The 57,671-nt window shown below is 37.3% G+C and carries 54 protein-coding genes, 1 tRNA gene, 1 pseudogene and 1 riboswitch (1 of these 57 only partly in view); of the genes and pseudogenes, 35 read left to right on the forward strand and 21 right to left on the reverse strand.

Annotated elements, in window-relative coordinates; all coding sequences use genetic code 11:
• From ptsI to mog, 14 genes are all read left to right on the forward strand, one after another.
• Positions 1–1,336: the 3' portion of a phosphoenolpyruvate-protein phosphotransferase PtsI gene (ptsI, locus tag ACFFHK_RS08325; protein ID WP_382371400.1), read on the forward strand. Its footprint begins 392 nt before the window's first position; 1,336 of the gene's 1,728 nt are visible here — the last part of the coding sequence; the start codon falls outside the window, past its left edge; its stop codon occupies positions 1,334–1,336.
• Between the two features lie 73 nt (positions 1,337–1,409).
• A complete protein-coding gene (crr, locus tag ACFFHK_RS08330) occupies positions 1,410–1,910 on the forward strand; it encodes a PTS glucose transporter subunit IIA (protein ID WP_382371402.1) in 501 nt (166 codons plus the stop codon).
• 302 nt (positions 1,911–2,212) lie between these two features.
• Entirely contained in the window at positions 2,213–4,393 is a 2,181-nt protein-coding gene (gene nrdD, locus ACFFHK_RS08335) for an anaerobic ribonucleoside-triphosphate reductase (RefSeq protein WP_382371404.1), read from the forward strand.
• Between the two features lie 16 nt (positions 4,394–4,409).
• Positions 4,410–4,874, forward strand: a complete 465-nt coding sequence (nrdG, locus tag ACFFHK_RS08340; protein ID WP_382371406.1) for an anaerobic ribonucleoside-triphosphate reductase-activating protein — start codon at positions 4,410–4,412, stop codon at positions 4,872–4,874.
• Positions 4,875–5,039: 165 nt separating this feature from the next.
• Positions 5,040–6,527: a carbon starvation CstA family protein gene (locus ACFFHK_RS08345; RefSeq protein ID WP_382371408.1), complete on the forward strand. Its 1,488-nt coding sequence runs from the start codon at positions 5,040–5,042 to the stop codon at positions 6,525–6,527.
• Between the two features lie 68 nt (positions 6,528–6,595).
• Positions 6,596–6,937: a SirB2 family protein gene (locus ACFFHK_RS08350; RefSeq protein WP_382371410.1), complete on the forward strand. Its 342-nt coding sequence runs from the start codon at positions 6,596–6,598 to the stop codon at positions 6,935–6,937.
• Between the two features lie 8 nt (positions 6,938–6,945).
• Positions 6,946–7,743 (forward strand): TatD family hydrolase, encoded by a 798-nt coding sequence (locus ACFFHK_RS08355; protein WP_382371412.1) that lies wholly within the window; start codon positions 6,946–6,948, stop codon positions 7,741–7,743.
• 76 nt (positions 7,744–7,819) lie between these two features.
• Positions 7,820–8,806, forward strand: coding sequence for an elongation factor P--(R)-beta-lysine ligase (gene epmA / locus ACFFHK_RS08360; RefSeq protein WP_382371414.1), 987 nt, complete (start codon positions 7,820–7,822; stop codon positions 8,804–8,806).
• An 11-nt stretch (positions 8,807–8,817) separates the two neighbouring features.
• On the forward strand, positions 8,818–9,177 hold the full coding sequence (locus ACFFHK_RS08365) for a YcfL family putative periplasmic lipoprotein (RefSeq protein WP_382371416.1): 360 nt from the start codon (positions 8,818–8,820) through the stop codon (positions 9,175–9,177).
• A gap of 18 nt (positions 9,178–9,195) precedes the next feature.
• A complete protein-coding gene (gene nagZ / locus ACFFHK_RS08370; protein ID WP_382371418.1) occupies positions 9,196–10,239 on the forward strand; it encodes a beta-N-acetylhexosaminidase in 1,044 nt (347 codons plus the stop codon).
• Positions 10,239–11,399 carry a 23S rRNA (uracil(747)-C(5))-methyltransferase RlmC gene (rlmC, locus tag ACFFHK_RS08375; protein ID WP_382371420.1) on the forward strand — a complete coding sequence of 387 codons (1,161 nt, stop codon included), beginning with the start codon at positions 10,239–10,241 and terminating at the stop codon, positions 11,397–11,399. The genes nagZ and rlmC overlap by 1 nt, the downstream gene beginning before the upstream one ends.
• A 21-nt stretch (positions 11,400–11,420) precedes the next feature.
• Positions 11,421–11,759, forward strand: coding sequence for a nitrogen regulatory protein P-II (glnB, locus tag ACFFHK_RS08380; protein WP_382371422.1), 339 nt, complete (start codon positions 11,421–11,423; stop codon positions 11,757–11,759).
• Positions 11,759–12,229, forward strand: coding sequence for a DMT family transporter (locus tag ACFFHK_RS08385; protein ID WP_382371424.1), 471 nt, complete (start codon positions 11,759–11,761; stop codon positions 12,227–12,229). Before glnB ends, ACFFHK_RS08385 begins: the two co-directional genes overlap by 1 nt.
• 2 nt (positions 12,230–12,231) lie before the next feature.
• On the forward strand, positions 12,232–12,804 hold the full coding sequence (gene mog / locus ACFFHK_RS08390) for a molybdopterin adenylyltransferase (protein ID WP_382371700.1): 573 nt from the start codon (positions 12,232–12,234) through the stop codon (positions 12,802–12,804).
• A 56-nt stretch (positions 12,805–12,860) separates the two neighbouring features.
• On the opposite strand, the gene ACFFHK_RS08395 is transcribed toward mog, so the two are convergent.
• Positions 12,861–13,721: a phosphoribosylaminoimidazolesuccinocarboxamide synthase gene (locus ACFFHK_RS08395; protein WP_382371426.1), complete on the reverse strand. Its 861-nt coding sequence runs from the start codon at positions 13,719–13,721 to the stop codon at positions 12,861–12,863.
• Positions 13,722–13,985: 264 nt separating this feature from the next.
• Here ACFFHK_RS08395 and ACFFHK_RS08400 point away from each other — a divergent pair, with 264 nt between their 5' ends.
• Positions 13,986–15,827, forward strand: coding sequence for an autotransporter domain-containing protein (locus ACFFHK_RS08400; protein WP_382371428.1), 1,842 nt, complete (start codon positions 13,986–13,988; stop codon positions 15,825–15,827).
• Positions 15,828–15,889: 62 nt separating this feature from the next.
• Here the strand turns inward: ACFFHK_RS08400 and ACFFHK_RS08405 are convergent, their stop codons facing one another.
• From ACFFHK_RS08405 to argA, 4 genes are all read right to left on the reverse strand, one after another.
• Positions 15,890–16,504, reverse strand: coding sequence for a 7-carboxy-7-deazaguanine synthase QueE (locus tag ACFFHK_RS08405; protein ID WP_382371430.1), 615 nt, complete (start codon positions 16,502–16,504; stop codon positions 15,890–15,892).
• Positions 16,504–16,932: a 6-carboxytetrahydropterin synthase QueD gene (gene queD, locus ACFFHK_RS08410; protein ID WP_382371432.1), complete on the reverse strand. Its 429-nt coding sequence runs from the start codon at positions 16,930–16,932 to the stop codon at positions 16,504–16,506. The genes ACFFHK_RS08405 and queD overlap by 1 nt, the downstream gene beginning before the upstream one ends.
• A complete protein-coding gene (queC, locus tag ACFFHK_RS08415; RefSeq protein WP_382371434.1) occupies positions 16,925–17,590 on the reverse strand; it encodes a 7-cyano-7-deazaguanine synthase QueC in 666 nt (221 codons plus the stop codon). Before queC ends, queD begins: the two co-directional genes overlap by 8 nt.
• Positions 17,591–17,593: 3 nt before the next feature.
• A riboswitch (PreQ1 riboswitch) is annotated at positions 17,594–17,638 on the reverse strand.
• A 48-nt stretch (positions 17,639–17,686) separates the two neighbouring features.
• Positions 17,687–19,015, reverse strand: coding sequence for an amino-acid N-acetyltransferase (gene argA / locus ACFFHK_RS08420; RefSeq protein ID WP_382371702.1), 1,329 nt, complete (start codon positions 19,013–19,015; stop codon positions 17,687–17,689).
• 174 nt (positions 19,016–19,189) lie between these two features.
• Between argA and ACFFHK_RS08425 the strand changes: the two genes are divergently transcribed.
• Positions 19,190–20,071, forward strand: coding sequence for a VirK/YbjX family protein (locus tag ACFFHK_RS08425; protein WP_382371436.1), 882 nt, complete (start codon positions 19,190–19,192; stop codon positions 20,069–20,071).
• Positions 20,072–20,188: 117 nt separating this feature from the next.
• On the forward strand, positions 20,189–21,631 hold the full coding sequence (locus tag ACFFHK_RS08430; protein WP_382371438.1) for an SLC13 family permease: 1,443 nt from the start codon (positions 20,189–20,191) through the stop codon (positions 21,629–21,631).
• Between the two features lie 134 nt (positions 21,632–21,765).
• Here the strand turns inward: ACFFHK_RS08430 and ACFFHK_RS08435 are convergent, their stop codons facing one another.
• The 3 genes and pseudogenes from ACFFHK_RS08435 to nfsA form a co-directional block, all read right to left on the reverse strand.
• On the reverse strand, positions 21,766–22,641 hold the full coding sequence (locus ACFFHK_RS08435) for a ferritin-like domain-containing protein (RefSeq protein WP_382371704.1): 876 nt from the start codon (positions 22,639–22,641) through the stop codon (positions 21,766–21,768).
• A gap of 9 nt (positions 22,642–22,650) precedes the next feature.
• A complete protein-coding gene (locus ACFFHK_RS08440) occupies positions 22,651–23,583 on the reverse strand; it encodes an ATP-grasp domain-containing protein (protein WP_382371440.1) in 933 nt (310 codons plus the stop codon).
• Between the two features lies 1 nt (position 23,584).
• Positions 23,585–24,305: pseudogene (nfsA, locus tag ACFFHK_RS08445) on the reverse strand (oxygen-insensitive NADPH nitroreductase).
• Between the two features lie 153 nt (positions 24,306–24,458).
• Here nfsA and ACFFHK_RS08450 point away from each other — a divergent pair.
• Positions 24,459–24,722, forward strand: coding sequence for a GrxA family glutaredoxin (locus ACFFHK_RS08450; protein ID WP_382371442.1), 264 nt, complete (start codon positions 24,459–24,461; stop codon positions 24,720–24,722).
• A gap of 76 nt (positions 24,723–24,798) precedes the next feature.
• Here the strand turns inward: ACFFHK_RS08450 and ACFFHK_RS08455 are convergent, their stop codons facing one another.
• Both ACFFHK_RS08455 and ACFFHK_RS08460 read right to left on the reverse strand, forming a co-directional pair.
• Positions 24,799–25,356: a YtfJ family protein gene (locus ACFFHK_RS08455; RefSeq protein WP_382371444.1), complete on the reverse strand. Its 558-nt coding sequence runs from the start codon at positions 25,354–25,356 to the stop codon at positions 24,799–24,801.
• 29 nt (positions 25,357–25,385) lie between these two features.
• Positions 25,386–26,261, reverse strand: a complete 876-nt coding sequence (locus ACFFHK_RS08460) for a DMT family transporter (RefSeq protein ID WP_382371446.1) — start codon at positions 26,259–26,261, stop codon at positions 25,386–25,388.
• A 253-nt stretch (positions 26,262–26,514) separates the two neighbouring features.
• On the opposite strand from ACFFHK_RS08460, the gene hflK reads away from it, so the two are divergent.
• From hflK to ACFFHK_RS08480, 4 genes are all read left to right on the forward strand, one after another.
• A complete protein-coding gene (gene hflK, locus ACFFHK_RS08465) occupies positions 26,515–27,753 on the forward strand; it encodes an FtsH protease activity modulator HflK (protein ID WP_382371448.1) in 1,239 nt (412 codons plus the stop codon).
• Between the two features lie 2 nt (positions 27,754–27,755).
• A complete protein-coding gene (gene hflC / locus ACFFHK_RS08470; RefSeq protein WP_382371706.1) occupies positions 27,756–28,649 on the forward strand; it encodes a protease modulator HflC in 894 nt (297 codons plus the stop codon).
• Between the two features lie 180 nt (positions 28,650–28,829).
• The gene (purA, locus tag ACFFHK_RS08475) at positions 28,830–30,125 is read left to right on the forward strand and encodes an adenylosuccinate synthase (RefSeq protein ID WP_382371450.1); all 1,296 of its coding nucleotides are present in this window, start codon (positions 28,830–28,832) and stop codon (positions 30,123–30,125) included.
• A 70-nt stretch (positions 30,126–30,195) separates the two neighbouring features.
• Positions 30,196–32,136 carry a DNA topoisomerase III gene (locus tag ACFFHK_RS08480; RefSeq protein ID WP_382371452.1) on the forward strand — a complete coding sequence of 647 codons (1,941 nt, stop codon included), beginning with the start codon at positions 30,196–30,198 and terminating at the stop codon, positions 32,134–32,136.
• Here the strand turns inward: ACFFHK_RS08480 and ACFFHK_RS08485 are convergent.
• Positions 32,133–32,894 (reverse strand): DeoR family transcriptional regulator, encoded by a 762-nt coding sequence (locus tag ACFFHK_RS08485; protein ID WP_382371708.1) that lies wholly within the window; start codon positions 32,892–32,894, stop codon positions 32,133–32,135. The two genes, ACFFHK_RS08480 and ACFFHK_RS08485, sit on opposite strands and share 4 nt — an antisense overlap.
• A gap of 244 nt (positions 32,895–33,138) precedes the next feature.
• On the opposite strand from ACFFHK_RS08485, the gene ltnD reads away from it, so the two are divergent.
• The 9 genes from ltnD (at position 33,139) to ACFFHK_RS08530 (ending at position 43,064) form a co-directional block, all read left to right on the forward strand.
• Positions 33,139–34,038: an L-threonate dehydrogenase gene (ltnD, locus tag ACFFHK_RS08490; protein ID WP_382371453.1), complete on the forward strand. Its 900-nt coding sequence runs from the start codon at positions 33,139–33,141 to the stop codon at positions 34,036–34,038.
• Between the two features lies 1 nt (position 34,039).
• Entirely contained in the window at positions 34,040–35,278 is a 1,239-nt protein-coding gene (otnK, locus tag ACFFHK_RS08495) for a 3-oxo-tetronate kinase (RefSeq protein WP_382371455.1), read from the forward strand.
• Positions 35,275–35,907: a 3-oxo-tetronate 4-phosphate decarboxylase gene (gene otnC / locus ACFFHK_RS08500; protein ID WP_382371457.1), complete on the forward strand. Its 633-nt coding sequence runs from the start codon at positions 35,275–35,277 to the stop codon at positions 35,905–35,907. The genes otnK and otnC overlap by 4 nt, the downstream gene beginning before the upstream one ends.
• A gap of 2 nt (positions 35,908–35,909) precedes the next feature.
• Positions 35,910–36,689 carry a 2-oxo-tetronate isomerase gene (gene otnI / locus ACFFHK_RS08505; RefSeq protein WP_382371459.1) on the forward strand — a complete coding sequence of 260 codons (780 nt, stop codon included), beginning with the start codon at positions 35,910–35,912 and terminating at the stop codon, positions 36,687–36,689.
• Positions 36,690–36,713: 24 nt separating this feature from the next.
• Complete coding sequence (denD, locus tag ACFFHK_RS08510; protein ID WP_382371461.1) at positions 36,714–37,661, forward strand: D-erythronate dehydrogenase; 948 nt, start codon at positions 36,714–36,716, stop codon at positions 37,659–37,661.
• A 14-nt stretch (positions 37,662–37,675) separates the two neighbouring features.
• Entirely contained in the window at positions 37,676–39,148 is a 1,473-nt protein-coding gene (locus ACFFHK_RS08515) for a GntT/GntP/DsdX family permease (RefSeq protein WP_382371463.1), read from the forward strand.
• A gap of 70 nt (positions 39,149–39,218) precedes the next feature.
• Positions 39,219–40,583 carry an alpha/beta hydrolase-fold protein gene (locus ACFFHK_RS08520; RefSeq protein ID WP_382371465.1) on the forward strand — a complete coding sequence of 455 codons (1,365 nt, stop codon included), beginning with the start codon at positions 39,219–39,221 and terminating at the stop codon, positions 40,581–40,583.
• A gap of 2 nt (positions 40,584–40,585) precedes the next feature.
• Positions 40,586–41,272, forward strand: a complete 687-nt coding sequence (locus ACFFHK_RS08525) for a cyclase family protein (protein WP_382371467.1) — start codon at positions 40,586–40,588, stop codon at positions 41,270–41,272.
• A complete protein-coding gene (locus ACFFHK_RS08530; protein ID WP_382371469.1) occupies positions 41,265–43,064 on the forward strand; it encodes an alpha/beta hydrolase in 1,800 nt (599 codons plus the stop codon). Before ACFFHK_RS08525 ends, ACFFHK_RS08530 begins: the two co-directional genes overlap by 8 nt.
• Positions 43,065–43,357: 293 nt before the next feature.
• Here the strand turns inward: ACFFHK_RS08530 and vapC are convergent, their stop codons facing one another.
• From vapC to ACFFHK_RS08555, 5 genes are all read right to left on the reverse strand, one after another.
• A complete protein-coding gene (vapC, locus tag ACFFHK_RS08535; RefSeq protein ID WP_382371471.1) occupies positions 43,358–43,768 on the reverse strand; it encodes a type II toxin-antitoxin system tRNA(fMet)-specific endonuclease VapC in 411 nt (136 codons plus the stop codon).
• Positions 43,768–44,007: a type II toxin-antitoxin system VapB family antitoxin gene (gene vapB, locus ACFFHK_RS08540; RefSeq protein WP_382371473.1), complete on the reverse strand. Its 240-nt coding sequence runs from the start codon at positions 44,005–44,007 to the stop codon at positions 43,768–43,770. The genes vapC and vapB overlap by 1 nt, the downstream gene beginning before the upstream one ends.
• A 191-nt stretch (positions 44,008–44,198) precedes the next feature.
• Complete coding sequence (gene znuA / locus ACFFHK_RS08545) at positions 44,199–45,194, reverse strand: zinc ABC transporter substrate-binding protein ZnuA (protein WP_382371475.1); 996 nt, start codon at positions 45,192–45,194, stop codon at positions 44,199–44,201.
• A 158-nt stretch (positions 45,195–45,352) separates the two neighbouring features.
• Complete coding sequence (locus ACFFHK_RS08550) at positions 45,353–47,578, reverse strand: heavy metal translocating P-type ATPase (protein ID WP_382371710.1); 2,226 nt, start codon at positions 47,576–47,578, stop codon at positions 45,353–45,355.
• Between the two features lie 71 nt (positions 47,579–47,649).
• Positions 47,650–48,036: a cation transporter gene (locus ACFFHK_RS08555; RefSeq protein WP_382371477.1), complete on the reverse strand. Its 387-nt coding sequence runs from the start codon at positions 48,034–48,036 to the stop codon at positions 47,650–47,652.
• Between the two features lie 90 nt (positions 48,037–48,126).
• Between ACFFHK_RS08555 and cueR the strand changes: the two genes are divergently transcribed.
• Complete coding sequence (gene cueR, locus ACFFHK_RS08560; RefSeq protein ID WP_382371479.1) at positions 48,127–48,552, forward strand: Cu(I)-responsive transcriptional regulator; 426 nt, start codon at positions 48,127–48,129, stop codon at positions 48,550–48,552.
• On the opposite strand, the gene ACFFHK_RS08565 is transcribed toward cueR, so the two are convergent.
• Entirely contained in the window at positions 48,535–49,938 is a 1,404-nt protein-coding gene (locus ACFFHK_RS08565) for a multicopper oxidase domain-containing protein (protein WP_382371480.1), read from the reverse strand. The genes cueR and ACFFHK_RS08565 overlap by 18 nt on opposite strands.
• An 18-nt stretch (positions 49,939–49,956) precedes the next feature.
• Complete coding sequence (locus ACFFHK_RS08570) at positions 49,957–50,688, reverse strand: 1-acylglycerol-3-phosphate O-acyltransferase (protein WP_382371482.1); 732 nt, start codon at positions 50,686–50,688, stop codon at positions 49,957–49,959.
• A 123-nt stretch (positions 50,689–50,811) separates the two neighbouring features.
• On the opposite strand from ACFFHK_RS08570, the gene lpxH reads away from it, so the two are divergent.
• Positions 50,812–51,546 carry a UDP-2,3-diacylglucosamine diphosphatase gene (gene lpxH, locus ACFFHK_RS08575; RefSeq protein WP_382371484.1) on the forward strand — a complete coding sequence of 245 codons (735 nt, stop codon included), beginning with the start codon at positions 50,812–50,814 and terminating at the stop codon, positions 51,544–51,546.
• Positions 51,547–51,664: 118 nt separating this feature from the next.
• Here lpxH and ACFFHK_RS08580 read toward each other — a convergent pair.
• From ACFFHK_RS08580 to ACFFHK_RS08590, 3 genes are all read right to left on the reverse strand, one after another.
• A tRNA-Asn gene (locus ACFFHK_RS08580) sits at positions 51,665–51,740 on the reverse strand.
• A 227-nt stretch (positions 51,741–51,967) separates the two neighbouring features.
• Entirely contained in the window at positions 51,968–53,371 is a 1,404-nt protein-coding gene (locus tag ACFFHK_RS08585) for a YdgA family protein (RefSeq protein ID WP_382371486.1), read from the reverse strand.
• Positions 53,372–53,410: 39 nt separating this feature from the next.
• The gene (locus tag ACFFHK_RS08590) at positions 53,411–54,721 is read right to left on the reverse strand and encodes an L-cysteine desulfidase family protein (RefSeq protein WP_382371488.1); all 1,311 of its coding nucleotides are present in this window, start codon (positions 54,719–54,721) and stop codon (positions 53,411–53,413) included.
• A 304-nt stretch (positions 54,722–55,025) separates the two neighbouring features.
• Here ACFFHK_RS08590 and dnaK point away from each other — a divergent pair, with 304 nt between their 5' ends.
• Together dnaK and ACFFHK_RS08600 are read left to right on the forward strand one after the other, a co-directional pair.
• Positions 55,026–56,942: a molecular chaperone DnaK gene (gene dnaK / locus ACFFHK_RS08595; protein WP_382371490.1), complete on the forward strand. Its 1,917-nt coding sequence runs from the start codon at positions 55,026–55,028 to the stop codon at positions 56,940–56,942.
• A gap of 64 nt (positions 56,943–57,006) precedes the next feature.
• Positions 57,007–57,597, forward strand: coding sequence for a hypothetical protein (locus tag ACFFHK_RS08600; RefSeq protein ID WP_382371492.1), 591 nt, complete (start codon positions 57,007–57,009; stop codon positions 57,595–57,597).
• Positions 57,598–57,671: the final 74 nt, after the last annotated feature.

Consider the following 57,671-nt stretch of genomic DNA (forward strand, 5'->3'; position numbering starts at 1 on the left):
TGATATTGGAAATCGTTTATTAAAAAATATTTTAGGTATGCATATTGTTGATTTAGGCGAGATTGCAGAAGAGTCAATTTTAGTTGCCTATGATTTAACACCATCAGAAACTGCACAATTAAATTTAGATAAAGTGCTTGGGTTTATTACCGATATTGGTGGGCGTACTTCACACACTTCAATTATGGCACGTTCTCTTGAATTGCCAGCGATTGTGGGAACAAATAATGTAACCGCACAGGTGAATACTGGTGATTATTTAGTGCTTGATGCGTTGAATAATGCGGTATATATCAATCCTAGCCAAGAAGAGATTGCTCGTTTAAGAGCAGTAGAGCAACAATATACAGAAGAAAAGGCTGAGTTAATTAAATTAAAAGATCTTCCTGCTGTAACATTAGATGGGCGCCGAGTTGATGTCTGTGCCAATATTGGTACGATTCGTGATATTGACGGTGCAGAACGTAATGGTGCAGAAGGGATTGGTTTATATCGTACAGAATTCCTCTTTATGGATCGTGATCAGTTACCAACTGAAGAAGAGCAATTTCAAGCGTATAAAGCTGTCGTAGAAGCGATGCAAAATCGTTTAGTGATTTTACGTACTATGGATATTGGTGGAGATAAAGATCTACCATATATGAATTTGCCTAAAGAGATGAATCCGTTTTTAGGCTGGCGTGCGATTCGTATCGCATTAGATCGTCGAGAAATTCTTAATGCACAGTTACGTGCAGTATTGCGTGCTTCAGCATATGGTAAATTGGCTGTCATGTTCCCGATGATTATTTCAGTAGAAGAAATTCGAGAACTTAAAGCGGTATTGGAAACGTTGAAACAACAACTTCGTGAAGAAGGAAAAGCCTTTGATGAAAATATCCAAGTTGGTGTCATGGTAGAAACTCCATCTGCTGCAGTGAATGCGAAATTCTTAGCGAAAGAAGTCGATTTCTTTAGTATTGGTACGAACGATTTGACCCAATATACATTAGCAGTTGACCGTGGTAATGAATTGATTTCTCATCTTTATAATCCACTTACCCCAGCAGTATTATCATTAATTAAACAAGTCATTGATGCTTCGCACGCAGAAGGAAAATGGACTGGTATGTGTGGTGAATTGGCTGGTGATGAAAAAGCAACAATTTTACTACTAGGTATGGGATTAGATGAGTTTAGTATGAGTTCTATCTCAGTACCGAAAATTAAGAAACTAATCCGTAATGTGAATTACCAAGATGCGCAAGATCTGGCAAATGAGGTGTTATTGCAACCAACAGCAACAGATATAGATCGATTAATTGAGAATTTTTTAGCTGAAAAAGCATTAAACTAGATACAAAATTAAAATTTTCAGCTAATATTACGCACAGTTTGAGATTGAAAATGTTTCTGAGAAGGAGAAAAAAATGGGTTTATTTGATAAATTATTTGGTTCAAAAGACAATAAAGCTGTCGAAGTAGAAATTTATGCACCATTAACAGGTGAAATTGTCAACATTGAAGATGTTCCTGATGTTGTTTTCTCTGAAAAAATTGTTGGTGATGGTGTTGCGATTCGTCCAAAAGGTAACAAAATTGTTGCGCCAGTTGATGGTGTGATTGGTAAAATTTTTGAAACTAATCATGCTTTTTCTATGGAATCAAAAGAGGGGATTGAATTATTCGTTCACTTTGGTATTGATACTGTAGAACTAAAAGGCGAGGGTTTTACCCGTATCGCACAAGAGGGGCAAACAGTAAAACGTGGTGATACCATTATTGAAATTGATCTTGAGTTATTAGAAGCAAAAGCAAAATCAGTATTAACGCCGATTGTTATTTCAAATATGGACGAAGTTGCTAATATGGAAAAAAAAGTAGGCGATACTGTCGCTGGTGAATCTGTGGTATTAGTGATTAGAAAATAATTTAATAGCGTTTTTTGAGAAAAAGATTGGTTGCAATGCCAATCTTTTTTTATGCCATAAAGATAATGTATTAATGTGTTATGCGTAACGAGTATCTGAAAAAATTTTTTCTTGAAATACTGAATTGTTAAATTTGTTAAATTGCTATCAACCCTGCTGATAGGTATCTCGTTTTTAGCAAAAATTTATTTTTACAACTTGATAACGATTCTTAATAACTGGCAATAAAATACAATATATTGTGTTTGAATTTATTTTTATAACAATATATAGTGTCTCTTAATTTTTAAAAGGAGATGTCTATGTTGATACAAAAATCCTCAAGTCAAACACTTACTTCAAATTATCAGCAACAGGCTGTGTCATTAACAGTGATTAAAAGAGATGGTTCACAAGCCATTTTTAATCCGCAATTTATCCATAATGCAATTCAACAAGCCGCAAAAGCCGTTGCTGTGGAGGATCTGCTCTATTTCGCAGAATTAAGCCAAACCATCAGTTTTGCTATCAAAAATAGTGTTAAACAACAAGTTGATATTGCTTATATCCAACAAGTTGTAGAAGAACATTTAATGCAAAGTAAATATCCGCAGGTTGCTCGTGCTTATATTGAATATCGCCATGATCGTGATAAAGAACGTGAAAAACGTAGTCGTTTGACAAAAGAAATTGAGGGACTTATTGAGCAAAATAATGTGTTATTACTTAATGAAAATGCGAATAAAGATGCCAAGGTGATTCCAACTCAACGAGATTTGCTAGCAGGTATTGTGGCGCGTCATTATGCTACAAATTATATATTGCCATCTGATATTGTCGTTGCCCATGAGCGAGGTGAAATTCATTATCATGATCTTGATTATTCACCGTTTTTTCCGATGTTTAACTGTATGTTAGTGGATTTAGCAGGAATGCTAACGCAAGGTTTTAAAATGGGGAATGCGGAAATTGAGCCACCAAAATCAATTACGACAGCAACAGCGGTAAGCGCACAAATTATTGCTCAGGTCGCTAGCCATATTTATGGAGGGACGACGATTGATCGGATTGATGAAGTCCTCGCGCCTTATGTAGAAAAAAGTTATCAGAAACATTTAAAAACAGCGAGATATTGGAAAGTAGCAGATGAAGAAGCTTATGCCAATGCACTGACAGAAAAAGAGTGCTTTGATGCGTTTCAATCATTGGAGTATGAAGTAAATACCCTGCATACGGCAAATGGACAGACGCCTTTTGTAACCTTTGGCTTTGGGTTAGGGACTAGTTGGCAAGCAAGATTAATTCAACGTTCTATCCTATTAAACCGTATTTGTGGTTTGGGTAAAAACCATAAAACAGCAGTCTTCCCTAAATTAGTGTTTACTATTAAACGCGGTTTAAATCAGCAACCACAAGATCCAAATTATGATATTAAACAGTTAGCGTTGGAATGTGCTGCTAAGCGAATGTATCCTGATATTTTAAATTATGAGCAAGTTGTTAAAGTAACGGGATCATTTAAAGCACCGATGGGGTGTCGTAGTTTTTTAGGGCGTTATGTCGAAAATGGTGAAGAAATACACGCTGGACGGAATAATTTAGGGGTAGTCAGTATTAATTTGCCTCGTATTGCCTTAGAGGCTAAACAAAATGAGGAGAAATTTTATCAAATTCTCGAACAACGTTTAGCTTTAGCAAAACGGGCTTTATTGACGAGGATAGCTCGGTTAGAGAATACAAAAGCAAGAGTTGCACCCATTCTCTATATGGAGGGTGCTTGTGGTGTACGTTTAAAAGCAGATGAGAATGTGGCAAAGATTTTTAAAAATGGTCGTGCTTCAATCTCTTTAGGTTATATCGGTATTCACGAAACGATTAACGCACTCTATCAGCAAGGGCATATTTTTGATAATGCTAGATTACGTGAAAAAGGGATTGCTATCGTTCGCTATCTCAGTGAGGCAACCAAAAAATGGCAAGCTGAAACAGGTTATGCATTTAGCTTATATTCAACGCCAAGTGAAAGTTTATGTGATCGTTTTTGCCGATTAGATAGCAAACAATTTGGAGTGATTAAAGGGGTAACTGACAAGGGATACTATACCAATAGCTTTCATTTAGATGTGGAGAAAAAAGTAAATCCTTACGATAAATTAGATTTTGAAATGGTATATCCACCGCTGGCAAGTGGTGGCTTTATCTGTTATGGCGAATATCCTAACTTACAACATAATCTCAAAGCATTAGAAGATGTGTGGGATTATAGTTATGAGCGAGTACCTTATTATGGTACCAATACCCCAATAGATGAATGTTATCAATGTGGATTTACTGGTGAGTTTGCTTGTACGAGTAAGGGATTTGTGTGTCCTAAATGTGGTAATCATGATAGTACAAAAGTTTCAGTCATTCGCCGTGTTTGTGGTTATTTAGGCAGCCCAGATGCAAGACCATTTAATCCAGGAAAGCAAGCAGAAGTGAAACGTCGGGTAAAACACCTATAAAAAGTAAGGAAACGAGATGAACTATTTGCAATATTATCCTGTTGATGTCGTGAATGGGGAAGGAACACGTTGTACTTTATTTGTTGCTGGCTGTACGCATCAATGTCGAGGTTGTTATAACCAGAAAAGTTGGTCATTTGATGCGGGTATTCCTTTTGATCAGGCTATGGAAGAGCAAATTATTTGTGATTTACAAGATACGAGAATTTGTCGTCAAGGATTATCACTTTCAGGGGGTGATCCTCTCCACCCACGAAATGTTAAGTGCTTATTACCCTTGGTAAAACGAATTAAAGCAGAGTGCCAAGATAAGGACATTTGGTGTTGGACTGGGTATCAATTAGCAGAGTTAAATGCAGAACAGCGAGAAATGTTAGCGTATATTGATGTACTTATTGATGGTAAGTTTATCGCAGAACAAGCCGATTCATCACTGATATGGAGGGGATCGGCAAACCAAATTATTTATCGGTTTTCATAATAACAAGAAATTTTATAGCCAAAATATTAGAGATGATAATAATTTTTTCAGTATTATTCTTAGATAGATGTGATATTAATCACATCTTTACATAAATATTTAACATTTCAACTATTCTTTTGCTACAATTTCGCCGCTCTAAATAACTTATTGAGGTGAAAAATTATGGTGTGGTTTCTCCTTGCCGTAGCATTATTATTAGCGGGTTATTTTATTTACGGCTCTATTGTAGAAAAAGTATTTAAAATCAATCCAAAACGTGAAACGCCAGCCCATTTGTTAAATGATGGTGTTGACTATGTACCAATGTCTAAAAAGAAAATTTGGCTAATTCAGTTATTAAATATTGCTGGAACAGGTCCAATTTTTGGTCCGATTTTAGGTGCGTTATATGGACCAGTTGCGATGTTGTGGATCGTATTTGGTTGTATTTTTGCAGGCGCAGTACATGACTATTTCAGTGGAATGTTAAGTGTACGTAATGGAGGTGCATCTGTGCCAAATCTTACTGGTAAATATCTAGGCGCGCCAGTAAAACACTTTATGAATATACTTGCATTGGTATTATTAGTCCTTGTTGGTGTTGTATTTGTTACCTCTCCAGCAAGCCTTTTAACGAATATTACAATGGATAACTTAGGTGAAAGTTTAAGTCTAGATAGTAATCATACGCTTGTTATCTGGACAAGTATTATCTTTGTGTACTATATCGTTGCAACATTAGTACCAATCGATAAGATTATCGGTCGAGTTTATCCGATCTTTGGTGCATTATTGCTCTTTATGTCTTTCGGAATGTTCTTTGCACTACTTTTTGAAGATAAAGCATTATTCCATTCTGTTGGAGAAATGAGTTTTTCTAAGTTCTTTGAGAATCTTCACCCAACTAATTTGCCACTTTGGCCATTAATTTTCGTTACCATTGCTTGCGGTGCAGTATCTGGCTTTCATTCAACTCAATCTCCATTGATGGCGCGCTGTATGGAAAATGAAAAAGAAGGGCGTTTTGTCTTCTATGGCGCAATGATTGGCGAGGGGATTATTGCGTTAATTTGGTGTATGGTTGGTTTAACCTTCTATAACGACCCAGCGGAAATGAATGCGGCAATTAACGCAGGAACACCAGCTAAAGTCGTTTATGATTCAGCTACGCAAATGTTAGGTTACTTTGGCGGTATCATAGCGGTTCTTGGGGTAGTGATATTACCAATTACATCTGGTGATACATCATTCCGCTCAGCTCGTTTAATTATTGCTGAATTCTTTAAAATTGATCAAAAAAGTTTAGTGAAACGTTTAATGATTGCAATACCGTTATTCATTGTGGGTTTCATCATTACGAGACTTGATTTCCAAGTATTATGGCGTTATTTCGGTTGGGCAAACCAAACCACTGCAATGGTTATGTTATGGACTGCTGCAGCATACCTCTATCGTTATCATAAATTCCACTGGATTTGTACTATCCCAGCGATGTTTATGACAATGGTATGTTCAACATTCTTGGCTTATGCGAAGATTGGCTTTGGTTTAGCTTATGATACGTCGATTTGGGTTGGCGTTGCTTTAACTATTGTTGCAACAGTGTGTTTCTTCACTATGCTAAAACCAATTTCAAAGGGTGATCCTGATTCAGAAACTACCCCTGCTTAATTATTGATTTTGTAAGATTGATTCTGCACAATAGCCATCTATTTTTTTAGATGGCTATTTTTTATCATATGGAAACCTTATTATATCTACATCTTTTTGCCGCATGGGCAAGTTTACTTTTATTTATTATTCGTGGCTTACTGCAATGGAGAGGCGGAGATTGGCGACAATATAAAGTCTTAAAAATTTTTCCACATATCACTGATACATTATTATTGGTAACTGGTTTAAGTTTTTTAGTGATCTTTAATTTTACGTTAGTAAATTGGTTGTTAATTAAAATTGTCGCATTAGTGCTATATATCATTTTTGCTGCCAAAGCCTTTAAACGCCAACAACCACAAAATAAATTTTTACCCATCGCATTAGTTTGTTACTTAACGGCAATGTGCCTTGCTTATTTCCACTAAAACCGTCTATGTTTTTTGATACCCATACCCATCTTGATTATTTGGCACAAGATTTACAGCAATCATTGTGCCAAATTGTATTAGCTGCAAATCAGCAGCAAGTAACAAAGTTTTTAGTAGTGGGAATTGATCAGCAAAGTATTGAAAAGTTGCCACATTGGGTAGCAACAGAAAATAATGTGTATTATGGATTAGGATTGCACCCATTATTTATTGCTAAACATACTGAAGCAGACTTATTCCAGTTAGAACAAGCTATTGCATTACAAGATCCAAAGTGTATTGCGGTCGCCGAAATTGGGTTGGATCGTTATCCAGTAGAGATTATTACTGATGAATTGTGGCAAAAGCAGTGCCATTTTTTTACAGCACAATTAGCGTTAGCGAAGCGTTATCAATTACCAGTTAGTTTACATTCCCGCCGAGCTAATGATCAGTTATATCCTTTCTTAAAAAAAGCTGATTTAAGTACAACAGGTGTGATTCATGGTTTTTCGGGGAGTTATGCACAAGCAAAACGGTTTGTTGATTTAGGGTATAAAATTGGGGTGGGTGGCACAATTACCTATCAACGAGCCAATAAAACTCGCCAAGCGATTGCCAAATTACCCCTATCTGCGTTGCTATTGGAAACAGATAGCCCAGATATGCCTGTGTCGGGTTGGCAAGGACAACCTAATCACCCTGCAAGATTACCATTAATTTTTCAAGCATTAAGTGAATTAAGAGCTGAAAAGCCAGAACAGATTATTGAGCAAATTTGGCAAAATAGCCTAGATCTTTTTTCTTTAGTTAAAGATCAATAAACCATATTGCTAAATTGTTATTTCGCACCGAACCCATTAAAATAAAACGCTTGTTATTGCTAACCAAGGATTAACTATGTCAGCGTCATCTGTTGTTCAAGGGGAGAATTGGAAATCTACTTCCTCAATTCAGAATTTATTAAAACGGGCAAAAATTATTGCCGAAATACGCCAGTTTTTTGTTGATCGAGGCTTGTTAGAAGTCGAAACGCCAATTTTAAGTGCGTTTTCCGTAACCGATGTACACCTTTCTACTTTCCAAACCGAATTTACGCCGCCATTTGGGGCGAACTCGCAAACACTACATTTAATTACTAGCCCTGAATATCATATGAAACGTTTACTGGCAGAGGGAAGCGGACCGATATTTCAAATAACTAAAGTATTCCGTAATGAAGAAGCAGGTAAACGCCATAACCCAGAATTTACAATGTTGGAATGGTATCGTCCGTTTTTTGATATGTACCGTTTAATCAATGAAGTTGATGATTTATTACAACAAATTTTAGATTGTCCACCTACGGAATCTTTAAGTTATCAATTTGTGTTCCAAGAGTATGTGGGTTTAGATCCTTTGTCTGCAACGAAAGCTGAGTTGGTTGAAAAAGCAAAGCAACAAGGATTGGTTAATGCAGATATGGAAGGACGAGATACCTTACTGCAATATCTTTTTAGTGAGGTGGTTGAAAAAAATATTGGACAAGAACACCCTGTAGCTGTTTACCATTTTCCTGCTGCACAAGCAGCGTTAGCACAAATTAGCTCAGAAGATCATCGTGTTGCAGAACGTTTTGAGTTTTACTATAAAGGGTTAGAGTTAGCCAACGGTTTCCATGAGCTAACGGACGCAAATGAACAGCTACATCGTTTTGAACAAGATAATTTATTGCGTGAGAAGCTCCATTTACCGCCTCAACAAATGGATACACGTTTTCTTGCTGCATTAAAAGCAGGAATGCCATCTTGTTCTGGGGTCGCATTAGGGATTGATCGTTTATTGATGATTGCGTTAGCCACTGACAATATTGAAGATGTAATTTCGTTTTCAATTCAAAATGCGTAAAGGAGATAAGAATGCGTCAATTTATTGTACTTAGTTGCTTATTGTTAGGGTTAACAGCCTGTTCCTCAAAAATGGTGTCGCCACTTTCTCAATCTTCACCGATTGTAAATATTGAAGCTGCGATTGCTGATAAATTGGCGATTACTTCTGCAGCTGATCAGGTTACACTCAAAAATAAAACTAATCAGAGTATCAATTTGACGTATTTATTGACTTGGTATGATAAAAATGGCGTAACGCAGCGAGCGAATTGGCAACAGGAAGAACGCTGGCAAAAATTAATGGTAATTGCCAATCAACAAGTTTTGATTAAGTTAACTAAACCGACGGCTGCAAGTCATAATTATCGTATTTATTTGAAAGCAAATTAGCATTTGGGGTGCAGCAAAATGGCGAAGTTAATTGTTGATATACAAAGCACATCTTTAGACCAAGAGGATATCGAGATTTTAAATCACCCTCTTATTGCAGGCGTGATTTTATTTACCCGTAATTTTGTGGATATTCCACAATTACAAGACTTAATTAAAAATATTCGACAAAAAGTAAAACACCCTCTTTTGATCACGGTTGATCAAGAAGGAGGACGAGTACAGCGTTTTCGTCAAGGTTTTACCCAATTACCAGCTATGCAGGCGTTTGCTCAATTACTGCCTATTGATGAACAACAGTATTGGGCAAAAGAGAGTGCGTGGGTAATGGCGATGGAAATGATGGCAATGGATATTGATCTCAGTTTTGCACCTGTGTTGGATCTTGGGCATCAATGTAAAGCGATTGGCGACCGTAGCTTTCATCAACATTGGCAGCAAGCATTATCATTAGCTGAAGCCTTTTGTGATGGTATGTTACAAGCAGGTATGGCAACCACAGGCAAACATTTTCCAGGACACGGTGCGGTGATTGCCGACTCGCATTTAGAAACCCCAACAGATGAGCGTGCATTTGAGCAGATATATCAACAAGACCTCCAACCTTTCCAACAGTTAATTCATCGTAATAAATTAAAAGCGATTATGCCTGCACATGTAATCTATTCTACAGTTGATCCAGCGCCAGCCAGTGGGTCGGCTTATTGGTTAAAACAAGTATTGCGTAATCAATTAGGTTTTAATGGCATTGTTTTCTCTGATGATTTAGGAATGAAAGGGGCAGGGGCAATGGGTAGTTACCTTGAGCGTAGCCAGCAAGCTTTAGCCGCGGGGTGTGATATTTTATTGCTCTGTAATGAACGAGCTGGTGTGATTGAAGTATTGGATCAACTAAAGTATCAACTTAGTGAACGTGAGAAAACGGCTTATCTGCAATTAGCGAAAAATAAAAAATTTACCTTATCGGAATTACAAGCCACATCTCGTTGGGTAAATGCTCATCGTTATTTAGGAGATTTACAACAACGCTGGTTAGATGTAAAAGAAAAGGCGAGTGTATAATGGAATGTCCTCATTTTGAGCAGAAAACTTGCCAATCTTGTCGTTGGTTAGCACAGGATTATTCACAACAAATTACCCAGAAACAGCTTCATTTACAACAACAGCTTGCAGAATTTATTCGAGAGGATACCCTTTGTTTACCACCACAGTTATCTTCGCAAACAGCGATGCGTAATCGTGCGAAAATGGTGGTCAGTGGTGTCGTAGAGAAGCCCATTTTGGGTATTTTAGACAATCCGCAAGATATAGAGAGTGCAGTGGATCTTACGGATTGTCCATTGTATCCAGCCGAGTTTCAAGCCATTTTTCAACAACTAAAAGATTTTGTTGGACGAGCAGGATTAGTGCCTTATAACATTGCAAAACGTAAGGGGGAGTTGAAATATATTTTGTTAACACAGAGCCAAGCGAGTAAAAAATTTATGTTGCGTTTTGTGTTACGAAGTGAACAAAAGATAGCGTTAATCCAACGTGAATTACCAGCGTTATTACACAAATTACCACAATTAAGTGTAGTAACTGCCAATATTCAACCGCAACACGCAGCAATTTTAGAAGGGGAAAAAGAGATTTATTTCACTGCAGAACAGATGTTAGCGGAGCAGTTTAATCAAATTACCTTATTTATTCGTCCACAAGGCTTTTTTCAAACTAACCCACAGGTGGCGGAAGCGTTATATCGTACGGCACAACAATGGACAGCACATTTACCAGTTCAGCATATTTGGGATCTGTTTTGTGGGGTAGGTGGTTTTGGATTGCATTGTGCAGTAGCACGCCAAGAAGTTGAGCCGAATATCTCACTAGTTGGTATTGAAATTTCTGCATCTGCTATTCAAGCAGCAACATTAGCAGCAGAAAAACTGGGACTACGCAATATTCAATTTCAAGATCTTGATGCAGGGAAATTTCAAGCTAGCCAAGGTCAGAAACCTGATTTAGTGATTGTGAATCCACCAAGACGAGGAATTGGGGAAAAATTAGTCGAATATTTAAATCAGTTACAACCACGATTTTTACTCTATTCAAGCTGTAATGTAGAAAGTATGCAACGTGATTTACGTCATTTACCGACTTATCAATTAAGAAAGTTACAGTTATTTGATATGTTTCCACATACTTCACATTATGAAGTATTGGGATTATTAGAACTTGCATAAGTGATGCCAAAGGAGGCAAGTATGAAAAAGATCGAAGCAATTATTAAACCATTTAAATTAGATGATGTGCGTGAAGCCCTCTCAGAAATCGGGATCACAGGAATGACCGTGAGTGAAGTAAAAGGTTTTGGTCGTCAAAAAGGACATACTGAGCTTTACCGTGGTGCAGAATATATGGTGGATTTTCTACCAAAAGTGAAATTAGAAATTGTCATTACTGATGAACAAGTTGAACAATGTATCGAAGCGATTATGGAAACCGCGCAATCAGGTAAAATCGGTGATGGCAAAATTTTTGTCTATGATGTAGAACGTGTGATCCGTATTCGTACTGGTGAAGAAAACGAGGACGCAATTTAGTGGGCGTTATTTATATTGTGATTGCCTTAGTGGCAGGGGTAGGGTTAGCCTCACAAGCGGCGATCAATAGTCAGTTAAGTAAAGTGGTTGCAGGACAACCACTTATTGCTGCCTTAATTTCCTTTGCTACTGGAACATTAGCCTTGTTTATTGTCTGTCTAGTAAAAACAAATCTGTGGGAAGGACTACAAAATCTTGCTGGACAACCATTTTGGAAATTTATTGGTGGGCCTCTGGGAGCTTTAGTTGTCTTTACGACCATTTTTTTAGCCCCTAAAGTCGGCATTACCAATATGTTATTTTTTATTATTATCGGTCAATTAGTGGCGGCAATGTTGATCGATCATTTCGGTTTAATTTATATGCCAGTGAGAGAAATGACCTTATGGAAAATCGGCGGTTTACTTGTTGTCGTATTAGGGTTATTGCTCTTTTTCTTTGGTGATAAATGGTTTGGTTTAAAAGGATAAAGATAATGACACAACTTAAAGTAGGTTTAGTTTCAATTTCGGATCGTGCTTCACAGGGGATCTATCAAGATAAAGGTTTACCATCTCTACAAGAGTGGTTAAGCCAAGCACTTATTGATCCATTTACAGTGGAAACTCGTTTGATTCCAGATGAACAACCATTGATTGAACAAACATTAAAAGAATTGGTTGATGATTGTGGCTGTCATTTAGTATTAACTACGGGCGGTACAGGACCAGCAAAACGAGATGTTACCCCTGATGCGACATTGGCAATAGCCGATCGTGAAATGCCAGGATTTGGTGAACAAATGCGACAAATTAGTTTGCAATTTGTACCAACAGCAATTTTATCTCGCCAAATGGGTGTTATTCGTAAAGAGAGTTTGATCCTGAATTTACCAGGACAACCAAAAGCAATTAAAGAAACCTTAGAAGGGTTAAAAGATGAAAACGGTAAGGTGATTGTGAAAGGCATTTTTGCCGCTGTTCCTTACTGTTTAGAATTATTAAGTGGCATTTATATTGATACTCATAAAACGGTGGTGGATAGTTTTCGACCGAAGAAGAAGTAATGTAAAAAAGCAGTTTAAACTATATTGTTTAAACTGCTTTTAGATAAGAAATTTAATTATTTTGCTAATAAATCAAATGCTTCCTGATACTTCGCAACAGTCTGCTCGATAATCTCTTGTGGGACGCTTGGTGCAGGCGGTTGTTTATTCCAACCGCTATTTTCTAGCCAGTTACGAATAAATTGTTTATCAAACGATGGTGGATTAGTTCCTTCTTGATAAGTATCGACTGACCAAAAACGGCTAGAGTCTGGAGTCAATACTTCGTCCATCAAGGTTAAGGTACCATTTTCATCTAAGCCAAATTCAAATTTTGTATCACAAATAATAATACCTTTTGTTAGGGCATACTCGGCAGCCGTTGTATAAAGTTCAATCGCTTTCGCTTTGACTTGTGCAGCTAATTCTTTACCAATTAATTTTTCGCATTCTACATAACTGATATTAATATCGTGATTGCCGATTTCTTCTTTGCTTGATGGGGTAAAAATTGGTTCAGGTAATTTGCTGGCATCAACTAATCCTTTTGGTAATTCAATACCACATACCGCACCTGTTTGTTGATAATCTTTTAAACCGCTACCTGTTAAATAACCACGCACAATCGACTCGATTTTAATAGGGGTAAGACGTTTACAAACCACCGCACGTTTTTCAATCGCTTTTGCTTCTGCTTCGGGTAAGACATCATATACGGTATCACCAGTAAAATGATTTGGCATAATATGAGCTAATTTTTTGAACCAGAAGTTTGAAATTTGAGTGAGAATTTCGCCTTTACGTGGAATTGGATCATCAAGAATAACATCAAAAGCCGATAAACGATCAGAGGCGACCATTAACATTCTTTTGTCATCAATTTCATAGAGATCACGAACTTTTCCAGAATAAATTTTTTTTAGGCTAATTGTTTGCATAACGGAATACCTGTATTAAAATAAAACCGTTACAAATTATACTATGGTTATTATTCTATTTCATCGTTATTGCTACTATTATGAAAAAATTTTCTTATCTATTTGGGGCTTTGTAAGTCTAAGATCATATTGAAAATATTTTCTATATGAAATTTTTGATGATTGATTACGGCAAATATATTATTTTGTGAAATACCTCATTTTGTGTAATACTTTATAAGTGTTATTTTTGTTTTTGTTAAAATTTTTAAAGGAGAAAGAGAAATGAAACAGTTCAGAGTGAACCAAATAGCTATTATGCTAGCCATCATGTGGGGGGGGGTAAATAATAACTCATTTGCAGCGATGATCATTGGCAGTGATTCTCCTACCACCCAACCATCAACATCTATTACCAGCACGGGGAACTCTATTATTAAACGTGATAATATACAATTTAAAGTTTCTGCACATGGTTCTATTAGTATAAATGCAGGAAATAATATTAATATCTCAGGAAATACCTTAATTACAGGTGGACCATTTAAAGCTAAGTCAAGAAAACAGATTAAATTTTTGGGGAATTTGAAAGTTGAGGCAAATAATCCTCCTGGTGAAATGACAATAGGGGAAGGAATTTATGTACAAAATAGTTTTTTTGGTTATCAGTCTAAATGGCTTATTAGATCGAGTCTAACGGATATTACAAACCAATCTTTTACTGTGGGTGAAAATTGGTATGGAACCACTCAAAATATCAGCTCATTAGAAGATATAGGAACGACTGCTGATGAACAGAATATCACTATTACGTTACCACAACAGAAATGGGATAACGGAAGTGTCAATGCAGATGGTTCTGTTGGCTCGTTAACAGGAATGACAATGACAATTGGTGGTGCGGCTTATGGTTATACACGTATAGCGCTTCCTAATGATATTTTATTAGGCGATATTTTGGATAAAAATGGCGTTACCCAGTTTTCTCCTGCTGTTATTACTGTAGAACAAGGTTCTTTTGTTTCTCCTGACAATCCATCACGTAATAATTTTGCTTTTTACGGCAAGTCTACTTTACAGAATAGTAATAAAATCGTGTATTTACAATTAGTACCTGGTACAAATACAGCAAGTAATCCAACAGCTAAATATGCTTGGGGTTGGATTTATGATCAGAATCAACCTGATAAAGGGGCATATCAAGATGATACAGGAGCAATACTTTATACATCTTTACTAACTCAAGAAATGGCAATGAATAGTATTTCTCGTCGTCATGATAGAGTAGGACAGTCATTCCAGAAAGATGGCAACAGTTGGGTCAGATTACTCGGATCACATGAAAATTTAAAATCAACACAATTTGATAGTAAGTTATATACATATGGTTTTCAAGTTGGGTATGATTTAAGAAAACATTTAACTGAGACAAAAGAAAATCGTACTGGAATAATGGGAAGTTATCAGCGTGGGATTGCGAATTTCTATGATAATTTCTATGTAGAGTTAAAAGAGGGAGCATTACTTCCTCGGTATAAAAAAGTAGCAACTGATACTATTGATTTCTTTTCGTTAGGCGCATATCACACAAATGATTATATTTGGGGTTACACTGATTATATTGGACAGCTCTTTGTAGCTAAACATTCTATACAGAGTATTGAAAAAAATAATCATCGTCTTTATGGTGCGGGAGTAGCATTAAGTGGTGAAATTGGTTATAACCTATATCAAACAAAAAAATGGTTACTCCAAGCTCAAGGACAAGCTATTTATCAATTTAATTATACACACTTGCAGCATAACGAAAATAATATCTCTTTTCAAAGAGAAAACTCTCTTCGATTGAGACTTGGTGGACGTCTAGAATATAGTGGTGATAACAAAAAATTATGGCTTACAGCAGATATGTTACGAGATATAAAACATGGGAAAGAGGTAACGTTTGGGCAGGATAAGTTAAATTTAAAAACGCCTCACACTTGGGGAGATATTGGGCTTGGATTGGACTGGATAACAGATAAAAATTTTATTTTATATAGTGCAATTCATACTGAATTTTCATTTAAAAATAGACCATCTAAAACCAGTTTGAAAGGTAATATCGGTATAAAATGGAAGTTCTAAAGATATAATGCTGATAAAAAGTAATGATACCTCATATCATACTGATATGAGGTATTTTTTAACTATTCTATTCCAATAATCTTATGGGTTTGCAAACTTAATTGCCATTTAGGCTTGGCGGAAAGTGCATTTAATTGCCCTATTTTTTGCAGAGTATCAAGCAAATTCATCTCACCATTCCGCTCGCAAGGCGACAGATAATAATGTTCTGCTTGGATTTTTCCAGCTATCATTTGGCAGAAAGTAATAATATCTGGTTCATCATTTACGATTCGTACTTCATCAGCAAAAGTAATACAGCGTTGCAGATACTTTTCTTGGTATAAACGTTTAGGACTGGTAGCAATATAATCAATTTGCGGTGGAACTTCTTTTAAACCATTGGTTTCTATTGCTAGAAAATACCCTTGTTGTTTGAAATAGGTTAACAGCTTGCGTAAGTTAGGCTGAATAGTAGGTTCACCACCCGTAATAATCAGATTTTTACTGCTGAACCGAGCGACCTTTTCGGCAATTTGTTGCAAGGTTAATTGTTGAAAGGTGTGATAGTCGGTATCACACCAAGGACAAGCTAAATTGCATTTACCAAAGCGGAGAAAAACAGCAGGCATACCAGTATTAAATCCCTCACCTTGTAAACTTTCAAAAATTTCAACGATTGGATAACAGATTTGCATTACGGTTCTCTATATTCGGCAAAAGATGTTGGTGTTTCCCATAGACGGATTGCATCAATGGTTACTGGCAACGTAGTTTGTAAACGATGAAAAATAAAATGCGCCAAGTTTTCGGCAGTTGTACGATAAGGTAAAGCAAATGTTTTAGAGTTTAATTCTGTGAGGAGTTGTGCAATTTTACACTCTCGTTCACTGGTTTGATCATAAATAAAAGCGTGATCCATTGGTTGTAAAATCAACTGGTTTACAGCTTGTTTGAGATCACTAAAATCTAAAACCATTCCTTTTTTCGCCCCATCAACGTGTGTTTCACCAATAACAATGACTTGTAATTTATAAGTATGACCATGTAAGTTTTGGCATTTTCCATCATGCCCATCAAGCAGATGTGCCATATCAAAACTAAATTCTTTCGCAACTTTAAACATTGGTTTGTCCTTTGCTAGCAAGGTATTCTTGTAATCCTTTTTCACGCAAAAGACAGCTTGGGCAGTGATGACAACCTCCTTCCACACCCTCATAACAGGTATGAGTATGTTGCATCACATAATCAAGTTTACCGAGTTGATCTGCTAATGCCCAAGTTTCTTTTTTGGTGAGCCACATCAATGGTGTAATCAGATTAAAGTGGTAATCCATCGCTAAATTGAGGGTAACGTTCATTGACTTAATGAAAATATCTCGACAATCAGGATAACCGCTAAAATCGGTTTCACATACACCAGTGATAATATCGCTAATCCCTTGGCTTTTAGCATAAATAGCTGCATACAGTAAGAACAAGGCATTACGCCCATCGACAAAGGTATTGGGTAATTCGCCTTGTTTTTGCTCAATAGATTGTGCGCTATCTAGCAGGGCATTGTGGGTAATAGAGGTGATAACGGAAGTATCAATAATGGTTTGTTTTACACCTAAATCATTGGCAATCCATTGTGCTTTTTCTAGTTCAATATGATGACGTTGTCCATATTTAAACGTAATAACATCAACGTTGCCTTTGCCATAAGTGTGTAAAGCTTGTAATAAACAAGTTGTAGAATCTTGACCGCCAGAAAAAATGACGACCGCTTTTTTGTTTTGCATAATATGTTCCTAGTTTTTTAACGTGGGAGGTTTGCGAACCACGACAATCAAGAGGCGTCATTCTAACGAATTGAGTGAGAAACTCAACCGCTTTGCTCAATTTTCAACATTGAGATCTTGGATTAGAATTTTAGAGCGGCGTTGATAATTATATTTTTCCCGTTTTTCTGTGGGTAAATCTTCTACGTTAGCAATCTTAAATCCTCGTTCTTGGAACCAATGTACCGTGCGAGTGGTTAAGACAAATAATTTTTCAATCCCAAGGGCAAGCGCACGTTTTTTAATGTGGGTTAATAAAATATCCCCACGAGAAGAGCTGCGATAATCTGGGTGTACAGCAACACAAGCCATTTCTGCCATTTTTTCCTCAAAATAAGGGTTTAATGCCGCACACGCAATCATTACACCATCACGATCGATCACCGTATAGTGATCAATTTCCATTTCGAGTTGTTCCCGAGAACGTTTTACCAGAATACCTTGCTGTTCTAATGGTTGAATTAAGGCAAGTAAATTTGGAATATCTTTAATGGTTGCAATGCGCACAATTTCAGAACTTTCTAATGATACTTGCGTACCGATCCCATCACGTGAGAAAAGCTCTTGCAATAAAGCACCATCTTCCAAATAACTTAGTAAGTGTGCCCGTTTTACACCATTACGGCAGGCGTCTAATGCGGTATAAAGGAAGCGCGCTTCTGAACTATGATAAGCATTTTGTGCGATAAATTGTTGCAAATGATGTTCTGCTGCGAGTAAGGTGAGATCTGGCATAACTTGTTGATTTTCATCAAGAATACCTTGCTGCTCACAAAAGCCAATTACCTTTTCAGCTTTTAATTTTATTGCAATTTGCGCAGCTAATTCTTCAAATGCAAGGTTAAAATTCTCGCCAGTTACGGAAACCCCTACAGGTCCAATCACTACAATCGCATTTTGTTCTAGCTGTTGTTTAATCCCCTCGCTGTCAATTTTGCGAACTTTTCCGCTGAGTTGGTAATCCACGCCATCATCAACCCCAATCGGTTGAGCAATGACAAAGTTACCACTGACCACGTTTGGCATACCGTGATGGGTAATATTATTCATGCGTAATGAGAGACGAGCAGTAATATCAAGTTGTAAGCTTCCAACGACTTGCTTCACAATTTTTAAGGTTTCGGCATCAGTAACTCGGATATTTTTATGATAACGTTCTTTGATTTGTGCAAGTTGCAACGCATCATTAATTTGTTTTCTTGCACCAAAAACAATCACTAATTTGATGCCTAAACTGTGTAATAAACTAATGTCATCAATGATATTAATAAAATTTGGGCTGGCGGTGGTATAACCATCTAACATAATGACAAAGGTTTTTCCTCTATGTGCAGTAACATAAGGTGTTGATTGGCGAAACCATTGGACGAGTTCAGTGCTGCGGATCATAAAACTTCCTATTTTTTGAATAATTATGTAATAAAAGTGATTTTATATGCAATAAAGAAGGCTTTGCAAGGTAATTATCTCGCTTTTAGTAAAAAATACTCATGAAACACTTTGCGCTTTAGATTTAGATATTTAGAATAACGCTACTAAAAATGATTATGAAGAAAAAATATGTTCTCTAGACAACCATTTACTCATTTTCCAACCGTACAAGAAATGTATCCATTCGGGCAGGAGCGACGAGTTTTAAAACAGCTTCGCTATGTCTTACGTTATTTTGCGCGACGGATCATAACGTATAAGCAAGGTAATGATTTTATTCAATTTTTAAATCAACATTCCCTTTGGTTACCCTTATTTCAAGATCATAAGCATCGCTTTCATACTATTTTGTATCACTATTGTGATAAGCGATTTTCTGCTGCTCAGCGAGTGCTACAGTTGAAAAATACCTTTCTTGCCATAGAAACGTTATTGGGAGAAGAGAAGTGTGAACAACTGGTTGAATTAGGTACATTGAAATTAGCGGATCTAGGCAATGGTTTAGCTTTACATTTAAATGTGAATCAAATTGATCCTTTTGAAGGCTTGTTTTCACTGAATATCCAAGATGGGACGGAACAACGCTATTATGATGCGTCATTTGCCATTATTGATAAAAATCGATTATTAATTGCCAGTATTCAAGGACCAAGTGGCGAAAATGCTGCAGAAATTGTCAAAAAACTGACAAAACAGCTCCATGGTATGCGCCCGATGTTTATGTTAGTGGAATGTTTTAAATGGTTGGCACAACATTGGCAATTACAGTTGATTGGTATTCCGCATAAAGCCCAAACCAAAATTCGTTTACATGGCAGTAAGAAAATTTATATGAATTATGATGAATTTTGGCAAGAAAATGGCGGTAGTTATCAGCAAAATTATTGGTTTTTACCTTTATTGGTTGAGCGTCGTCCTTTAGAAGAGATTCAGAGCAAAAAACGTTCAATGTATCGCAAACGTTACGAATTATTTGATCAAGTTATGTTAGGTATTCAGCAACATAGCTAATTACTTCAAGCTCATAGCGTTCAAAATTGAAAAAAAATGTGATGTAAAACAAAAATCAGATCCTCATTCTTTCTTATAATTAATATCTGTATTACTTGAAAGAATGAGAAGAAATTTATGTCGGATTCTATTTATACATCACTAAAAAATTTAACCAAGCACCCTATTGCAGAAGTGCGGAAAAGTAAGGTTGGACTATTTCTATTTTCACTTTTCTTTGGCTGGGCAATGATGAATTGGCTCAGCGATCCAACCTTTAATCAAACACAAAATTATGTGCTATTTTTAATCTTCTTTGCTATTTCTTTATGGGTAACAGAAGCCATTCCACCATTTTCTGTTGGTATTTTAATTATCGGCTTCTTAGTTTTAATTATGGGGCGGAGTGATGCTGAAAATGCCATGCAATATCTACAAACATGGTCAGACAGTGTCATTTGGCTCTTTTTGGGTGGTTTTTTCCTTGCAGAAGCGATGAAAAAGACACGATTAGATATTCTATTATTAAAGCGAATGTTGCCAAAATTTGGGAAAAATCCACAAAATATTTTACTTGGCTTAATGGCATTAACCGCAGTGATGTCAATGCTAATGAGTAATACAGCTACTACGGCGATGATGATTGCGACAGTGAGCCCGTTATTTGTTACCTTAGATAAAAAAGCCAATATCTCTCGTGCGTTATTGTTAGGAATTCCCGCGGCAGCATCAATAGGAGGCATGGCGACGATTATTGGATCGGCGCCCAATGCGATTGCTGTTGGTGCGTTAGAGAATATCGGTTATCACATTTCGTTTTTAGAATGGATGTTGATGGGAACGCCTATTGCGATTGTTTTAATTTTTATTTTTTGGCGAGTGTTGATTAAACGTTATCGGATTAGTGCAAGTGAACAATTAGAGTTTGATTTCTTGCAACATACTAGCGAAGAAAGCGAACCAAATGAAGTCAAAGAACATCGCACCCAAAAAGCGATTGTATTAGTGATTTTGGCAGTTACTTTATTTTTCTGGCTAACCGCAAAATTATTTGCTATTCCGATTGCCGCTGCTTCAGGTATTCCGATTGTTGGCTTAACGATGTTAGGTGTGATTGATTCTGATGATGTGCGTAAATTACCGTGGGATACATTAATGTTAGTTGCAGGTGGGTTAGCCTTAGGCTTAGCGATTGAAGAACAACAAATCGCCAGCCATTTTGTTAATCAGCTCAGTAATATTCACATTAGTTTTATAACATTATTGATTTTATTTGCTTTTATTACGGTTGTGTTATCAAACTTTATGAGTAACACTGCGGCGACGACTATTTTAATTCCAGTTGGTTTATCTCTCTTGAAAGTATTCTCTGCAGATGTGTCGCCAGCTGTATTGCCTTTAGTGATTGGATTAAGTGCTTCTTGTGCGTTATTTTTACCTGTGTCAACACCACCAAATGCGATTGCCTTTAGTACGGGATTAATCCGTCAGTCAGAGTTCCGTTTAGGCGGTATTGTAATTGGTTTATTAGGACCAGCGTTAAGCATTATGTGGGTAACTGTTGTGATGTTGTTTTTTTAATCAATAAATCTTCTGTAGCCTCCAAAAGATGTGATCCTTTTGGGGGCTTTTTGGCATTCTAGTGGTAAGAAAAATCAGATTTTACGAGTAAAAGAATCATGGAGAAATTAACGTGTGAGTATATGACTCACACATTAAATAACTACTTTTTTACGTTCAACTTTTAGTGAATCTTCAATTTCTTTAATCCAATCCAGTTCAAATTGCGTAAATCCAGCTTGCAGGCGAGCATCAGTATTAATTACACCTTTAAAAATGACAATCCGATATTGGCGCAGGAGTTCAGTAAAGCTAGCTAATGGATCGAGTTGACGTTTTTCGGAAAGAGTGTGATACCAATGATTACCAATCGCAACGTGTCCAATTTCATCATTTAAAATGATATTTAAAATTTCGACCGCACGAAAATCTTTTCGTTGAGCCATTTTTTCTTGTAATGGTGGCGTTGCATCTAACCCTCTTGCCTCTAACACACGCGGTACTAATGCCATACGTTGCCAAATATCGTGGGCGGTTGCTTGAGCCATTTCCCATAAACCAGAATGGGCTTCAAAATCGCCATATTGGTAGCCAAGACTTTGCAAGTGTTGATTAACTAAACCAAAGTGATAGGTTTCTTCATGGGCAACACGCAGCCAGTCTTTAACAAAAGCCATTCCTTGTCCGAGTTCTTGTTGGGCAGCTAAACCAAAACGCCACGCCGCATCTAAGCCTAAATTAATGGCATTAAATTCAATATGTGCAATCGCGTGAAATGTTGCGGCATAGCCTTCTGGTGTAGAAAAGGCACGTTTTGGGACGGCTTGAGGGGCAACTAATTGTGGCTTATCAGGTATGCCAACAATTTCATCTTGCGGTGTAACGATCGGATAATTTTGCTCTGCTAATAAAAAATCCCAATGCCAATCCGTTGCCATAAGCTGATTAACCAATTCACATTTTTGGCTTGGATTTTTTTCTGCTAATGCAGTGGTAACAGCTTGCCAAAACTGGGTTGCTTCCGTATTCATCATGAATGATTATTCCTTAATTTTCCGTAAGTGAGGGGGGGGGTTAGTGAAGTGAATTTTCCGTTCTAAATAAGCGATCATCTGTACAGCAATATCTAATTTACTTGTTTTTTCAATTAATTCTAAGCCAGGACTTGCATTAACCTCTAAAATCATTGGGCCTTGTTTCGTGCGAATGATATCGACACCAGCGACATCTAATCCAATGACTTTAGTCGCAGTAACGGCTAATTCTATTTCTTGTGAGCTGAGTTTCACTGGGACTGCACTCCCACCTCGATGGAAGTTAGCTCGAAACTCACCTACTTTCCCTTGGCGTTCCATTGCACTGACTACGCGATCACCAATTACAAAACAGCGTAAATCATGCCCTTTTGCTTCAGTAATGAATTGTTGGGCTAATACAGGAATATTTGCGTGTTTGAGTGTTTCCATTACGCTTACAGTGCTATTGTTTTCTGTCATTAACATCACACCAATACCTTGTGAACCAGATAGCGTTTTTAAAATAGCTGGTGCACCAATATGCGTAGCAATGGCTTCCGCATTGACTTCATTTCCTCCTAAAGCAGTCGTGGGTACAGGTAATGAATGTTGATGCAGTACTTGCAGACTTTGCCATTTATCACGTGCTAAGGCAAACGCCTCAGCAGAATTAAGTACAGGAATATGGCGTGCAGCAAAATAACACAATACTCTACAGCCCATTTCAGTGCTTGCTGTACCAAAACGTGGAATAACACCGTCATATTCAGGCAGTAAATGATAATCAAATTGGTTGATCGCTTGATAATAAAGTTTTTGTTCACCATTAGCTGCTAAATGCAGAATACAACGATTAGGATCGAGAATATCGATTTGATGACCACTTTCTTCCGCTGCTTCTTGTAAGCGGATACAACTGTATAGGCGTGGTTCACGACATAACATTAATAATTTCATGTTATTTTTTTACAAATCCTTGTTTTTGCAGATAAGCGAGTACCGCAGGACGTACAGGTTTATCTAATGATTTAATCACATTTTTTGACCAGTTATTATCAATATTACTGCGAGCAAGATAATAATCAGCAGTAACTTGATCAAATTCTGCGAGTTTGGCTTTATCTAATGGTTGGTAATGATTTTCAAAGAACATCAGATCTTGCGGTAAACCGTGGTTTAATCGGTGGATCTTGATTTGGGTAGCCTAAACACATTCCGACGATAGGTAATGTATGTTTTGGTAATTGGAGAAGTTCACCTACTTTTTCCATTTGATTACGTAATGAACCGATATAAACTCCACCTAAACCAAGTAATTCCGCAGTTGCTAATACATTTTGGGCCATGATACCTGTATCGACTGCACCGATTAACAAGATTTCAGCCCAATCTAGTTGTGCAGTAGGACAAATTTCGGCATGTTTAGCAAAATCAACACAGAATACCCAAAATTCTGGTGCAGAATAGACATATTCTTGGTTTGAGCAATACTCCATAATTTGTTGACGCATTGCGGGATCAGTAACACGAATAATAGAAACACATTGCAAATGGTTAGATGAGGATGCCATGCGTGCGGATTGGAGTAATTGTTGTCGAATCTCCTCATCAATAACTTTATCTAAAAATTTCCGAATAGAACGATGAGAATGGAGAATATTGACTGCTTGTTGTGACATATTAAACCTCTCTAAAATTTTTTTGTGAACATAAATTTTGCGAATCGATATATTATACCAATCGTTATAATGCTTAAAATAGTTTTCCCCTGCGATGAATGATTAAGGTAGAATACTCACGTTTTCAATCATTAGTTAACAAAGGAGTCAATTATGTATACTGTTATTTTTGGTCGTCCAGGTTGCCCATATTGTGCAAGAGCAAAAGCATTAGCTGAAAAATTAAAAACAACCGTGGAAGATTTTGATTATCGTTATATTGATATTATTGCTGAAGGGATTAGCAAAGCTGATCTTTCAAAATCCGTTGGCAAACCAGTGGAAACTGTGCCACAAATTTTCATTGATGAAAAACCAATCGGTGGTTGCACAGATTTTGAAGCGTTAATGAAAGAAAAATTTGGTGTAGTTGCCTAATTACCCTAGTTAAAAATAGTTTTTAAGTAGAACATAATAAGAACGGAAAGGTTAGTCGCCTTTCCGTTTTTTCTTGCTATTGTTGCAATAGGTGTTTCACTAAATCAATAACCTGTTTGTTTTCAGCTTCGCTGAGTTTCCCTTCTTTGGCAAATTGTACTTTGCCTTGTTTATCTAAAACGACAATCAGTGAATTTTCGGGTTGTAATTGCCATGCTGATTTTACTTTACCATTATCATCAACAATGACTGAAGTGTAAGGGAACGCTTTCTTGCCTTTTTCCGTTTTACTTTTTGCCATACTACTCATTCCTAATGTGGCATCGGCAACATTGACAATCGTTGTTGTTTGATACTGATTATGTGGGAAATTTGCGACTTTAATTTGATTCATTAATGGATCATTTATTGATTTTACCGAGACGCGCCCAGCGATATGTTGTAACACGCGTACTTTTCCTAATAAGGTATTACTATTCCAAGGTTGATATTGTACGTTATCACCTTGTAAAAGCACTTCGCCACTTTGTACATTTGTTACTACTAATGGAGGTTGCCCAATAACTAAATTATGTGCTAGAGCAGAAAAGGGAAGTGCTAAACCAATTAATAAGATTTTTGGTAATAATTTCATTGTTAATCCTTGTATAAAAATTTTGTCTGTTAATTTGTCGCGGTATTGTGCGGCGGTTTTTTCAAAGAGTAAAGAATAAAAATTAATGTAACGCCTAATACGAGGGTAATGCCGAGCCCAATTTTCCAAGTAAGTCGTTCGTGTAGAAATAAAATGGCGAATAAAATACCGAAAATGGGCTCAAGAGCAGAAATAACCCCAGAAATATTAGCAGATACAAAAGGCAAACCATTATTCCATAATTTTGGTGCTAACCAACTACAGACAATGCCTAAATAGAGTAGTGCCATAGTATCTACCACAGATGGCGTAAAATGCCATTGTTGATTCAGTAATAAAGTAAATGGAATACAAAAAATCATACCAAGCATAATGGTAACGGCAGTATAACTTTTCGGAGGAACCTCTCTCATCACTTGTTTCGCCCAGCGGGTAGTAAAGGCAAAAGTAATCGTAGAAGATAGAATTAAAAAGCAGCCCCACGCATCAATTTGACTATTTGGATCATCATCACTGACGACTAACGCAATACCAATAAAAGCGAATAAACCAAGCAGGTATTCAAATTTACTCGCTTTCTCTTTAAAAAAGAGATGACCAACGAAAACCATAATTAAAGGTTGTAGCCCTAGCATTGTTACTGCGCTGGACGCTGAAGTATATTTTAACCCTATGAATTGTAATAAAAAAACTAAGGGATAATTGAGCAGTGAGAGAAGAGCAAGGTCTTTATACAGATGTGGGGGTATTTTCTGAAAAACACGAATAAAGGTTGGCAAAATAATCAATGCCGCAATACAAAAGCGGAACTGCACTAAAATAACAGGTTCAAATGTGTGATACGCTAATTTACCTATTGGTAAAGAGCTACCCCAAATAGCAATAGCAATAAAAAGAAGCAACATTGATGACGTTTTGTAGATAAAACAGGAGTAGCATTATAAAGCTGAAAATTAAGGTGTCGCAACTCTATTTCTTATCGCTGTATGAGAGGAAATTTATTAGACTTATCAGGTAAATTTGTTTAGACTGAGGGCTCGCTAAAAATTGTATTTTTCGAGCAAATTTAGCTTTTTTAGGCTGAAGTGTTCAAAAGTATAAAAATTAACGTGGTTATAAACTTAATTTTACTATTATCTTATTAAAACGGAGAACAATATGTCGTGGAATGATTCAGGACAGGATCCTTGGTCAAAGCCTAATAGTTCAGAGGGGAAAGAGGGAAATAAAAGCAATTCATCTGGACAGAATCAACAACCAAATCGAAATCAAAATAATGATAACCCGCCAGATTTATTAGAAGAGCTTGCCAAGTTTTTTAACAAAATGAATCAAGGTGGAGGGCAAGGTAATAACCAGCAAAATCGCTCTTCTAACACGACACTTACCACTAAAGGAATAGGGAAATTAGCAATTTTTGCCGTGATTGCTGCAATTATTGTTTGGATTGCTAGTGGCTTTTATACCATCAAAGAAGCTGAACGTGGAGTTGTATTACGTTTTGGGAAATTAGAAAAAATTGTCCAGCCTGGATTGAACTGGAAGCCAACCTTTATCGACAATGTGTTGCCTGTTAATGTTGAACGTATTAGCGAGTTAAAAACGCAAGGTTCAATGCTAACACAAGATGAAAATATGGTAACGGTAGAAATGACAGTACAGTATCGTATTCAAGATCCTGCGAGTTATTTATTCCATGTTGTTGATCCACAAGATAGTTTAAACCAAGCAACAGATAGTGCATTGCGCTATGTGATTGGTCATATGAGTATGGACGATATTTTAACCACAGGGCGTTCTGTGGTGCGGGAACGTACGTGGAAATCCTTAAATGAAATTATTAAACCTTACAATATGGGGTTAGAAATCTTAGATGTGAATTTCCAATCGGCTCGTCCACCAGAAGCTGTCAAAGATGCGTTTGATGATGCGATTAAAGCGCAAGAAGATGAGCAACGTTTAATTCGTGAAGCAGAAGCATATGCAAGAGAACGTGAACCAATCGCACGGGGTAATGCACAACGTATTATTGAACAAGCAACAGCCTATAAAGAGCAAATTGTGTTAGACGCAAAAGGGGAAGCTGAACGTTTTACGAAATTAATTCCTGAATTTAAAGCGAATCCACAATTATTAAAAGAACGTCTTTATCTAGAAGCAATGGAAAAAGTAATGTCAGCAACGCCAAAAGTCTTATTAGATAATAATGGTAATAACTTGACAGTCTTGCCATTGGAGCAATTATTGAAACAAAATAAAAACAGTGCATCGGAATATTCAAATCGTTCTCATGAGAGTGCAGTAGCGCCGAAAACTGTGGTAGAGATGCCAAAAGTGCCAGCGAATACTCAATCGAAAGAACTAACTATTGATGCTGATCGTCAAGGGAGATTTTAATGATGCGTAAGTTTTTAATGCCAGTTATTTTTGTAATCGCCATCATTTTATATAGTAGTATTATTGTGATCCCTGAGGGAACAAGAGGTATTATGTTGCGCTTCGGTAAGGTGCAACGTGATGCAGATAATAAAGTTGTCGTTTATAGCCCAGGGTTACATTTTAAAATTCCATTTATTGATGGTATTAAAGTGTTAAATGCACGTATTCAAACCTTAGATGGGCAAGCTGACCGTTTCGTTACTGTAGAGAAGAAAGATTTATTAGTCGATTCTTATGTGAAATGGCGCATTGCAGATTTTGGTAAATTCTTTACTTCAACAGGTGGTGGTGATTATTTACGTGCAGATAGCTTATTAAGACGTAAAGTTAATGACCGTTTACGTTCTGAAATTGGGGCAAGAACAATTAAAGATATTGTATCTGGAACTCGAGGTGAATTAATGTTAGATGCGCGTAAAGCCTTGAATACTGGTGCAGATAGTACTTCTGAACTGGGTATTGAAGTAATTGATGTACGTATTAAACAAATTAATTTACCAGAAGAAGTGTCATCTTCAATTTATCAACGTATGCGAGCAGAACGTGATGCGGTAGCTCGTGAACATCGTTCACAAGGGCGTGAAAAAGCGGCATTTATTCAAGCTGATGTAGATCGTAAAGTAACGGTCATTTTGGCAAATGCCAATAAAAAAGCGCAAGAATTACGCGGGGAAGGTGATGCGGTCGCGGCTAAAATTTATGCTGATGCTTTTGGACAAGCACCAGAGTTTTATAACTTTATTCGTAGCCTGAAAGCCTATGAGAAAAGTTTTGCACAATCTGATAATTTGATGATTGTTAAACCAGACAGTGAATTTTTTAAATTTATGCAACGTCCAGAAGGACAAAAATAACTGAAAAGCCTCAATAAGAGGCTTTTCTTATGTATAACTTATGGATAAAAAGTTTATATTGGGCTAAATACCACTCAATTTCAAAGATTAAGTTTGTACTTTTTAATTGGCGGTAGTAAAGTATTTTGCTGGAATGACCATCACTCTAGAAACGAAATTTAATCATCTAAAGGTAACATTATGGGAAAAAGTATAGCTGTCCTTGGCGCTCAATGGGGCGATGAAGGAAAGGGTAAAATTGTTGATTTATTAACTGATCGTGTGAAGTATGTTGTTCGTTATCAAGGCGGACATAATGCAGGACATACTTTAATTATCAATGGCGAAAAAACAGTATTACGCCTTATTCCATCAGGTATTTTGCGTGATAACGTTACCTGTATGATTGGTAATGGGGTCGTGTTATCACCGTCTGCTTTAATGCAAGAGATGGGGGAATTAGAGGCTCGTGGTGTAGAAGTGCGTAGCCGTTTACTGATTTCCGAAGCTTGCCCATTAATTTTACCGTACCATGTTGCAATGGATCATGCGCGTGAAGCGGCATTAGGTAAAAAAGCGATTGGTACGACTGGTCGAGGTATTGGTCCAGCCTATGAAGATAAAGTTTCACGTCGAGGCTTACGTGTTGGTGATTTATTTAATATGCCAGCGTTTGCAGAGAAATTAAAAACGATTTTAGATTATTATAATTTCCAATTAGTCCATTATTATAAAGTTGAACCAGTCGATTACGACAAAACCTTAGCAGATATTACTGCGGTTGCCGATGTGATTAAAGCTATGGTCGCTGATGTAACCACCATTCTTCACCAAGCAAGAGAGCGTGGCGATAATATTCTCTTTGAAGGGGCACAAGGTACGATGTTGGATATTGACCACGGAACCTATCCATATGTTACCAGTTCAAATACGACTGCGGGGGGCGTGGCGACAGGTTCTGGTTTTGGTCCGCGTAATCTTGATTATGTGCTTGGTATTATTAAAGCCTATTGTACTCGTGTAGGTGGTGGTCCATTTACCACAGAATTATTTGATGAAGTAGGGGCAGAAATTGCACGTAAAGGTAATGAGTTTGGTGCAGTAACAGGGCGTCCACGTCGTTGTGGTTGGTTTGATGCGGTAGCGGTGCGTCGTGCAATCCAGCTGAATTCTATTTCAGGTTTCTGTATGACGAAACTTGATGTATTAGATGGTTTGAAAGAAATTAAGATCTGTGTGGCGTATAAAATGCCAAATGGTGAAATTATTGAATATGCACCATTAGCTGCAGAGAAATGGGAAGGTGTTGAGCCAATCTATGAAACCTTACCAGGGTGGTCAGAAAATACATTTGGCGTAACGGATCTTGCGCAGTTACCAGAAAATGCACGTCAATATATTAAACGTATTGAAGAAGTTACTGGCGTACCTGTAGCAATTCTTTCAACGGGTCCAGATCGAGTACAAACCATGATCTTACAAGATCCATTTGCTTAATTATTACATTCATTGAATAGATGGCTATTTCATTATGGAATAGCCATCTTTTTGTCTGATAAGTTTGCTTATGCGTCTGTTTATTGCGGAAAAACCGAGTTTAGCTCGAGCGGTTGCTGATGTTTTACCAAAGCCTCATCAACGAGGTGATGGCTTTATTCGCTGTGGTGAAGCGGATTATGTAACTTGGTGTGTGGGGCATTTACTTGAGCTAGCAGAACCTGATGCTTATAACCCTGCATTTAAGCAATGGCGTTTAGAACACTTACCTATTATTCCCGAAAAATGGCAATTTTTACCTAAAAAAGCCACCGCGAAGCAGTTATCAGTTATTGCGGATTTAGTGAAACGAGCCGATACCATTGTACATACTGGCGACCCAGATCGTGAGGGACAGTTATTAATTGATGAGGTCTTTGCCTATTTACAGTTGCCAGCGGCAACCATAGAAAATATTCAACGTTGTTTAGTCAATGATCTCAATCCAGCTGCCGTACGTAAAGCGATTGAGAAATTACAGCCAAATAAAGCCTTTCGTTCACTGACCATTTCAGCGTTGGCACGTTCACGAGCAGACTGGTTGTATGGCATTAATATGACCAGAGCTTACACAATACGAGGGCAGCAAGTTGGCTATAAAGGGGTATTATCTGTTGGGCGAGTTCAAACGCCAGTATTAGGGTTGATTGTGCGGCGTGATTTAGAAATTGAGCATTTTGTGCCGAAAGATTTTTATGAAGTGCAGGCAACCATTTATGCGTCAGCAACAAGTGTTGAACAATCTCCACCGCCAACAGGGTATCCGTTCAAAGCGCAATGGAAGCCGAGCGAAGCTTGCGAGCCTTATCAAGATGAAGATGGGAGAGTGTTAGTCAAGTCATTGGCTGAACATGTGGTGAAACGTATACAGCAACAACCCGCCATCGTTACGGAATATCAAAGCAAAACTGAAAAAGAAACAGCTCCTTTACCTTATTCCCTTTCAGCATTACAAATTGATGCTGCTAAACGTTATGGAATGTCTGCTCAAGAGGTATTAGATACTTGCCAACGCTTATATGAAACGCATAAAGCAATCACTTACCCACGTTCAGATTGTCGTTATTTACCAGAGGAGCATTTTACGGAGAGAGCGGCAATTTTTGCTGCGATTAGCGCAAATTGTACAGAATATCAACATGTTGCCGAGGGCTTTAATTCAGAGCAAAAAGGACGTTGCTGGAATGATAAAAATGTTGATGCTCACCACGCCATTATTCCAACGCAAAAACAGCCGTTACGGCTGAATGCACAAGAACAGAAAATTTATCAGTTAATTGCTCGCCAATATTTAATCCAGTTTTATCCAGATGCGGAATACCATAAAACTAAGATTGGTTTGACGATTGCGGGAGGGGGATTTGTCGCGCAAACGCGAGGATTAGCCAATGCAGGTTGGAAACGTCTATTAGGACAAGATGAAAATGATCAACAGAAAACAGCAGCGGCATTACCAACAGTACAAAAAGGTGATCAACTCTATTGTCTTGACGCGGAAGTCATAAGCAAAAAAACACAACCGCCAAGCTATTTTACCGATGCCACTTTACTTTCTGCTATGACTGGTATTGCTCGTTTTGTACAAGATAAGGAATTAAAGAAAATTTTGCGTGAAACCGATGGTTTAGGCACAGAAGCCACGCGTGCAGGTATTATTGAGTTACTATTTAAGCGTGGTTTTCTTACTAAAAAAGGACGTTATATTCGTAGTACTGAGATTGGACGAGTGTTAATTCAGGCGTTACCTGATATTGCAACACAGCCTGATATGACGGCTCATTGGGAATCGCAGCTTGATCAAATTTATCGTAAACAGTTAAATTATCAGACATTTATGCAGCAATTAACTAATCAACTGCCGCAATTAGTGCGTTATATTGATTTACAGAAATTGAGTTCGTTGCGTACTTTAAGTACAAATCAAGCAAACATACCAACAAAGAAGAAACGGAAAAGTAATCAAACAGCTTAACCTGCTAAAACTAATTCAATATCCATATTCCGAATAGTTTTTTGAATATTATCAGGCAACTGAGCGTCAGTAATTAAACGATCAAATGCAGTTAATTCACAAATCCAAAAGGTAGCTAATTTGCCATATTTTGAAGAATCAGTAACTAAGGTTTTATGACGACTTGAAGCTAAAATTGCTCGTTTGACTGCTAATTTGCTTTCATCTGGTGTTGTTAACCCATTTAAACTCCAAGAAGAAGTCGACACAAAAGCTAAATCAATCGAGATGTTACGCAAAAATTGTGCCGCTAATTCACCTACTGCGGAACGATTGAGTTTATTAATTTTGCCACCTGTATGAATTAATTCGCCTTTGCCATGGCTAATTAAAAAATCAGCTACTGCAAAATCATTGGTAATAATTAACAAATCTTCACGCTCAGCAATATGGCGAGCAATTTCTAATGTGGTTGTGCCTGCATCAAGATAAATTGTTGCGTGTTCAGGAATATTTTCGGCTGCATAACGACCAATCTTTACTTTTTCTGCTTGAAATAATAAAGATTTTGCGGTGTGAGTGGGTTCAACAGATAAACGTTGTTGTAACTGTACTCCGCCTGAAACAGAAACCACTACGCCTTTTTTTTCTAACGCTTGAATGTCTCGGCGGATTGTCATATGTGAAACATTTAACAATTCCATTAAGGTATTAATACTAACAATATTTTGTTCGTTAAGGATTGTTAAAATATGTTTTTGTCGTTCTGCGGGAATCATCATTCTATCCTGGCTGTTTTTTGTTAATTATATCCTTGATATTTTTATAAATTCAATATGAATTTTGTATCATTATCTGTTTATTATCACAATGAATCCATAATCCTCCCTCTACTTTTTTCACAAAAAATTACAAAATAATGTTAAGTTTTGTTATAAAGTGTGATCTGGATCGAAGAATTGATTTAGTGAATAGCGTAATATGTGGTCCATACAAAATAAACTACTCAAAGGAGAAATTAAAATGACATATTCAGTAGCCGTTGTTGGCTTAGGTGCAATGGGAATGGGGGCAGCTTTATCTTGTGTAAATGCAGGATTAGATACTTATGGCGTTGATTTAGATGAAAAACTTTTAGCTAAATTGAAAGCTGCTGGTGCAAAAGGAGTAGCAAAAAATGCGGCAGAATTTGCCGATAATTTAGATGCGGTTGTGTTATTAGTGGTGAATGCAAAGCAAGTTAATCAAGTCTTGTTTGCTGAAAATGGGTTAGCAAGTCAGTTAAAACCAGGCACAGTTGTGATGGTTTCCTCAACGATTTCTGCACAAGATGCAAAAGAAATTTCACAAAAATTAACAGAGTTAAATTTAATTATGTTAGATGCGCCAGTATCAGGTGGAGCTGCAAAAGCGGCTGTTGGTGAAATGACAGTGATGGCATCGGGCTCAGAAGAGGCTTTTGCAAAATTACAACCTGTTTTAGACGCTGTGGCGAGCAAAGTTTATAACATTGGTACAGAAATTGGCTTAGGGGCTACCGTTAAAATTATTCACCAATTATTGGCTGGTGTGCATATCGCAGCAGGTGCCGAAGCGATGGCGTTAGCAGCAAAAGCAGGTATTCCATTGAATTTAATGTATGACGTCGTAACACATGCAGCAGGTAATTCATGGATGTTTGAAAACAGAATGAAGCATGTTGTTGATGGTGATTATACCCCGTTATCTATGGTGGATATTTTTGTGAAAGATTTAGGTTTGGTGAATGACACTGCGAAATCATTGAAATTCCCACTTCATTTAGCTAGCACGGCGTACAGTATGTTCACCGAAGCGAGTAATGCAGGTTATGGGAAAGAAGACGATAGTGCGGTAATTAAAATTTTCAGCGGTATTGAATTACCACAAAAACAGGAGAAGTAAGATGTTAGGTGTAATCGCAGATGATTTTACAGGTGCGAGCGATATTGCCAGCTTTTTAGTTGAAAACGGCTTGCGAACAGTACAAATGAATGGGGTACCACATAGTGCGTTAGCAGAAGAAGTAGATGCGATTGTGATCAGCCTGAAATCTCGTTCAAATCCAGTTGCAGAGGCTATCCAACAATCATTAGCAGCGTTGCATTGGCTACAAAAGAATGGGGCAACACAATTCTATTTCAAATATTGCTCAACCTTTGATAGTACTGAAAAAGGCAATATTGGACCTGTTACTGATGCGTTATTAGACGCATTAGGTGAAGATTTCACCATTATTACACCAGCACTACCAGTAAATGGGCGAACAATTTTTAATGGTTATCTTTTTGTTGGACAAGTGTTATTGAATGAATCTGGTATGCAAAATCACCCAATTACACCAATGAAAGATGCGAATTTGCTCCGTTTGATGGATTGCCAAGCAAAAGGAAAAACGGGGTTAGTACCGTATGCCGAGGTAATCAAAGGCGCGGAGAATGTTAAACAGTGCTTTGCACAATTAAAACAACAAGGTTATCGCTATGCAGTGGTAGATGCGGTCGATAATGCGCAACTTGATGTTTTAGCACAAGCGATTAGCGAGATGAAGTTAGTAACAGGTGGTTCTGGTTTAGCTGCTTATATGGCAAAACACCAAGCACAAGGCAAAACACATCAAGCATTTGTGCCGCCAAAAGGGAAAACCGTCATTTTATCTGGTTCTTGTTCTGTGATGACCAATAAGCAAGTTGCTGATTATCAACAAAAAGCGGCGACAAAATGGTTAGATGTTGAACAGGCGTTGACTAGAGATGATTTCGTGGAAGAACTGTTCTCGTGGGTAGTGAAACATTTAGCGGATCCATATGCGCCGTTAGTTTATGCCACTGTACCACCAGAACAACTAAAACAGATTCAACAAAAGTTTGGGGCAGAGGTAGCGAGTCAAGCGATTGAGCACACCTTTGCACAACTGGCTGGTAGATTGCGTGATTATGGCGTAACCAATTTCATTACAGCAGGCGGAGAAACTTCAAGTATTGTAGTGCAACAACTTGGTTTTAAAGGTTTCCGTATCGGTAAACAAATTGCACCAGGTGTGCCTTGGTTAGCCACATTAGATGCTCCTGTTTATCTTGCATTGAAATCAGGCAATTTTGGACATGAGGCCTTTTTCAGTCAGGCTCAGGAGATGATGCAATGAGTGAACAAGAAATTAAAACCTTATTAGTTGAACTCTCTCGCTCGCTATTTGAGCGAGGGTTCAGTGTTGGTGGTGCAGGGAATATTTCAGTACGTTTAGCTGAAAATCGTTTTTTAGTTACTCCAACAGGTTCTTCACTTGGTCGTTTAAAAGAAGATGAATTATCGATAATTGATGGTGAGGGCAATGTATTAAGTGGGAAAAAACCATCAAAAGAGTATTTTTTCCATTTAGCACTTTATGAAAAGAAACCAGAATGCAATGCCATTGTCCATTTACATTCAACCTATTTAACCGCGTTATCTTGTAAAGCAGACCTTGATTACAGTAATGCAATGAAGGCGTTTACACCTTATTACGTGATGCGAGTAGGGCAATTACCAGTGATTCCTTATTATCGACCAGGTGCTGCTGAGATTGGGCGGGATCTTGCAGCAAAAGCAGATCAAGGAAAAGCATTTTTATTAGCAAATCACGGTGTCGTGGTATGTGGAAATGACTTACAAGATGCAGTGGATAATACCGAAGAGTTGGAAGAAACCGCAAAATTACTCTTTATTTTGCAAGGACAAAATATTCGTTATCTCACTGATGCAGAAGTAGAAGAGTTAAAGAATAGGGGGAAATAATCATGCCAAAATTTGCAGCGAATTTATCGATGATGTTTACTGAAGTACCATTTTTAGAGCGCTTTGAGGCAGCAGCCAAAGCAGGGTTTAAATATGTGGAATACTTATTCCCATATGAATATCCAGCCGAAGTTTTAAAAGCAAAACTCAATCAATATGGTTTAAAACAAGTGTTATTTAACACCGCACCTGGCAATGTGTCAGCTGGTGAATGGGGGGTATCCGCCATTCCTGGGCGAGAAGCAGATAGTCATCGTGATATTGATTTAGCGCTGGAATATGCCATTGCATTAGGTTGCCCTAATGTCCATGTGATGGCAGGCGTTGTGCCAGATCCAACAGAATATGCGAAATATAAACAAACCTTTATTGATAATGTGCGTTATGCCGCTGATAAATTTAAACCTTATGGTATTAAGGTGTTATTAGAAGCATTAAGCCCACAAGTGAAACCGAATTATTTAATCTCTAGCCAATATCAAACCTTAGAATTGGTTGAGTTAATCAATCGGGATAATGTGTTTGTACAACTAGACTATTTCCACGCACAAAATGTAGATGGCAACTTATCTCGTTTAACCGATCGTTTAAAGGGTAAATTTGCACATGTACAGATTGCTTCTGTACCAGATCGACACGAACCAGATGAAGGTGAGATCAACTATACCCATATTTTCAACAAACTTGATGAAGTCGGTTATGACGGTTGGGTAGGTTGTGAATATAACCCACGAGGTAAAACCGAAGATGGGTTGGTATGGTTTGCGCAATATAGCAAATAATTGCATTCATTGGGGAGATCAAATATGAAAATCGTTATTACAGGTGGACAAGGATTTTTGGGGCAAAGATTAGCAAAAACATTATTGCAGCAAGAAAAGGTAATGGTTGATGAACTTATTTTAGTTGATATTAATGAGCCTATTATTCCTAATCAGGATAAACGTGTTCGTAGTATTAAAATGGATTTGCGTTCAGAAGAATCGATCAAAGAAGTGATAACTAAAGATGTTGATGCCATATTTCATTTAGCGGCAATAGTGAGTAGTCATGCAGAAGAAGATCCTGATCTTGGTTACCAAATTAATTTCCTATCAACACGTAATTTGCTAGAAAGATGTCGGGTTGTAAACCCAAAAATTCGCTTTATTTTCTCCAGTTCATTGGCCGTTTATGGTGGAGATTTACCTGCACTCATTGAGGATAAAACCGCCGTAATGCCTCAATCTACTTATGGATCGCAAAAGGCGATGTGTGAACTATTAATCAATGATTATGCAAGAAAAGGTTTTGTAGATGGAATAGTTTTACGTTTACCGACAATTTGTATTCGTCCTGGGAAACCCAATAAAGCAGCATCATCATTTGTGAGCGGAATTATCCGTGAACCATTAACAGGTGAAGTTGCTAATTGTCCAGTCGATAAATCTTTAGCGCTATGGTTATCTAGTCCAGATACGGTAATAGCGAATTTCATTCATGCGTTATCTTTACCGCCATTAGACGCTCGTGATTGGCATGTGATTAATCTTCCAGGATTTACTATCACTGTTGAGGCAATGCTCCAAGAATTAGCTCATATTAAAGGGGAGGATATTCTTAAAAAAGTAACTTACCAAGTTGACTCAAAAATTAATGATATTGTCGCAAGTTGGCCTGCAAAAATTGATATTGTTAGAGCATTATCGTTGGGTTTCTGTGTTGATAATCATTTTGCTGATGTTATTCATCAATTTATAAATAAAGATCTATAACAGGAGAAATCATTATGTTTGGTTTGCCGATTCCTATAGTAGGATTAATTATTGCTGTAGCAGTATTGTTGTACTTAGTATTGCGTACGAGAGTGCACGCATTTATTGCTATGTTGATTGCATCAGCAATCGCTGGATTAGTGGGGGGCTTAAATGCCTCTGATACGTTATCAGTCATTTCTAAAGGCTTTGGTGGTACTTTAGGTAGCATTGGACTTGTCATTGGCTTAGGTGTCATGATGGGAAGTATCCTAGAAGTATCGGGTGCTGCAGAAAAAATGGCATATAGTTTCATCAAGTTTTTAGGAAAAAAGAGAGAGGAATGGGCATTAGCTATTACAGGTTATGTTGTTAGTATTCCTATTTTTGTCGACTCAGCCTTTGTTATTTTATATCCAGTGGCAAAAGCATTAGCTAAAAATGGAAAACGCTCTCTTCTGACCTTAGGTGTCGCACTAGCAGGTGGTTTAGTGGTTACTCACCATACAGTTCCACCAACACCGGGACCATTAGGCGTTGCAGGGTTATTTGGGGTAGATGTAGGCGCAATGTTGCTATTAGGAATGTTGTTTGCCATTCCAGCGGTGATAGGGATGATTCTTTATGCGAAATGGTTAGATAAAAAATATCCTGAATTCAATCAACAAGTCTTTAGCGAAGAAGAATTAAAACATAAGTATGATAATTATATTGCAGAGAAAGAGAAAAAAGACCTACCAAGCCTCACTCTTTCAATGTTACCAATTATTTTACCTATAGTACTGATTTTCATTAAAGCTATTGTTGACTTATTGATAAAACAAAAAGTTTTCCCTGAAATGGCAAACAGCTCTTTATACCAAATCATTGCCTTTGTGGGAAGTCCTATTGTTGCATTAGCAATAAGTGTGTTAGTTGCGGTATATTCTTTATTGCCTAATGTAGATAAACATACTACCTCGCTTCATCTTGAGGAGGGAGTAAAAACTGCGGGTATTATCTTACTTGTTACGGGTGCTGGTGGTGCATTAGGTGCGGTGTTGCGTGATAGTGGAGCAGGAAAACAGCTCGCAGAACAAGTAGCTGCTCTACCGATTTCCCCAATCTTAATTCCATTTATTGTATCAACGTTAGTTCGTTTCATACAAGGATCTGGAACAGTTGCCATGGTTACTGCGGCATCAATATCCGCCCCTATTCTAATGTCATTGCCAAATGTCAATATGTTACTTGCAGCACAAGCTGCGACCATGGGTTCACTGTTCTTTGGTTATTTCAATGATAGTTTATTCTGGGTCGTGAATCGAATGATGGGCATTAGTGAAGTGAAGAAACAAATGATTGTCTGGTCTATTCCTACCACGATTGCATGGGCAATAGGTGGTTGTTGTGTGATTATTGCCAACCTTATATTTGGATCAGATGGTTCGGTATTTGATTTACTCTTCCCATTAGTAGTACTTGCCGCAATTATTTTGTATGTGAGATTACAAAATAAAAAATTGTAGTAGTCGATTTTAATCCAAATGCTCTATGTATAGAACATACATAGAGCATATACAATTTAAGGAAATGATCATGATGAAATTCACGTCTCTTCTTTTTCTGCCTTTTTTAGTTATGCCATTGTTTATCCAAGCAAATACAACTATTCCAGATGAAATTAAAAATGGCTCATTTAAAGCGGTAAAACTGATTACTCAAGTAACTGAAAAAGGACAAAAAATATCTGGCATCGCTCTACAATATGAAGCGGATATTTTATCAGGTAAAGAATTAGCAGGTTTATATCAAGTTGAAGTGCAATTAGATAATAAAGTTCTAGGTCATCGCCATATTGTTGATGCTTATACACAACAAGGTATTACGCAACAAAATGATGTTGCTATCGGTGATACGGTATTTCTTGTCTTAGATAAAGAAGATAAATTTGCTGATTCTTATGAATTAGAACAAGCGAATACAGAACCAATGAATTTTAGAGCAATAGACGCTCAAGGTACACCTATTACAAAGCAAGTTGTACAAAGTAATAAAGTTCCTAAATTTTATGGTAACAGATTACAGTATGTGATTAAGCAAAAAGGATTACTTAAATTAACGAATAGTAAAACAGTGGGCGAAAGGCATATTACTGTTAGTGCTAGCTCAGAAAATGTCGTGAATCCAATTATTGATCGGTTTCAGTCTAAACAAGTAAGTTTGAATACAAAGGAAAATTACCTTAATTATCGAGTGTATATACCTGATTTAGAAAAGAATAGGAAATATCCGTTAGTTATTTTCTTACATGGTTCCGGTCAGGTAGGTTCAGATAATATCGCTCATCTCTTATCTAGTCGGGGAGCAATAAGTGTTTTAGATTATTCTCCTAGTTTTATTGTAGCCCCACAATATCAAACGGTTTTTGATCCTTTTGATGACGTTACCAAAGGACAACAAGGTGGAATTCATTGGCAAACGAATAATAGACGACAATTAGTATTAAAAATGATCGATAAAACAATTTTAGAGAATCCTCAAATTGATACGAATCGAGTTTATCTAATTGGTTTGTCTAGAGGTGCTGAAGGTGCCATGTCATTGTTATTAGATAGACCAACATTTTTTGCGGGAGCATTATTAATGAGCGGGCGGGAAGCTGGCACTGTTGAGTGGATAGATGGTAAAGCAACCACAGATCTTTTAGCACCTATTAAGGATATACCAATTTGGTTTTTCCATAGTAAAGAAGATAAGGTTTCCCCAGTTGCAGGTACAAGAAAGAACTATACTCTCCTTCATGATCAATTACGTGGGAAAGATATTCGATATACAGAGTTTAGTTACCAAAAAGCTGGAGATAATGGGATTGTTAATAATAACCCGCATAATACATGGGACGCAGTATTCAATAGTCCAGCTATCATGAGATGGCTGTTAGCTCAACAAAAAAGGAATTAATCATGAAATATACGTTACTTTCTTATCCGCTTGATGTTCAAGATCCAGGTTTTCCTGGAGAACCTACTTTACAGATTGAATATTGTACACAAATTACCAAAGGTGATGTATACAATAGTGCAAAAATTCACCTTTTTAATCATTTTGGTACACACTTTGATGCACCTCGCCATTTTAATCCTAATGGAGTAAGTATCACAGAGCTTCCTTTATCACAATTTATCTATGAAAAACCACTTTTGCTTGATATTCCCAAAGGAAAAGCCAGCCTAATTACCAAGCAAGATCTTGAACCATATATTGAAGAGATTCAGCAAGCAGATTTACTTTTAATTCGCACGGGGCAAGAACAGGTGCGCTTTGCTAATCCAACACAGTATGCGGAAGCAGGGTGTGCTGTTAGCATTGAGGCCTCGCAATATTTAATTGATATTGCACCAAATTTGAAAGCGATAGGTTTTGATTTTATTTCATTAGCTTCACCGTCTAATGCAGAGCATGGGGTAAAAGCACATCAAATTTTACTTGGCATGTTTAGTCAGAATTTTATTTGTATTATTGAAGATATGAAACTTTCACATATTAATGCTTCTCAACTGAAAAAGGTCTTTGCTATGCCTTTGTTAGTGAAAGAAATTGATAGTGGGCAGGTAACTATCTTAGCTGAGTTAGGAGAAAGAAATGTATAAGCAAAAATCTTATCTACTCGCCATCTTTTTTGCATTTTTAACCCTGATTGCGAGTTATTTTTCTGCGCAAATTGAACGAGATTTTGGCAATGTTGAGGTCAATACTGTACAGTTTATGACCGAAGAAATGCAGCCGATGGTGGCAAAAATCTATCGCCCAATTAGTGCAACAAAAGAGCACCCAGCCCCTGGTTTGCTCGCTTTGCATGGTTATCAGAGCGATAAAGAAGCGGTGAGCACTTTTGGTGCGCTTGAGCTTGCCAAGCGTGGCTTTGTGGTGCTGGCAATTGATCATTTCGGGCACGGCTATTCTACCAAATTGCCTGCATGCAATCAGAATATGAGCGGTGCAAACAATGGTTATCAGTATTTAAAATCCTTGCCTTTTGTGGATGAAAAGCGCTTAGGCATTTTTGGGCATTCCACAGGTGCGCTCAATGCCGTGCGTGTGGCAAAGCTAAACCCTGATCATAAAGCGGTGAATGGCTTGAGTGGCAATGGGGCGGATTTTGATGTGCATAATTATCTGCTCACGCAAGGGCTATATGAAGAGATTGGCGGTTATCGTGAGCGCACTTTTCCTGTGAAAAACCTCATCACCCACCCTGCAAGATTAAGCGCTTTTGGGCTTAAGGATACGCAAACGCTCGAATGGGGCAAGCAGTATGGTGATACCCAAGCTGGCACAGCAAGAAAAAGCGCTTTGGTGGCGGGTACGCATTTGGGCGTGATGATAGCAAGTGAGAGTAATCGTGAGGCGATTGCGTGGTTTTCGCAAATTTTGCAAAATAAAGATGAAATCTCAGCGCTTGATGTCAATGATCATAGCTACTGGCATAAAGAATTTATGGGGCTTGCCTCGCTGATTTTTATGCTTAGCTCTGCGCTTTTTTTCATCAATGGCTTATTAAAAAGCGCTTATTTTGCTGTGGTGTGTAAAAAAGTGTCTGATAAAACAGCACTTTCTCCTGCAAAATGGCGTGTTTTTGCCATCATCAATATTCTGCTCACTTTGCTACTCTACCCGCTGCTTACCCAATGGGGCGGTGCAAATGAGCCGATTGCAGCAATCTTGCCGTTTATGCCACTTGAGATGGGCAATGGCATTATCACTTATCTGGTCGTGAGTGCACTTTTAAATCTCATCTTTTTTATCTGGTGGAAAAAGGGGCAAAAAGCGCTTTCTTTGACAGAATTTGGTCTTAGCAGTATGCAAGAGAATATCTCTACAAAAGCGCTTGTGAGGCGTTTTTTCACGCTCTCCCTGATTGCTTTGGGGTGGTGCTATTTCATTGCTGTTTTTGTGCATTGGTATTTTGGCGTGGAAATTCGTTTTCTCTGGCCATTTTTCAAACCTCTCACGCCAGAGCGCTTTAATTTATTTTTCGTGTATTTCCTGCCTATTCTCGCCTTTTTCTACATTTACAATGGGCTGATTTTAAGCGTGCAGATGAAACAAAAATTAGCAAGCGGTTTTCCCAAAACCTTGCTCCTTTGGACAGCAAAACTCACACTTGTTGCCGTAGGCGGCTTAATCGTGCTTTGGCTTTTGCATTTTGTTCCAAACTTTATGCAAATCGGGCCTGGCTTTGATGTCATCGGTCTTCCCCAATTTGGCGGACGTTGGATGATGATGCTTGCAGTGATTATCCCGCAATTTATCACCCTAATTTTTATCTACAACTGGTGTTATTTAAAAACAGGCTATATCCACTTGGGCAGCTTTTTCTGCGCAAGCCTCATGACTTGGATTTTGGTTGGCGGACAAGTCATTGGACGGTTTTTAGCATAACCGTTTAATAAAAAACTATGACTATGAATTAGATCATTAAAAAGTTAATAAAAACTCGCTTAAAGTTTTAGGCAAAAGGCTTTAAGCGAGATTATCTAAAACAAATAGATAGTTAAACTTATCTAAAAGAATGGGTTCAAACAGTGCTTTGATAGTAAATGTGATAAGTATGGTCATTTATGGCTCATTAAAAAGAAAAGTAGATCACATTGTGTATATGAAATAGATTTTTATTAGATCTCATTTTGGAGTATATGGCTATATGCTGTTATTTTAATTATTTTTGAACTGTACTATTGTTCCGCGTTACACCAATCTACTATTCTTATGCCATCTACTTTAGTAAACTCTTTAATATTATTTGTTACAACGGTTAAGCCTAAACTTCTTGCATGACCTGCAATCATCACTTCGTACGGACCAATAGGCTGTCCAATTTTTGTGAGTTCTGCTCTTATTTGACCACTATGATAGGCTGCACTTTCGTCATAATCGAGAACAGTTAATCTTGAACAAAAAGACTCAATAATGGATAGGTTTTGTGCTACTTTTGCACTTTTTTCTGCGCCGTAGATTAGCTCCATTAGTGTAATTGAACTAATACAAAGCATAGATTGATTTTCATTAAATAGGGGTAATAGATGTGCTGGTTTATTTTTTATCGTAAAAATAACGATATTTGTATCTAGCATATACTTTAGCATTATAATGACTCCCTTTCTTGCATTTGAGGTTGTTCTCTATCTAGCATAAAGTCCTCTGACACCGCATTTGAATCATTAAACCAACTGTCCCAAACATGATTGAGAGGTGTGATAATACGCGTATTACCTTGAATGATAATATTCACATTTTTAGTTGTTTGTGGTAATTCAGCCATTTTAGGGATTCTAATAGCTTGGCTTTTATTATTCATAAAAACTGTTGCAGTTACTATGCTCATAGCTATCTCCTTTTTGTATATATATTTTGTATATGCTATGTTCTATATGGATTTCTGCAAAGTGATTTTTTTATAAACTATATCGAAATTGATAGATAGGTCTAAATAAATCTGACAGATCCTACTCGGAATAGAAGCTGTCAGGTTAAGAAGGAGAATATTTTAGCGTTAAATATTGCTTTCTTTTGAGGTTACTTCAAACAACTCGCAAAATCATCAGCAATTTGTTGTAAGAAAGCGGTATAAGATCCCTTACCTAATTTAATTTTCTCGCCCATTGGATCAAGTTGACCAACATTCACCTTTGTACTGTGTTGTAAGGTTTCAATCACTTTAGGCGTAAATTGTGGTTCTGCAAATAAGCATTGCACTTTATGTTCATTAATCTCCTCTTTGATTTCAGCTAATTTTTTTGCACCTGGTGCGATTAATGGGTTAATTGTGAAATAACCTGTTTGTTTTAGACCGTAAGCATTTTCAAAGTAACGATAGGCATCATGGAAGACATAGAAACCTTTGTCTTTAAATGAAACAAGTTGTTGATTAATTTGTTTATTTTTATCTGCTAATTGTTGTTTAAACTCGGTTAGATTTGCAGCAATTTTATCTTTTTGTTGTGGGAATGATTGGGTTAATTTTTCGGCTAACTGTTCTGCAACACGTTGACTAATAGTGGGTGAAAACCAGATATGCCAATCTTGTTCTAATTCGTTAACATGATTGTGATCATGGGCAGCATGCTCATGGTTGTGTTCATCATGTTGATGATCAGAATGTTGATGGTCGTGGTCGTGGTCGTGGTCGTGGTCGTGGTCGTGGTCGTGGTCGTGAGCTGAGGTTTTACCTAGCAATGATGCCAATCCATCAATTTTACTAATTGTTAATACGGTTTTTGGATCACGTTTCTCAATCGATTTTGCTAAAAATGCGTCAATATCTTCGCCTACCCATAGTACGAATTCTGCATCACGTACACGTTTTACATCAGAGGGTTTAAGACTGTAATCGTGAGGAGAGGCACCAGCGGGTACTAAAATTTGGGTATTTGTTACACCCTCTGCAATAGAAGAGGCAATAAAACCTAAAGGGCGAACAGAGGTTAGAATATCGGCATTTGCAAAGGTGGTAAGCGTATATATAGATAAGGCTAAAGTAATTTTATTAATATTTTTCAATGATTTAGACATACAAATTCCTCACAAAAAGTAATTAAAGGAAAATAAGCTATGCCTATTTTGCATAAAAAGCAAGCATTATTCGCTAAATAAAAGCAAATAATTGAGAGTTATTCTTATTTAGAGAAGTTTCACGCTCTTGTATGGGTATTTGCAAGAGCGTGAATAGTTTAATTACGGAAATATCTTAAACGGTTGGCATTTAGTACAACAGTTACTGAACTACAAGCCATAGCAAGGGCAGCCCACATTGGATTGAGTAAACCTAAAGCAGCTACAGGGATTAAGATTAAGTTATAGATAAAAGCAAAAAATAGACTAAGCTTAATATTACGGAAAATAGTCTTTGCTATGTTAATTGCGTTTACTAATGTAGTGAGATTGGCATTAATCAGGGTAAGATCAGCGGTTTCCATGGAAACTTTTGCCCCACTGCCCATTGCAATGGATACATCTGCCATCACAAATGCCTGAGCATCATTTACGCCATCGCCCACCATGGCAGTAATCACTTGTTGCGAGCTTTGTTTAATTGTCTCTGCTTTCGTTTGGGGAGTAGCTTGAGCGATAACTTGAGTGATACCAAGCTGTTGCGCAAATGCGTTAGCAGTTTTGGGATTATCACCAGTCAACATGACACACTCAATCCCCACCTCTTTTAACTGATTTATGCTATTAAGGGCATCGGATTTAATTTGATCGCTAATCGCAAAAACATTCATTAATTGTTTCCCTTGTGCAAGAAAAACTAAGCTAGCAGCTTGTTGTAGATGTGTTTGTATAAAAATTTGTGCAGGAGCAAGATCAATCTGTTGTTCTTGCATAAACACTTGACTCCCTAGTAGCCAAGTTTCGCCATTCAGCGTAGCAATCAGACCTTTACCAGCAATTATTTCGCTACGTTCAATCGAGAAAGTTTGTAACTGTTGCTGTTGAGAAAATTGAATAATCGCATCAGCAAGAGGGTGAACCATTTGTTGTTCAATACTGGCTGCAACAGCGAAGCTATGTGGATCTTGTTGCCAAACTGCAGTTACCGTTGTTTTTCCTGTGGTAAGGGTACCTGTTTTATCAAAAAAGATTCGTTTTACTTGAGTTAACTGTTGTAAACCATTGGCTTCTTTAACTAACACACCAAGTTTTGCTGCCTGTCCTGTACCAACAATAATTGACATTGGAATTGCTAAACCTAAGGCACAAGGACAAGAGATGACTAGTACTGAAATCGCCGCTAGCATTGCTTTACTTAATGCAGCCCCAACAATCAACCAACCAATGAAAGTGAATAAAGCAATAATCAGTACAGCAGGAATAAAAATAGCCGCTACTTTATCGACTAATGTAGCGAGTTTTGGTTTGGACGTTTGTGCTTGATCGATAGTGTGTATCATCTGTGCAAGTGTTGTATTGCGACCTGTTTGCGTAGCAATAATGTGTCCACCACCGTTATTCACTAAGGTGCCAGCGGTTACTTGATCACCGATGCTTTTTTTGACTGGTAGCGATTCCCCAGTAAGCATAGCTTCATTAATCCATAACTCACCAGTTTGTACCGTACCATCAACAGGCACTTTATCGCCAGTTTGTAACTGCACTATCATGCCTATTTTGACTCGTTTGGTGGCAATGGTTTTACTGATTCCAGTTTCAATAATAGTTGTTTGAGTAGGCAATAAATCCATAAGGGCAGACAGTGCTTTAGTCGCGGATTTTTTACCTCGACTTTCTAAAATTTTGCCAATATTGACAAAGCCAACGACCATTAAGCCAGAATCTAGATAGAGATGATGTTGGTTAAACGCGTGTGGAAATAAGATAATCAATAACGATAACAATAAACTCGTCAATGTCCCTAAAGCAATTAACGTATCCATTGAGGTGGTTTTATAACGAAGATTAGTCCAAGCTCGAATGAAAAAATGTTTTCCTGAATAATAAAGAGCTGCAATCACCAATCCACTCAATAGTAAATAAATCAGTTGGTAAGTAAGCAGTTGTGTTGACCCCAATTCAGCATAACTTGGCAACCAATCAAACCACATCGCAAACATTAATGCAAAACCAGAACCTAGGGCGACAATAGTTTGCTTGATTTTGTGTTGGATCTCTTGTTGATACTGTTGATCAATGCGAGCAGTACGACTTATTTCATCTTCGACCAATTCAGCTTGATAACCTGCATTGGTAACAGCAAGACAAATTTGATCTGCTTTTCCGCCAAGTACAGTAGCCGTGTTATCTGCCAGATTTACCCGCACACGACTCACGCCTGCAACTTGCTGAATCGCTTTTTCTACTTTTGCTACACAAGCTGCACACGACATTCCTTTGAGCAGGAAAAGTTGTTCTGGGATATTGTCTGATAGAGTAGGTATTATGCTATTTGTTTGTTCGATCGGAGATTCAACGTGTTGTTGTTCAACAGGTTGTGTTGTTGGTTGAACGGATTTGACAACACGTTGATCCGCTACTTTGCTGCAAAACCTGCTTGTTCTATTGCTTGGATAGCTTGTTCTATACTGGCATCACCGTAAATCTTTGCCGAAGTCAGATCAACATCGGTATACACGACATCAGGTAGATTTTCTAATGTCGCACGAACACTTTTTATACAATGTTGGCAATTTAGCCCAGAAAGTTCAAGAGTGTGAGCTGGGGCTGTAGCGATTTCTGCTTGATAACCTGCTTGTTCTACCGTTTGCATAGCTTGCTCTGCTGTAACATCACCCACAATTCTCGCATAGTGTAGTGATACTTTAACCTGTTCAACCTTTGGTAACGCACTAAGTGCTTTTGTTACGTTTTTCACACAGTGTTGGCAAGATAGATCAGCGAGTTTAAGTAATATCATCATTGCGCTCCTTAAATAAGTTTTTCAGATAATCTTGATAAAAAACGGTGTTACAATAAACCCTCCTGTAAGGTAAGAGTCAAGGAAAAAAGAATGTATATTCATGAAGTCGTAAAATTGACGAGTTTAACCGCAAAAGCGATTCGTTTTTATGAAGAAAAAGGGTTAATTACTCCACCGAGTCGTAGTGCCAATGGTTATCGTCAATATGGAATCCAACATATTGAGGCATTAAATTTAATTCGTGAAGCGAGAGAAATTGGTTTTTCCTTGCCAGAATGTGAACAACTCTTATCTTTGTATCGCAACCCTCATCGGCGTAGTGCAGACGTTAAAGCACAAACTTTAGCTAAAATTAATGAAATTGATCAACAGATAATGCGTTTACAACAAATGCGTGAAAAATTAATGACATTAGCTGAACAATGCCCTGGAGATGACAGTAAGGATTGTCCAATTATTAATTCTCTAAGTGGACAAAGTTGTTGCCATCATAAATCATCATTGCACAACAAGTAATCCCATACAGCCTTTGTCAGCTAACAACAAATTGGAGGCTCCAAAAATAAATGGGTAAGAGTTGGAAGATTGATTCTCAAATTTCACTAAAATTCGGGTTTCACCCATTACCCACACAGTATCTGTCCAACTCAGTTCATCTTTAGGAGAACGTTTGCCATTTTGTTGTTCAATTAAAAATTTCGCACCCTGTAGCTGGAAACCTGTTGGCTGATCGGCCGAGAGAATCCAACGTTCGACCGTATCTAATTTAGCAACAATATCAATTCGGCGAGGATCAAAACGGCGTTGATTAATCATTGCATCTTGTGTATTTAAGGCAAAAGTGCGTTCTTTAACTGGTGTTAACGGTAATCCTAGATTAGCGTCAGGTAGAGTTGGCTGCTGTTGTGTAAATGCAGAAGCTAAGCCTTGTGGACGTAATTCTACAACAAGATTATTTTCGAGATTGTCAGATAAGCCTAAGATACTGCGTAGTTGATCAAAAATACCGTGATCTTTGCCAGCCAATAATCTAACGGTTTGTCCCTGTGTTAAATTGACTAATACTTCAACTCGCTCACCAGGCGCTAAAAGTAATGTTGTTATTGCTTGTGGCTTTGGTAGAAAACCTAAACCAGAGGCAATTTTTAATAGTAGCTGTTGGTTATCTAAAGCTAAATAATAGGGGCGAGAAACGGAGGCATTGAGTAAACGTAAACGAACAAAACCTCTCGGGACATTCAAAAAGCAATTACGCTGCCCATTCACAAATAGCTGTTTTCCTAAAAATTGGTTTTTATCAAGATTAAAAAGTTGTTGCCCTTCATAATTGAGCGTGAGATCTTGCAAAATCAGGGGAATATCATTTTCACCGTATTTATTAGGGATAAAGCTTTGCTTACTCTCTTCATCTTCAATGATCCACATTCCAGCTAAGCCACGATAGCTTTGATAAGCTGAGCGCCCAATGGTATCGCTATGATACCAACAAGTTGAAGCACTTTGTTTGATTGGAATAATCGGCGACCAAGAGGTTTGCGGTGCAATATTTCGATTGATGCTCCCTGAAATTTCACCATTCGCTTGTAAGCCTTGAATATTGATTGCAATCGTTTCACTTAGGCTATTGCGATACGTTAAACGCAGAAAATCCTTTTGTTTCATCTTGATAGTCGGACCGAGATAAAAATCATTGAAGCCCCAAGCATCAACTTTTTGTTTGCCATTAAATGATTTTTGGATATTTAGCGCATTTAAGAGAATTGGCGAGCCACGCCCAACAGCTGTCAGTGGAGGAATCCATAGAGGAACTTTATCTTCCGCCATTGCATAACGAGATAAGCTGTTGCTAACAGCAACAGCCAGAGAGCTTTGTAGAAATTGGCGACGAGAAACGTTTCCCATAATCCTCCTCCTTATTATTTATATGCGCTGGTGAGTTTCTGCAATTTCTGCATCAAGTTTCGCAATGTGTTGTTCCATTAAATCATGACAATATTGAGCAAAATCACGCACGGTTTCACGGTTGTAATCACCGCTTGAAATAGGCGGTAACATTTCACAAATGACTTTACCATTATGCCAACGATTAAGATTAATTTTGTTATGTGTTGTTGAACAAACTACAGGAACAACAGGAACGCCCGCTTCGATAGCCGCATAAAAAGCGCCTGTTTTAAATGGAAGCAAACCTCTACCACGGCTGCGCGTCCCCTCTGGGAACATCCAAATAGATAAATTATCTTGATGAATGCGTTTCGCTAATGTGGTCATGGTATTGTGTGCTTTACTACGGTTTTCGCGGTCAATAAAAATGTTTCCTGTTGCCCAATACAATAAACCAAAAAAAGGAACCCAAATGAGACTTTTTTTTCCAACGCTTACCGTGCGAGGCATTACCATATGTGAAATGGTAACCATATCATAATTATTTTGGTGATTGCCGATATAGATACAACGCGCAAATTTTTCTGCACCTTCAGGATAGCGGTATTCAACTTGTAAACCAAATAAGGGGTGTAAACGTGCGAACCAATGAGCAAAAAGAGCGACATTATTTGGATTTTTAAAACGGATTAGTGAATAAATAGAACCAATGACACAAATAAGAATACAGCAAATAATAACAATCAAAATACGAAGTAATTTCAGCATAGGTTATCCCTCAAAAAAATTGCAGCAAGTATAGCGAATTTACTAGGATAAGTACAAAAGAAGAAAGCACGGATAGCAAAAATGCTTTATAGTATGTGTTTCATTAATGAATGATAATTTAACATGAGTAAACCAACCTATTTTATTGCCGATTTACATTTGAGTGAGCATTCTCCTCACTTATTAGCACTGTTTCGTTATTTTATGACGAACGTGGCACCGCAAGCACAAGCACTTTATATTTTAGGTGATCTGTTTGATTTTTGGGTAGGCGATGATGAAGATTCTGCAACGATTCAAGAAATTAAACAGTTATTGCGTCATTTAACAACACAAGGTATCCCTTGCTATTTTTGTCATGGTAATCGTGATTTCTTAGTAGGCGAACGCTTTGCCAAACAGACTGGAGTGCAACTATTACCTGAATATCATCAAATTGATCTCTATGGACAAATGACATTACTTTGTCATGGCGATACGTTATGTACTGATGATGTGGCTTATCAAAAATTTCGCCAGCGTGTACATCAACGTTGGTTACAGAAACTGTTTCTTTGTTTACCGTTAAATTTCAGAATTAGGCTTGCACAACGAATTCGTCAACAAAGCCAAGCAGATAAACAGGACAAATCTGCGCAAATTATGAATGTGAATGCGGATACTGTGGAAGAAACTTTTGCAAGATTTCAGGTAAGTCAACTGATTCACGGTCATACGCATCGGCAAGCCATTCATTTATTAGCAAATAATAGAAAGCGAATCGTGTTAGGTGATTGGCGAAAGGAATTATCTGTATTTATAGTTGAGGAAAATAAAGCAGGCTATTTCCTTAATCTCACATTACCAGATGAAAAATGAGAGTATAGAGAAAAAAGAAAGCCCATAGTTATTTAACTATGGGCAAAATTTCTTTTGGTATAAAAACTAAATTTCATAAAAGGAGACAAATAAAAAATAGTACCAAAAGAAAAAAATCTGGCTCCTCCTGCTGGACTTGAACCAGCGACATATGGATTAACAGTCCACCGTTCTACCGACTGAACTAAGGAGGAATAGCCCCATTGGGCAATGCGGGCTGCATTTTATTGATTTTGTTTTGCTTTGTCAACAGCTAAGCTGTTCGAATATTGTTTGGTGGAGATGTTTATAGGAGACGGGAAAACGGGTAAAAACTACAAACTAATCAGTAGGCAATAACAAATAAGGCGTTCAAATATCATACGCCTTATTTGTGAGTTGAAGAGTAGTTATTAGGGGATTACTCAGGAATTATCTTGTCTCAAAATCCAGTAACTAATTGTAGTAAAGCAAAGAATAAAACTTCTTTTGGTATTTCTTGCTGGTTGAGATAAAACTTTTTGTCTTTTTGTTCAAAGTTGAATTCATAAGATGTCTCTGTTTCAGTCAAAATACCTCTTACTACTTGCTCTTGTAATAATCTTTGAATACCCGTTTGAATGTTCTCTACATCTTGATCGCTGATTGTTTTTTCAGCTTGTTGAGTATAGAGCATTTTTATTATGCCTGTAATAAATTGTTGTTGAAATGCTTTATCTAGGACGAGGGAGAGACGTAATTGGTTAAAAATATCTTCAAGCTTTCCTTTATCTAAAGCTTGTTTAAAATCCATTTGCCCTAATTGAATATGACTATTTAAAGCAAACTGTCCATTCGCATTATGTAACGCCAATGGCGCAATAATGAATTGAGGTTGATTAGTGAATATGGTTTGCAAAGCTTTTCCTAGTTTCGCTTGATCATTCTCTAATGCTGCCTCAACAATTTTTTGGAATGCCTCTCCTTGTAAATGATTTAACTCAAATTTAGCTTTTTGCGCATATAAGGATTGCTGATTAATTAAGACATTATCAATCGTACCTTCTGATTTTATTGAGAAAAAATCGCCGTCTTTGCTAGATTCCTCATGACTAATTTGATTTTCATAAGTAATTGAAAAAGTTTGGTTTCCCTCTTTTTTTAACAGTTGCTCTATTTGTAATCGTTTAACTTTACTGGTGCCTTTGCCAACAGGTAAATATTTCCATTGGGTTAACTGTAAATCACCTTGAGTAGCAAATTCTTCTATTAGAATTTTGCTGGGAAGTTCATTGCGTTGATCTGTAATAATATTTAAATCCAAATGATTTAACGTTGCTTGATAGTGAATATTTTTCTCTTTATCAAGCGTCAACTGATATTGGCTATCTGACCAATTAGCCTGTCCTTTTTCTGTTTGTAATTTACCTGAACTAATCGCTAAATTAAGATTTAATTGCTGTTGATAATCAACGTTTGTCGTCAATAAGAACGGTTGTGCTTTACTAAAGAGTTTAAAAAAGGGTTCGGTTTGTTCATTTTTGATTAACGTGGTTTCAACAGAAGCCATCAGAGGTTGAAAGGAAGATTGCGATAACAGATTTGTTGGTAATGGTCCATGATAAATATGACTTTGTACAGGGAATGATTTATCGCCCATTTTTACATCATATTGCATTTCACTGGAAAAGATGTGTCGTTGAAATTTGATATTTTCTAGTTGAATTAAAGGATTTTGATTTATTGCCGCAACTTCTTCTGGATAAATTTGTTCAATTTGTTTACCTGTGTACCAAGCTCCGCCGATCCATATACCGCCAAGCACAAGGATTGTTGCAGGGATAATAGCCAATTTCTTTTGCATCATAATTTTCCTTCTAAATATGTTTCTTTGTTAAAAATGGAGTTATTTGCATTGATTTTGAGGTTTATTTGCCATAATTTCAATGATTTGAAAATCGGTGTGCTGCATACTTTTACAAGCTAATGCACATAGATTATCGATACTACGATCAATCGTATGTTCAACAATACCCTCATTACCAGTAACGCCAGTCTGATTCATTGCCATTAAGACTGATTTATAGGCAGAGGTAACACTAGTGGACACTTTCATTGCACAACTATTAGCGGCACCATCACACAACATACCACTAATATCACCAATCATACTGCTGATAGCCATAGCAGCCGTTTCAAAACTATTGGTAATCAGGTAAGAAATGCCTGCACAACTACCCATTGCTGCTGTGGTTACGGCACACAGTGCAGAGAGTTTTGGTAATTTACTATGGATAAAAATTGCCATTAAATGGGAAAGAAATAATGCTCGCGTACGTTGTTCTTCACTCACATTGAGATGATTAGCGACAACCACAACAGGCATAGTAGCTGTAATGCCCTGATTGCCAGAGCCAGAGTTACTCATTGCAGGAAGTGTTGCACCACCCATACGTGCATCTGACGCGGCAGTAGTATGAATCATAATTCTGGATAATAAATCATCAGAGAGTAAACCATCACCAATATGTTTTTGCAAAGTACGCGCAATATGTAAACCATAATCTTGGCGTAATCCCTCTTGTGATAAGGCAGCATTTAATGTTTCGGCTTGATTGATAAAGTCAATTTTGGCTAAATCAACTTGCATTGAAAAATCGAAAATATCCTTTGCTTTTAATTGGTTAAAAATGCCATGTTGATCGTGATTACTCGCTTGTTGAGATTCTGCTTGATAAAGTGTTTCACCATTTTTTTCAATTAACATAATTTGGGTATGTTGATCTTCAATGACGACGCGTACCCAATCCTCTCCCGCATACAGTGTTGCTTCGGCATAAAGAATATGATCAGTTTGCTTAATGGAAACAGTAACTAAGCCATTGCTTAATAAGGCTTTTGCGATAGTTAATTGTTCATGAGAAATATTTTTTAATACTTCTAGTCCAGCATCAGGATCACCACCAATCGCCCCAATAGCAGCTGCAATCGGTAAGCCAACCATACCTGTTCCAGGCACAGCAACACCTAAACCGTTTTTCATTAAATTAGGTGAAACTTTGCCAGCAATTTTTGCAGGTGTTTTGCCTAAATATTTCGCCGCTGTTGCTGCTGCTAAGGCTAGTGAAATCGGTTCGGTACAGCCTAAGGCAGGCACAACATCTTGTTTCACAATTTCAATTAGTGCTTGTTCGAAAGGTTGTAATGATGGATTCATAAGACCTCATAGGTTACTGCATTGGTTAAAGAAAAATTACATCTGCTAACTATACACAGTAATGTAACAAGTGCTAGTAAAATCAAGCAAAAATTTCTGTAATCTAGTAAATAAATTGAAAAAATAAAATTTTTTTTAATTCACCCCTTGAAAATTTAATTTTTACGTCAATTTAGTGTGGCACGTATGATAAGGAAATCAATTTACTGAGAGAAAAATTTAAAAATTGCCTCTTGTAATTCTAAAAAAGATCCTTATTTAGTCGAACGTCAAAAATGAATTTAAAATCAGGAGAATAACGATTATGGGAAAAATTATTGGTATTGACTTAGGTACAACAAACTCATGTGTAGCCGTAATGGACGGTGATAAACCACGTGTGATTGAAAATGCAGAGGGAGATCGTACAACCCCGTCAATTATTGCTTATACCCAAGATGGCGAAACGCTTGTTGGTCAACCAGCAAAACGCCAAGCAGTAACTAATCCAAAAAACACTTTATTTGCAATTAAACGTTTAATCGGTCGTCGCTTTACTGATGAAGAAGTACAACGTGATGTAAGCATTATGCCATTTGAAATCACTAAAGCGGATAATGGTGATGCGTGGGTATCCGTAAAAGGTGAGAAAATGGCACCACCGCAAATTTCTGCAGAAGTATTGAAAAAAATGAAGAAAACAGCAGAAGATTTCTTGGGTGAGGCGGTTACTGAAGCGGTAATTACGGTACCTGCATATTTTAACGATGCACAACGTCAAGCAACTAAAGATGCAGGGCGTATCGCAGGTTTAGAAGTAAAACGTATTATTAACGAACCAACTGCTGCGGCATTAGCGTATGGATTGGATAAAGCAAATGGTAATCATACGATTGCGGTATATGACTTAGGTGGTGGTACATTTGACCTTTCTATTATTGAAATTGATGAAGTTGATGGCGAGAAAACTTTCGAAGTTTTAGCAACCAATGGTGATACTCACTTAGGGGGTGAAGACTTTGATAACCGTGTGATCAACTATTTAGTTGATGAGTTCAAAAAAGAACAAGGCATTGATTTACGTAACGATCCATTAGCAATGCAACGTTTGAAAGAAGCGGGTGAAAAAGCAAAAATTGAACTTTCTTCTGCACAACAAACTGATGTAAATCTTCCATACATTACCGCAGATGCGACTGGTCCAAAACACTTAAACATCAAATTGACTCGTGCGAAATTAGAATCTTTAGTTGAAGATCTTGTTGCAAAATCAATGGAACCAATTCGTGTGGCATTAAAAGATGCGGATTTAAGTGTTTCTGAAATCAACGATGTGATCTTAGTTGGTGGTCAAACACGTATGCCATTAGTGCAACAAAAAGTGGCTGAGTTCTTTGGTAAAGAACCACGTAAAGATGTTAACCCAGATGAAGCAGTGGCGATTGGTGCAGCAGTACAAGGTGGTGTATTAGCGGGTGATGTGAAAGACGTATTATTGCTTGACGTAACCCCATTATCACTTGGTATTGAAACCATGGGCGGCGTAATGACAACCTTAATTGAAAAGAATACGACGATTCCAACGAAGAAATCACAAGTCTTCTCAACCGCAGAAGATAACCAAAGTGCGGTAACTATCCATGTGTTACAAGGTGAGCGTAAACGTGCAGCTGATAATAAATCATTAGGTCAATTTAACTTAGAAGGAATTAACCCAGCACCACGTGGTATGCCACAAATTGAAGTAACATTTGATATTGATGCTGACGGTATTATCCATGTTTCTGCGAAAGATAAAGGTACAGGTAAAGAACAACAAATCACTATCAAAGCGTCTTCAGGGTTAAGTGATGAAGAAATTCAACAAATGGTGCGTGATGCTGAAGCGAATGCAGAAGCAGACCGTAAATTTGAAGAGTTAGTGCAAGCGCGTAACCAAGCTGATCACTTAGTTCACTCAACACGTAAACAATTAAGCGAAGTTGGTGAAAACCTTGCAGCAGATGATAAAGCAGCGATTGAGAAAGCAGCAAGCGATCTTGAAGCGGCAGCAAAAGGTGAAGATAAAGCGGAAATTGAAGCAAAAACACAAGCATTAATTCAAGCTGCAGAAAAATTAATGCAAGCTGTCCAACAACAAGCGCAAGCAGGTCAAGCACAGCAACAAGCACAAGGTAGTGCAAAGAACAACGGCGATGATGTTGTTGATGCTGAGTTTGAAGAAGTTAAAGACAATAAATAATTGTCTTTGAATAAAAATAAAAGGGCGTAGTAATACGCCCTTTTTGGGTATATGAGGAATAAAGATGAAAAAACGATATTTAGCGTTATTGCCAACATTATTTTTGGCAGCCTGTTCTAATACTCATCAACCCTTAAGTAAAGATGCTTTAGTTGGGGAGTGGGTTTGCTCAACCGCATATAAAGATGTGGGTGTAGGAATGCTTGATGTCATTACTTTAAAGGCTGATGGTACTTTAGAAGATGATAATTATATTTTTGATCATAGTTTGGATAGGTTTGTAGGAAAAGATCCTGAAAATTATTTCAGATCGCCATTAAGATATTTTAGAGTACATAACGGCACGTGGAATTTATCAGATAATGATTTAACTTATCATTTAAAACAGACTAATTTTAAACGTATTATCTGGCCTGATGTTTGGGAGCAACTTCAGGAAATAGATGAACTTAAGCAGATAGAAGCTAAGGCTTTTAAGATTTATTCATCAACTAAAGAAGCTGATATTCAATTAACTTTTAATAAATTCATCAAAAATGGTTTTACGCTAAATCAAAACCTTAATGGGAGAATTTATGAGAGTAAATGTTTAGATAAGCAATCATCTGAATATCGTTATATTGAAGCATATAAAAAAATACATAAGTCTAAGTAGAGATCTGAGTGGGTAAATTCACTAATAAGATCGAGTTAAGTAAAGAAAATATATTGCAATAGTGGGCATATCCA

This window comes from Gallibacterium trehalosifermentans, assembly GCF_042433055.1.
Classification (GTDB): domain Bacteria; phylum Pseudomonadota; class Gammaproteobacteria; order Enterobacterales; family Pasteurellaceae; genus Gallibacterium; species Gallibacterium trehalosifermentans.

What these genes read in the sequence shown, in the direction of transcription:
- crr (WP_382371402.1), top strand. Translation starts at nt 1,410, where the DNA reads ATGGGTTTATTTGATAAATTATTTGGTTCAAAAGACAATAAAGCTGTC.
- nrdD (WP_382371404.1), top strand. Translation starts at nt 2,213, where the DNA reads ATGTTGATACAAAAATCCTCAAGTCAAACACTTACTTCAAATTATCAG.
- nrdG (WP_382371406.1), top strand. Translation starts at nt 4,410, where the DNA reads ATGAACTATTTGCAATATTATCCTGTTGATGTCGTGAATGGGGAAGGA.
- ACFFHK_RS08345 (WP_382371408.1), top strand. Translation starts at nt 5,040, where the DNA reads ATGGTGTGGTTTCTCCTTGCCGTAGCATTATTATTAGCGGGTTATTTT.
- ACFFHK_RS08350 (WP_382371410.1), top strand. Translation starts at nt 6,596, where the DNA reads ATGGAAACCTTATTATATCTACATCTTTTTGCCGCATGGGCAAGTTTA.
- ACFFHK_RS08355 (WP_382371412.1), top strand. Translation starts at nt 6,946, where the DNA reads ATGTTTTTTGATACCCATACCCATCTTGATTATTTGGCACAAGATTTA.
- epmA (WP_382371414.1), top strand. Translation starts at nt 7,820, where the DNA reads ATGTCAGCGTCATCTGTTGTTCAAGGGGAGAATTGGAAATCTACTTCC.
- ACFFHK_RS08365 (WP_382371416.1), top strand. Translation starts at nt 8,818, where the DNA reads ATGCGTCAATTTATTGTACTTAGTTGCTTATTGTTAGGGTTAACAGCC.
- nagZ (WP_382371418.1), top strand. Translation starts at nt 9,196, where the DNA reads ATGGCGAAGTTAATTGTTGATATACAAAGCACATCTTTAGACCAAGAG.
- rlmC (WP_382371420.1), top strand. Translation starts at nt 10,239, where the DNA reads ATGGAATGTCCTCATTTTGAGCAGAAAACTTGCCAATCTTGTCGTTGG.
- glnB (WP_382371422.1), top strand. Translation starts at nt 11,421, where the DNA reads ATGAAAAAGATCGAAGCAATTATTAAACCATTTAAATTAGATGATGTG.
- ACFFHK_RS08395 (WP_382371426.1), bottom strand. Translation starts at nt 13,721, where the DNA reads ATGCAAACAATTAGCCTAAAAAAAATTTATTCTGGAAAAGTTCGTGAT.
- ACFFHK_RS08400 (WP_382371428.1), top strand. Translation starts at nt 13,986, where the DNA reads ATGAAACAGTTCAGAGTGAACCAAATAGCTATTATGCTAGCCATCATG.
- ACFFHK_RS08405 (WP_382371430.1), bottom strand. Translation starts at nt 16,504, where the DNA reads ATGCAAATCTGTTATCCAATCGTTGAAATTTTTGAAAGTTTACAAGGT.
- queD (WP_382371432.1), bottom strand. Translation starts at nt 16,932, where the DNA reads ATGTTTAAAGTTGCGAAAGAATTTAGTTTTGATATGGCACATCTGCTT.
- queC (WP_382371434.1), bottom strand. Translation starts at nt 17,590, where the DNA reads ATGCAAAACAAAAAAGCGGTCGTCATTTTTTCTGGCGGTCAAGATTCT.
- ACFFHK_RS08425 (WP_382371436.1), top strand. Translation starts at nt 19,190, where the DNA reads ATGTTCTCTAGACAACCATTTACTCATTTTCCAACCGTACAAGAAATG.
- ACFFHK_RS08430 (WP_382371438.1), top strand. Translation starts at nt 20,189, where the DNA reads ATGTCGGATTCTATTTATACATCACTAAAAAATTTAACCAAGCACCCT.
- ACFFHK_RS08435 (WP_382371704.1), bottom strand. Translation starts at nt 22,641, where the DNA reads ATGAATACGGAAGCAACCCAGTTTTGGCAAGCTGTTACCACTGCATTA.
- ACFFHK_RS08440 (WP_382371440.1), bottom strand. Translation starts at nt 23,583, where the DNA reads ATGAAATTATTAATGTTATGTCGTGAACCACGCCTATACAGTTGTATC.
- ACFFHK_RS08450 (WP_382371442.1), top strand. Translation starts at nt 24,459, where the DNA reads ATGTATACTGTTATTTTTGGTCGTCCAGGTTGCCCATATTGTGCAAGA.
- ACFFHK_RS08455 (WP_382371444.1), bottom strand. Translation starts at nt 25,356, where the DNA reads ATGAAATTATTACCAAAAATCTTATTAATTGGTTTAGCACTTCCCTTT.
- ACFFHK_RS08460 (WP_382371446.1), bottom strand. Translation starts at nt 26,261, where the DNA reads ATGTTGCTTCTTTTTATTGCTATTGCTATTTGGGGTAGCTCTTTACCA.
- hflK (WP_382371448.1), top strand. Translation starts at nt 26,515, where the DNA reads ATGTCGTGGAATGATTCAGGACAGGATCCTTGGTCAAAGCCTAATAGT.
- hflC (WP_382371706.1), top strand. Translation starts at nt 27,756, where the DNA reads ATGCGTAAGTTTTTAATGCCAGTTATTTTTGTAATCGCCATCATTTTA.
- purA (WP_382371450.1), top strand. Translation starts at nt 28,830, where the DNA reads ATGGGAAAAAGTATAGCTGTCCTTGGCGCTCAATGGGGCGATGAAGGA.
- ACFFHK_RS08480 (WP_382371452.1), top strand. Translation starts at nt 30,196, where the DNA reads ATGCGTCTGTTTATTGCGGAAAAACCGAGTTTAGCTCGAGCGGTTGCT.
- ACFFHK_RS08485 (WP_382371708.1), bottom strand. Translation starts at nt 32,894, where the DNA reads ATGATTCCCGCAGAACGACAAAAACATATTTTAACAATCCTTAACGAA.
- ltnD (WP_382371453.1), top strand. Translation starts at nt 33,139, where the DNA reads ATGACATATTCAGTAGCCGTTGTTGGCTTAGGTGCAATGGGAATGGGG.
- otnK (WP_382371455.1), top strand. Translation starts at nt 34,040, where the DNA reads ATGTTAGGTGTAATCGCAGATGATTTTACAGGTGCGAGCGATATTGCC.
- otnC (WP_382371457.1), top strand. Translation starts at nt 35,275, where the DNA reads ATGAGTGAACAAGAAATTAAAACCTTATTAGTTGAACTCTCTCGCTCG.
- otnI (WP_382371459.1), top strand. Translation starts at nt 35,910, where the DNA reads ATGCCAAAATTTGCAGCGAATTTATCGATGATGTTTACTGAAGTACCA.
- denD (WP_382371461.1), top strand. Translation starts at nt 36,714, where the DNA reads ATGAAAATCGTTATTACAGGTGGACAAGGATTTTTGGGGCAAAGATTA.
- ACFFHK_RS08515 (WP_382371463.1), top strand. Translation starts at nt 37,676, where the DNA reads ATGTTTGGTTTGCCGATTCCTATAGTAGGATTAATTATTGCTGTAGCA.
- ACFFHK_RS08520 (WP_382371465.1), top strand. Translation starts at nt 39,219, where the DNA reads ATGATGAAATTCACGTCTCTTCTTTTTCTGCCTTTTTTAGTTATGCCA.
- ACFFHK_RS08525 (WP_382371467.1), top strand. Translation starts at nt 40,586, where the DNA reads ATGAAATATACGTTACTTTCTTATCCGCTTGATGTTCAAGATCCAGGT.
- ACFFHK_RS08530 (WP_382371469.1), top strand. Translation starts at nt 41,265, where the DNA reads ATGTATAAGCAAAAATCTTATCTACTCGCCATCTTTTTTGCATTTTTA.
- vapC (WP_382371471.1), bottom strand. Translation starts at nt 43,768, where the DNA reads ATGCTAAAGTATATGCTAGATACAAATATCGTTATTTTTACGATAAAA.
- vapB (WP_382371473.1), bottom strand. Translation starts at nt 44,007, where the DNA reads ATGAGCATAGTAACTGCAACAGTTTTTATGAATAATAAAAGCCAAGCT.
- znuA (WP_382371475.1), bottom strand. Translation starts at nt 45,194, where the DNA reads ATGTCTAAATCATTGAAAAATATTAATAAAATTACTTTAGCCTTATCT.
- ACFFHK_RS08555 (WP_382371477.1), bottom strand. Translation starts at nt 48,036, where the DNA reads ATGATGATATTACTTAAACTCGCTGATCTATCTTGCCAACACTGTGTG.
- cueR (WP_382371479.1), top strand. Translation starts at nt 48,127, where the DNA reads ATGTATATTCATGAAGTCGTAAAATTGACGAGTTTAACCGCAAAAGCG.
- ACFFHK_RS08565 (WP_382371480.1), bottom strand. Translation starts at nt 49,938, where the DNA reads ATGGGAAACGTTTCTCGTCGCCAATTTCTACAAAGCTCTCTGGCTGTT.
- ACFFHK_RS08570 (WP_382371482.1), bottom strand. Translation starts at nt 50,688, where the DNA reads ATGCTGAAATTACTTCGTATTTTGATTGTTATTATTTGCTGTATTCTT.
- lpxH (WP_382371484.1), top strand. Translation starts at nt 50,812, where the DNA reads ATGAGTAAACCAACCTATTTTATTGCCGATTTACATTTGAGTGAGCAT.
- ACFFHK_RS08585 (WP_382371486.1), bottom strand. Translation starts at nt 53,371, where the DNA reads ATGATGCAAAAGAAATTGGCTATTATCCCTGCAACAATCCTTGTGCTT.
- ACFFHK_RS08590 (WP_382371488.1), bottom strand. Translation starts at nt 54,721, where the DNA reads ATGAATCCATCATTACAACCTTTCGAACAAGCACTAATTGAAATTGTG.
- dnaK (WP_382371490.1), top strand. Translation starts at nt 55,026, where the DNA reads ATGGGAAAAATTATTGGTATTGACTTAGGTACAACAAACTCATGTGTA.
- ACFFHK_RS08600 (WP_382371492.1), top strand. Translation starts at nt 57,007, where the DNA reads ATGAAAAAACGATATTTAGCGTTATTGCCAACATTATTTTTGGCAGCC.